A 56469-nucleotide genomic window follows, 5' to 3' on the forward strand; every position below is an offset into this window, starting at 1 on the left:
GCTCCAGGTGCTCTGCCCGCAAAGGCACAACCTTGGTTTGCACATAGCTGAGTGCATTCAGCGTCGCAGCTTGCTCTGCCGGCGTAGGCTGATGCGTGGTGACGAGCGCTGACGAAGCGTGCTGGTCGGCGTTATCACTTGCTGGTTTGATAATTTTCACGGTCAAACTCCTTATGCAAACCGTGCCAGAGCTTTAAACAGCAGAAGATCCAATGGCATGTAGAAGAAGTGCAGGAGCACCAGAAGGGTCACGACTATCGCGACACCACAGAGGATCATAAGCTTTCGCCACTTCTTGCGAAGTGCCATTTCCGCCTTGGTTGGAATGTAGGGAATAGCGACCAATACGCGCCGGCCCACCACACTCGACAGCGCCTCGACACCACGCACACGCTGATTCAGCATTTCCAGCAGCATCACCAGTGCACCCGCGCCGACCGGGGCGAGAACAAAGCCCAGGGCAACCACTTTCTTGCGGTTCGGCCTTACAGGCTTTTCGGGCATCAGTGGCGCCTCCAGCAAAACAAAACGTTCCGCTTTGTTTTCCTGTTCCAGGCTTTCGGAAATTTTCGCACTCATTTCCTTGGTGCGAATTTCCTCATACTTTTTACGGGCGTTGTCATGGTCACGCATCAGCGTAACCAGGCCGCGCTCGACTTGTGGCGTCTCAACAATTTGTGCCTCGTAGTCGCTGATCTTGCCGAGGAGTTCCTTCTTTTGATCGGCCAGCGACTTGATGCGTGTTTCTGCGGCGGCGATCCGGGCCTGAGCCTTGGCGACGTCGAGACTGACCGCAGGGGCTGCACTGGATGAACCGGTTCCCTTGGCCTCGAGCGCAGCGATTTTGCGTTTGACGGCACGCACATCGGGGTGAGCGTCGGTATACACCGTCAGCAATCTGGCGTACTCCGCCTTGAGGCTGCCCAGGTCCTGTGGCTTGTCCGTTGCCGCGGTGACCCCGGGTTTGGTCGCGACCCCGGCAACTGCTGCGGACAGTTCCAGCTCATTGAAGCGCAATTCCTCACGGGCAGCCTTGACGTCACGGTCGACTTCCTTGAGCTCGGATTCAGCGCGCGTCAGCATGTTCATGCGCAATTCCTGATGCTCAGGCAGCGCGTTGCTGTGAGCCTGCTTGAAGTCTGCCAATTGGTTTTCCAGGGCTTGCAGTTCAATCCTGAGCTTGTCCGCTTCCTGAGTCAGGAACTCTGTCGTTTCACTGGCACGCTCGGTGCGCTGCTTGATGTTTTCATCCAGAAACAGGGTTACCAGCTCTTTGGCAACCTCGTTCGCAACCTCAGGCTCCCGGTGCTCAAACGCAAGACGGAACGCAATAGTCACCTCTCCGCGGCCTTTGACGTCAGCACTGACCAAGGAGACTGAAATCGCATTGCGCATCTCGTCAATCTTCTCGGACAGGGTCAGCTGCCGGCTTTGCTTCGAAAAAAGATTGTATTTGTTGATGATTCCTTCCAGATGCTCACGGGTCATTACGCGCTGGCGAATGACCTCGATGCGCTCATCGGCGAAGGAATTGTTATTGGCGGCAACCAGATCCGGTGAAATCTGCTGAGACTCCACCAAAATGGTACCGGATGACTGATAGATAGGCGGGATAGAGATCGCCACCGCCACAGACACACCGAGAATTACCGCGCAACTGACGATTAACAGCAGGGCGTGGTGCTTGATTACAGCGATGTAGTCGTTGAGCGACATTTCGTATTCAGAGGTCATATTTCTCACGCAGCTGAATTTCAGAAGTCAGGATGACTATAGGTCAACGTCATCCCGATGATGTTGGCGTTGGCATCTTGCAAGCCATCTTGCTGGCGTTCTTTGTACGTAAAGGATAGGCGCGCTACCCAAAAAGGCGAGAGTTCCCGACTGGCCCAGACACCGTACTGGCGCAGGGTATTCGGTATTTGCCCCTTACTGTCCTGCCATGAAGCATCGAAACCGGTGCGACTGAGTTCGTCGATGGAATAACTCCAGACACCTCTTACGTCATCCACTTCGTTGAAGCCACCATCACCGCTGGCGACAGTGCCACGACTGGCGTCGAAGCTCGTCTCGACACGCTCACCGGTATATTGCAGCGTAACGCCGCCTTGACCCGTAGGACCGTCGCCCGTGCCAGACACTTTATTGACACCGGCATACAGCGACCCCTTGAACCGCTCGGAGAACTGGTAGTTCACCCCGACGGTGGGGGTATAGCTGTCGGAGGACTCCACCACCGCGTCCGACTCCGGCTCATAGTGCCTCACGCCAAATCGCGTGAACAACTCGGTACGCTCGCTCCACGCATAGCTCCAGGTGAAGCGCGTCGCCAGTTCGTCGTAGCTGGTCAGCGTGTCGATATCGTAATTGACGCTTGCGTATTCGGTGTCGTTAGCCAGGGTGCTTCGCTCAGTGAGCGCAGTCTTCCAGTTACCGGCCAGCGAATAGAGTTTTTGCGTGCCATCGGGGGCAACGACACCGGTATCCAGAACCGTGGTGGAGAGCGTAGAGGTCTCGACGTATTTCGCTGCGAGCCCAAAGGCACCCTTTTCGGTTTCGCGCTGCCAACCCAACAGCACTCTGGGGTCTTCACGATCCAGAACAATATCAGGATCGGACGAGCGCTCCACATTGACGCCGAGGCCAAACCGAAACTCGTCCACGCCGGAAGTACCCAGGAGAGTGACATCGGGGGCGATGATGGTTCGAGTCACAGCTTTCTGATTGCCCGGATTGAGCAATGGGTTGGTGTCGTGCTCGACAGTCATGGGCAGCGCGACGGCTGATTGCCAGGTGGCCGCGTAGGCCACACCCGAATGCGGCAAAGTCAGGATCGCAGTGGCGATCCCGACTCTATGCAGCAATGGCAAGTGGATTACGTTGCGCAAGATCAAGGTACGACCAACGTATCGCCGGCTTTGAGTACGTAGTTGGTGGACATGTCGTCCCCAGAAATCAAGTCGTTGTAGCGAACCCGCAATACCTCTTGTTTCGCCCCATTACGACGCACGACCTTGATACCTTTTGTGTCCGCAAATTTGTCCAGTCCACCCGCCATACTCACGACTTGAAGTACGTCAGTTTGACCTGACAATTGCACACTACCAGGCTTGAGTACCTTGCCCTGCACATAGACGCGATTGCCTTCAGTGCCAGTGACTACAACGCTGACATTCGGATCCGGAATGAATTTTTCAAGCTTGGAAGCGACTTTCTTTTCGACAGCACTTGCATCTAGTCCTGCGACATCAACTTTACCTGCCAGAGGGAAGGTGATGGTGCCGTCGGGAAGTACGCGCACGTCCTGTTTCAGCTTGTCTTCACCCCAAACTGAAACAGAAAGGGCATCACCCGGGTTAAGCCGGTAAGCCGGGTCTGATTCATCGGCATTGGAAATACTGGGCAGAACAGCCAGCGCGCAGAGCGCAGGTAACAAGAAACGCTTCATTGGGATCCCTCCGCTTAAATAGCCTTACTACGAGTTTCACACAAAAACCGGGCCATTTCACTCTCTCCCAATTCACGTCAAAGATCGATCGAACGCCAATCGTCTCCGGCTTATCTGGCGACTGCGCTTAGTCACCTGACACCGCGCTACCCGAACAAAAATTCAGATAACGAAATAATGTTATTCAACAGAAACTTGCAATCAACAAACTAATGACGGATTCAAAACGTCAAATTACTCACACCAAACACTTAGACTTCCATTCAACTAACCGATCGCCCCGATTACACTTTCCGCCGATTGGCAACGACGATAAATCCAAACAGTGCAGAAGAAAATAACCAGGCTGCCGCGGGAAGCGGTACCGCATTCGATGGACTGGCAAACGAATCAGCGGTGGCAGTTGGATCGATAGCTTGCACATCTTTCAACTGTTCGCTGGAAGCCGCCGCCATTAAACCGTCACACGCAGAAGAATTGACGGCATTGCCTTTCCCCGATTCCGAGCGATAGATGACGCTGCTGAACTGCGCAAGTTGAGCGCTGTTGCTGACCAACGAAGGCACCCCCAGGCTGCTTTCAAAAGTAGAAAGCTCGCCAGTTGCCGGCCCCTCCAGATCCAGGCCGGTTTCGGTCACCAGATCTGCACAGGCGATGTTCATATTATTAAATTCATTGGTGAAACTGGTCGCTTGCGCACTAAAGACCGCTGCACCATTGAGAAGCGTCGAAAACAATACGAATTTAATAAAAAGTGTCGGACGCATTTCATCGCCTCCCTGCATACAGGGTAATTATTTCGGGGAATGGAGGAATATCTATCGGGTTAAATTCAGCGTATAAGCACATAGCCATTACGTCAATAGCTCGTCACCATAATTGATAAAAATAAAAAAACCGACCAGATGACGTCAAAATATCGGCACAGCACGCTGATCTTGGATCCGCTCTTCCCAACAGTGAAACAGCATCAGGATTGAGCGTTATCCCATTAGAAGGCATGGGTTTATTGTGATCTCAATGGGTTTTCTGCCCTCCACAACGAGCTGGTTTATAGCGCGTATTTGATGAGTGAAATTTGACTGACGGTTTTCCAGCGCCTAAATCTATTTGCCAATCAAAAGCGATTTCATTCATAAAAATGACGCTTGCCCTGTTTGCCGTTGAAAAGCCGCGCTCTGCTAAGGTTTTCCTATCTGTTTCACTGCCAAGGGGTGCTATCTATGACCACGTCTACGCCAATCGGTAACGCCTCCCCTGAACCGCAATCCATCTGTAACGCCATCACCAGCAGCGCCATTTTTATCGTTGCAACTTTGATGCCCGGAAGTGAGCCTGCCAGAAAAGCGCGGGCGTGGTGTGCTGACGTCGCCGCTCTCACGCGGACCCATGACGTGAATCGCCCTCTCCATCGTGACGCAGCAACCTAGCGAAGCCTTGCCTGCGTACCACAGCGCGGCAAAGGCGTTGTAGGCGTTTGGTCTCGCCGTGGCAGTGGCTTACTTTGCCTATATCGTTTTTTTAACTGAATGGCGATCGGCATCAGCCCCGACTCTCTTGCAGCAGATGGTCGACCACTTGCTGGATCCGTCGGTGCGGGTCCGTTTCTGAAGGCCTTGTCTGCTCATAACACGCTCGCTGACGGCTGGCACTGTTGCCAGCCAACAGCAGCGCCTGAGCCTGATCAAAAACCCAGGCCGCGCCCATCCGCTCTGCGGTGCTCGCGAATCTCGACCGAGCCTGTGCCAGCCATTGACCAGCGTCGATCACTTCGCCTTGACCATCGGTCATAAAACGTCCCGCCAGGCCGTAGCGTTTGGCCTGCCAATGGTTTTCCTTGAGCAACCAGCGGGCTGTCGTGTCATTGCTGGCGCCGGGGTTGGCGCTTGAAATGGCGAATGCCACCATCACCCTGAACAAGGTCGCCAGCAGTACCGCGTCGCCCACGCGCGGGCAGGCGTCAGTGATGCGCAGTTCCAGAGTCGGGTAACGCGTTGCAGGACGAATACCCCACCAACCATTGCCGCCACTTTCAATCGCCCCCATGCGCCGTAGCAGCGCCAGATACTGCTGATACTCGCACTCATCCTTAAAGTATTCGGGGACTCCCATCCGCGGCCAGCCATCGCAGACAACCTGTCGATAACTCATGAACCCGCTGTCGGCGCCCTGCCAGTAAGGAGAGGAACAACTGAGCAGGAGTAACAGCGGCAACCAGGGCACCACTTCATTCATGACCGCGACACGATCGATGCCTTCAGGAATCTCGACGTGCACATGCAGCCCACAGAGAACACTGCGCTGCGCCACCGATTGATACTCTTGAAATAGCTGATCAAAGTGCGGCCCCCGTGTCGCACGTTGATCACGCCAGCGAGCCAGCGGATGCGTACCCGCGCAGAGCAGGCCCAATCCGTGCCGCGCCAGCGCTTGGTTCAACCGCGAACGCACGTCGCGAAGAAAGTCCGACGCCTGCTCTGCCGTCACGAATATCGGTGACGCCACTTCGACTTGTCCCTTGAACATTTCATAGGCGAACCCCGGCCCGACCGCCTCGTGACACTCCTCCAACAGATCAACGCTCGGTTCAGCGATCATCTGCCGGGTTGTCAGGTCCGTGAGGAAATACTCTTCCTCAATGCCGAATCGGGGAGTCGATTCCATCGCGACACTCCTGTCATGGCCTGCGGGTCACGGTAAGTGCCACGACCGCTATGCGTTCCGCCTGTTCGTAACCGGGCTTGAGCAGTTCCTCGCCAAACACATCGGGATCGAGCTCACGGTAAGTCCAGGTAAAGGCATCGCTGGCCAGCATGGGCCGGACGGATTCGAGAAACGGGTCGTCGCCGGCCACCATCGCAACGCCCGTGTACAACACCAGACTTCCGTTCTGTTGCAAACGCGGTAACGCTTCACGAACGATTCGCAGCGACAAGGCTTCACCCAGCGCCCCTCCTCCATCGCGATAGGCACGGTGCTGGCTGTCATTCATATAAGGAGGGTTGGCTATGATCAGGTCGAACAGGCCGTCGACGCTGCCCAGCAAATCGCTGTGGTAAACGTTAAGATTGTTGACCCCGGCCAGCTCGGCATTGACCGCCGTCAATCGCAGGGCTCGCGGGTTGATATCCACTGCCAGCACTTGCGCGTCATGTCGGGCGCGGGCGACGATCAGCGCCCCGACGCCAGCACCGCAGCCAATGTCCAGCACTCGCCGCAACGGCTCGAAGTGCTGCTGCAAATGAGCTTCGATCAGTAATGCAAAGCGGTAGCTGTCAGGCCCGAAAAATACCGAGTCGGTTTGCGTGGTCGGATACGCCGAGTGCGCGAACAACAAACCATCGAGGCTCGACCAGCGCACCGTGCTGCGCCACAGCGAGCCATGCCTCTCGACGATACCCGCCTGCTCCAGCGTTGCAAGCTCCTCCCGTGGGAAAAGCGTGTGGTCGAACGGCAGCGACCAACCGAAGACATCGCGCAGATCCTTGGCCAAGGACCCAGCAGCGCGCTTATAGATTCTCTCGTGCGTCAAAGGCGTCGGAGTGACGAAACGATAATCCTCGGCAATCAAACGCTTGCCCAATTCCAGCAAGGCACGATCGGCGAACTGTTGTTCTGACATTGGGCGCTCCTCACTCAAATGGCTTGTCCATCCACAGATGAGTAAAGCGCTCGCGGAAAATTCCATTTAGATGTGAAAGCCATGAGGACGACTCTTGCAACGCATCGCTGGAACTCGACCGAGTGCGCGGCGTCACTCACTATAGAAAGCGGTGGAAGCGACGTTGATGGATTATTTGAACTGGCTGCAATGGCCCGCCATGCTCGTGACCGTTCTGGCCGCCTGGCTAATCGGTTCGTGCCGCCCGCAAAGTCGGGTGAGTGGCTTCATTTGTTTTATCGTCAGCAATATTCTGTGGGTGCTGTGGGGCTTTCACAGTCAGGCGTACGCGCTGATCGTTTTGCAATTCTGTCTGTTTGCGATGAACCTGCGCGGGTTTCGCAAGAATGCTGACTTAAGAAAATCTTGAGACAAATGCAAACTTGTGGCGAGGGAGCTTGCTCCCGCTGGACTGCGAGGCAGGTCTCTGTTTTTGGGGGTCGCTTCGCAACCCAGCAGGAGCAAGCTCCCTCGCCACAGCCACTCGTCCGCTGCGTCGCACCTTCGTCTTCCTTGACTCTTCCAATGTCGTACATCCACTCGCTAGGAAGACTCAAATGATCAACAAAAAAATTGTAGCGCTGGCGTTCGCTGGCCTTCTGTCCACCGGTTCGCTTTACGCTTTGGCCGCAGAGAAAACCACGGAAGGATCCGCCCTTCCACCGGGTACTGCGCAACCTCAAGGCAATGAATCGAACAGCGTCGGCACCGGAACTGATGGCGGTACTTCGACCAAAGGGATTGATGGTAAAACCGGCTCCATGTCGAACGGGGCCGACGCAGGCACCACAGACAATGGTCCTTCCCCCGCAGGCGGCTCGAAAGGGGGCGGTGAAGGTAAAGGCGGCGGCTCCGGCAGCTGAAAGAAAATCACCGCACAATCGTAAATCTGTGGCGAGGGAGCTTGCTCCCGCTGGACTGCGAAGCAGGCCCCTTCTTTTTTGGGGGTCGCTTCGCGGACCTGCGGGAGCAAGCTCCCTCGCCACAAGTACGGCGTGCGTTCAGTGATAATCCGCCCCCGCCACTGCACGCAGGTAAGCCTGATCCGCCTCCACACGCAGGTCCCTCCACTCCTGCCAATCCACGATACCTAGACGATCCATCTCATCGGCCAATCGAAGCAGCTCATCGTGATAGGCATCCGGACAGTCCATGCGCAGCGAACAGTTCTCGAGTGCGCAATGCCACGAATCCAGGGCACGTAGTCTGCGTTCTTGAGCGGCTGTCAGCAGGTTCTTGAAAGCGTTCATGGCGGCATGAATCCGTGAGTATTTCTGAGTGGATCAGGCGATTCGGGCTCAGGTTCATGAGGGCCGACCAGAGGCACGAATTCGCAATGGACCGTCGCTAACCCAGTGCTGTATCGAGAAACATCATCACCCCAAAACCCAGCATCAGTCCCAGCGTTGCCGGCGTTTCGTGGCCATTGCGATGGGTCTCGGGGATGACTTCATGGGACACCACAAAAATCATCGCACCAGCAGCAAGTCCCAGGGCGACCGGATAACCCAAAGCGAAGCTGGTGGAAATGCCGAGGCCGACAACAGCCCCTAAGGGCTCCATCAATCCGGACCCTACGGCAATCAACGCAGCGCGCAGGACGGAGATACCCGTTACCCGCAGCGCCAGTGCAACAGCGAGTCCTTCGGGAATGTCCTGAATGGCAATCGCGGTTGTCAACGGCAGGCCGACCTTCATATCACCGGTTGCAAAGCTGACGCCGATCGCCATGCCTTCGGGCAAGTTGTGCAGGGTGATCGCCAGGACGAACAACCAGATTCGATTGATCCGCTGAGCCTCCACACCCTTACGCCCAATGCGTTGATGTTCATGGGGAACAAAGCGATCGAGCCCGACCATCAGCGCCACGCCCAGCCCCAACCCCAGCACGACAACGCCGGCGGCCAACAGCTTGTTGCTGCAAATTGCCTGTGCCGCCGCGATGCCGGGCAGGATCAGAGAAAACGAACTGGCGGCGAGCATCATGCCGGCTGCGAACCCCAGCATGACGTCCTGGGTACGTGCCGAGATGTCGCGCAAGACCAGCGCGACAACGGCGCCGGCCGCCGTCGCTGCGAAGCCCGACAGGCCGCCCAGTAACGCATAGCTCAGGTTGACCCTGTTGGCTCCGGTAAATGCGCTGTAGCCACTGACCAGCAAAAGCACCGTGACGCCCACGAGGGTTGACCAGAAAAACACACTGAGCCAGAAGCTGCTTTTTCGAAGGTCGAACCCGGCATGCCAGAGTGCCCTCACGGGCGAAGATTGTTCGGGCATGACAACACCTGCATAGAAAACCGCACGCCGGGTGGCGTGCGGTGAACCTCATCAGGCCGCATCTTTTCCTTGTGCGCCCGCCCCCAAGTCCGCTCCTGTGACTGGATCGCTTTCGGTGTCCGAAGCGGTGCGGACCATCATGTTCAGCAGCAACGTTTCTTCCTCCGCACTTAGTTGCACGGTCGCCGTGCCGTCACCGCCATCGACGGCCGGCATGGGGTTTTCCACGTAGTCCCAATCCTCACCCTCGTTCCATGGCCCGCGTGTACTGCCTTCACCCTGGGACAAGTTGAAGTAGACGTTGGTGAACTCCGGCATGCCGGGGAGTTTGCCTTGGGGAAAGTTCGGCTGGATCGCGTGCAAGGCTTTCTCGAACGACAGCTGATGCGCGATCTCCCGGGTCATGAGAAATCCCAGGGCCTCTTTGACGCCGGGATCATCGGTGACATTCATCAGTCGTTCGTAAACGATTTTTGCCCGCGCCTCTGCCGCGATATTGGATCGAAAGTCGGCGGTCGGCTCGCCGATGGTATCGACGTAAGCGGCAGACCACGGCACGCCAGCCGAGTTGGTCAGTGGCGCACCGGCGCCGTACAACAGACTGGTGATGTGTGAATCGTTGCCGGCGCCGTTGATTGCGCGGTACAGCTCACCCTCCTCTTCCACGCCTTCTGCCATTCGGCCCTTGGCGCCTTTGTTCAGCATCACGATGATTGAGCCGACGATCTCGAGGTGACTGAGCTCCTCGGTCGCGATGTCCATCAGCAGGTCTTTTCTTCCCGGATCATCCTCTGCCAACGCTTGAGTGAAGTACCTGGACGCGGCGGCCAGTTCACCTTGAGCCCCACCAAACTGCTCAAGTAAAAGGTTAGCCAGACCCGGATTGGGTTGGGCAACACGCACGGTGTATTGAAGTCGTTTGTTATGCAGGAACATGACGATTCTCCTCAGGCCTTACAGGCGCCGATACTCATCCGGTGATTCACAGAATGCGGCACCCACAGTCATCTGAAGGTGATGCCCCTGGAATAATTTTATAAAGATTGGGGGCTCGCGACAGGCGGTGTTTAGCGGTGTAAATCGGGGTGTTTTGCCACCAGCCGTCGGTCGGTTTTCAAAGCAATAAAACTTTGTACGCTGGCCGATCTCTGTAGGAGCCGGCTTGCTGGCGATGATCGATAACGATGATGCGTATGAACGGGCGATATGCGGCGCGTTTGAGATTGATCGCCAGCAAGCCGGCTCCTACAGGAGATCCAAAAAAAGGGAGGCCGCTTAACGGCCTCCCGATTTACCCGGCACTTTTTTACGTTGTGCCCAACCCTCGCGACAGGTCAGCTGGAGCAGAGGCTGTTGTAGGTTGCGCAGTACTCTGGCCCTCTTCGACATCCGTATGATCGGTAGTCCGGGTCACCGTATCGCGCACCGTTTCAAAGCCTTCCCGCGCTTGCTGTTTGACCTTGTCGGTGAGACTCGCGCTGGTCTTGCCCATGTAGCGTTGTTCAGCCGCAGTGGAAGGCAATGCGGCTCCGAGCATGGCACCGAGGGCGATACCAGCGGCAGCCACCATCAGCGGTTGGTCCTTGAGCAACTGGCTGAATTGCGTACTCATCACCTGCGTGCTGCGCATCAACCGGTCACCAGCGTCGTGCACGGTGTGGCTGATGGAGTCCGTTGCTGCACTGAAGCTGTCACCGACCGACGCCGCTTTATCCTTGACCGAGTGAAAACCTTCTTTCAGGGAATCGGCCGTTTGGTGCACGCGTTCGCGCGCACTGTCGATGCCCTCCGCCATGCCATCGGTCCACTCGCCAAGCGTGCTCTGATCCGGTCCCACGCGATAGCCTGGACGCGGCACTGGCGGACGGTTCTGGCTCATGATCAACCACAGCAATCCAACCGACGTCAGCACCGCCGGAACCGGATTGTTGCGCACGCTGGTGCCTAGGTTGCCGAGGAATGCCGTGCCATTGCTCTGCATCATTCCCAGCGCTTGATCAAACATTTGACCCGGTGTGAATTTACTTTCCAGCGCGTCGACAATGTTGCCGATGCTGGCCCGCTGCGCATCGATTTCCCGTTCGATGGCTTCGGGGCTTTTTTGCGACTCGAGGTCGAATTCACCGTTCATGAGACTTTCCTCCGCAGCGCTTCCTGGTCTTTGTTCAAGGCGTCCAGCGTGCGATCAGGCTTGAAGTGGGATGGCTCGAATTGCTTTTTCCCCGACTGCAGCATGGCGAATCCAATAATCATCACCACCACGCCGACAATCAGCGCTGCCAGCCACGGCACCATCACCATGCTGAGGGCATAGACGGCGGACATCAGCAAGATGATGAACCCTGCCAGCAGCACAATGGCACCACCCGCAACACCGGCAATCCCGGCTTTAAGCGTCGTGAGGCTTTCCTGCAATTCGGCCTTGGCCAGCGCCAGTTCCTTGGTGAACAGCGCGGGTACTTCACGGGACAATTGCCGCAGCAAGCCAACCACGGAAGCGTCTTGTTCAGGCACGGCCATTGGCCTTGAGCCCGGCAGATCCGGATTTTCTCTGTTCATCTCAGTTCTCCATTGGCGATAGTCGAACCCGGTGTAGCAGCGGTTGCGAAGTCCGAAGGATGGTCATGTTCATTTGGCGAAGCCGGCGTGATGCCAGTGGCCAAGCCGGGGCTCGAATCACTACGTGACGGGACGGAGCTTTCATAGGGGCGTTGCGCACCGAAACCGCCGGCGGGAGGCATAGAGGTTCCGGCTGCCGGGTCTCGCTCAGCGCTGAATGCCGACGCGGAGGACGTGCCGGCCTTGAGAAAACGCGACAAGCCAAAGCCCAGCGCAATGCTGCCGGCGATGAACAGAGCCGGGTTGTTGCGGGCCAGGTCGGCGCCGTCGTGCAGCAGCTGTTCGGCGCTTTTTCCGCGCAGGTTGCCGGCCAGGCTGCTCATGGATTCGGCGATGTCGGAGAGATAGTCAGACATGCCCAGCGTGTCGCTGCTTTCCAGTTCGGACACGACTGATTTTGCTCCCTTGGCCAATGCCTCTATCTGGTCTGCCGCGGTGTCGCGGTATTGCCCGAACTGCGCATCGGCCTGTTGCCTCGCACCGCCGAGCGCCTCGGTGACGTCCTCCTTTAAATGTTGAAAGTCTGGTTCAGGTTTTTCTGCCCCCTGCTGCTCGGGCCGGTTTTCAGCGCTGGTATCTGAAGTATTCATGACGCCCCTCGATTTCTGGATGAAAAGGGAAAAGGGCTCGCCACGAAATGCCGCAGCCTCCCTTAAAACAGATGACGGAGCGCGGTTAACGGGAGTTCCAATGGAATGATGATCGACTGGAAAAGTCGCGGCAGCGGATGTGATCTGGCGTTTAGGTCGTCACTTCGATTGAACGTTGTGCCCGCATCGCCATCAGCGTGAGGGCGTTGCCCAATGCTGCGCCGCTGGCGGTGTTGTCGAAAATGCACCAGGTTGTCTGACCGGCGGCTACGGCTTCTTGAAGTTCAATCGCCAGCGTTTCCAGGTAGTGCAATTCATAGCGGCTGAAGTAAATGCGTGGCGAGCCATGCAGCCGCCAATACTTCACACCCGACCATCCTCGCGGACTGGAGTCCGTGCTGATGCGCGATGGATCGACCGCTGCCTGGGCGATGCGATAGTTAACCAGCATCGCCTCAGCCTCGGTCCAGGATTCATGTCGGGGTTCCAACACGACATCCCCGAAAAAACGCTCTCTCAGAGCATTGAAAAATGCCTCGGCAACTGAGTCATCAAACGCCAGTGACGGCGCAAGCTGCACCAGCAAGCAGCCGAGGCGATCCTCCAAGCCTGAGCATTGAGACAGAAATTCATCCAGCGCCAGCTCACAGTTTTGCAGGCGCTGCTCATGGGTCATCAACTTCGGCACTTTGACGCTGAAGCGAAACCCGTCCGGCACCGAAGCCGCCCATCGTTCGTAGGTTTGCCGACGGTGCGGACGATAGAACGAGCTATTGATTTCGACGCCACTCAATCGCGAGGCATAGCGTTGCAAGTGCGTACCTTCTGCCGCAAAGGCAGGCGCATGCTCGCGACTTAAATTCCAGCCGGCACACCCGATGACAATCGGCAGACTGTTCAACGCCTGATCGCCTCTACACCGTGGTCACCCCTCGATCGGCAAACACCGGGATGTCTTCCACGGGTTCCGCCAGCGGCTCGACAGGCGCACCCGGCACCAGAATCACCTTGCGGCAATCTTGCAGGCGCTTGTCGAAGATCTCGTAGGCTTCGGACGCCTGCTCCAGGGACATACGGTGAGTGATGATCGCCTCCGGGTTCAAATGACCGAGTTCGATGTGCTCCAGCAGTTCAGGCAGAAAACGTTGCACGTGGGTCTGACCCATCTTGAACGTCAGCCCCTTGTCGAAGGCATCGCCGAACAGGAAACCATGGATGAAGCCCGCATACACGCCGGGTACGCTCACCACCCCGCCTCTTCGTACCGCAGCGATGCACTGACGCAACGCCTTGCCGCTGCTGCCTTCGAGCTTCAAGGTGGCGAGCACCGTTTCCGTGGTACTGCCCTTGGCCTCGAACCCCACGGCATCGATCACCGCGTCCACGCCGCGCATGCCCGCAGTCTGGCGAATGATCGTGTCAGCCGGATCATCGTCGTCATCGAAGTTGATTGGGGTGACACCATAGGTTTTCTGCGCGTAAGCCAGGCGATAAGCGTGGTGATCGACCATGAAAATCTGTTCCGCGCCCAACATTCTGGCGCACGCAGCGCTCAACAAACCCACGGGACCTGCACCATAAATCGCGACGCTGGAACCCTTGCCGATTTCGGCGTTGATCACCGCTTGCCAGGCCGTGGGCAAGATATCGGACAGGAACAACACCTTCTCATCCGCCAGAGTGCCCGGCACTTTGAACGGCCCGGTGTTGGCTTTCGGTACGCGTACCAGTTCGGCCTGGCCGCCGGGAATGCCGCCATACAGACGGCTATAGCCAAACAATGCGGCGCCGGGGGGGATGGATTTTTTGTTGAGATTGGCGCCGCGCCCGTCATTGGTGGTTTCGCACGCGGCGTACAGTTGCTGTTGGCAAAAGAAGCAATCGCCGCAGGCAATCACGAACGGAATGACCACGCGATCGCCGCGCTGCACTTTCGTCACCGCGCGACCAGTGTCTTCGACAATCCCCATGAATTCATGGCCGAAGATATCTCCGTGCTCCACGGTGGGAATCTTGCCGCGGTACAGGTGCAGGTCTGATCCGCAAATCGCGGTAGCAGTGACGCGCAGGATGATGTCGTCAGGCTGCTCGATGATCGGATCGGGTACGGTTTCGACTTTTACCTTGTGGGCGCCGTGGTAGGTCATTGCTCGCATGAACGTCACTCCTCAGCCTGATCGGACGGACTCCGTATGAATTAAGGGTGTGGGCGCAGAACAGCGGTTCCTTTTTTCATTGCGGGTAGCCGATCAATGGTTGGAAGGCCTGGTTTCTTCGGTCGAGGATAAATACTTGCAACCAATTTCCAGGCAATCGGGTCGACATCGGAAAGCCATGCTATCGGTGCCTTGCACCTTGGAGATTTGCAGATGATTGGAGTCATTGTCCCGGTGCACAACGAAGAACAGCATTTGGAACACTGCATCGAGTCACTGCTGGCGGCTTCTTTTCATCAAGGCCTGGACAATGAAGAAGTAAAGATCCTCATTGTTCTGGATGACTGCATTGACACCTCGCTGGACATCGCACGCACGTACGACGTGATGACCATCACTTGCACCCACCGCAACGTCGGCAAAGCCCGGGCGCACGGTGCCGAGCACCTGCTGGCGAAAGACGCTCGGTGGCTGGCGTTCACCGATGCCGACACAGTGGTGCCCGATTCCTGGCTGGCCGAGCAGATCAGGTTCAATGTCGATGCGGTCTGCGGGTTGGTCGACGTCAACGATTGGTCCGAACATCCAAACGGGGTGCGCGAGCGATATCACGCCCATTACCACGCCGTGGATGGCCACCGGCATATCCATGGGGCGAACCTGGGCGTCTCTTCGGCGGCCTATCGCAAGGCTGGTGGATTCCAGGCTTTGCCCGCCCATGAAGACGTGCAACTGGTCGCCGATCTGGAACGCAGCGGCGCGAGCATCTTGTGGACGGCGACCAACCGGGTTACCACCAGCGCTCGCAAGAACTGCCGGTGTCGGGAAGGCTTCGGCGATTACCTGAAGTCGTTGGCTTAGTCGTTAGTCGCTGGTCTCGGCCAGATCAATCGAGGCGGAATGGCGGCACCAGTATTCCAGGAGAAAATCCGTCTCTTCATGGCGGATCCGACGATGCAGACCCAGACCTTGCGCGAGCGCTCGATGGGCTTCCCTGCCGTCCTGCGAGCATCCATCGACCTCAATCGGATGCAGCCAATGACAGGCCAACACGCCACCTTCCTGGCTCAGGCTGCGCAATGTGTTCTCGATGACTTGCGCCCATTCGCCCGGGTCGAGAAAGTACCCCACCTCGCTCAACACAATCAGATCGAACTCACCGTTCGGCCAGTCTCGGGGCATGCGAGCTTGCTCAACGCGAACATGGTGGTGCTGACTCAAACGGCTTCGCGCCAGCTCCACGGCTTTCTCGTTGAGGTCCTGACACAGCAATGAATCACAACGCTCGGCCAGCCGTGCGCTGAGCTCACCATTGGCGCAGCCCGGTTCGAAAACCCGCTGGTAGCGCTGGCGCGGCAGGCTGGCCAGCGTCAGTTCACGTTTGCGCTTTTCATACCAGCGCGTACGGAAAGACCAAGGGTCGTCACTGGCACTGAACAGTTGCTCGAAGTAGTCAGGAGAAAGGCTCACAGGAACACCAGTTCAAAGGGCTGCAGCAGTCGTTCGATGGTTTCCTCGTCCAGCACGGCGGGGTTTTGGCCATCCGGATTGGTCTGGGAAACATGGGCTGCGATGGCTCGACGCTTGCGCGCCAACAGTAGCGGGTCCAGCAAGAATTTGTGCGCGCGAGCCCAGGGAATTCTCGGGTCCTGCGGTCGCGCCCAATGCCAGGCCCACACCGGCACTTCGATCAGGCAAGCGCCGGTTTTCGATGCCGCCAGAGCCGTCGCCCGACCGGTCGCTTCGTGGTCGCAATGGCCGTCCAATTGCCAGGTCGTGATCACACGATCGCCTGGGCGAAGCACTGTCGTCAGGCAATCAATCAACTGCCTCTCCAGCCCCGCTACGTCGCTGTCGGGGAATCCCAATCGCTGCCAGTTCAGTGCATCGATATCCAGACCCAACTGTTCGAGCGCTCGAGTACTTTCCAGCGGACGCTGTTGTCGCAACCGTGACGCTGGCCATGTCAGCGAGCCTTGATGACTGGCTTCGCCATCCGTGACCGCGATCATCAGGACATCGGCTTCACGGCCCTTCATCCCCGCCAACAGCCCGGCGCAACCGAGAATTTCATCGTCAGGATGCGGGGCGACCACCACCAGACGATGTCCCTGCGGAACCAGTTGTTGGTGGGTGATGGTTGGCACTTGCGCCAGCGCGGGACTGGACTGCCATTCGGTTAGGGTTGTCCCCGGACCACGAATCAGGTTTTCCGCCGGGGGCGATTGGATCTTCACAGCGTCCACCCCGTAACCGGTTGTGCCGAGATAAGTTTCCCGAGCTCCGCGAGATCTTTCTCGGCATGGCTCTGACGCATGAAAACTGGCAGATCGGCCGCAAGCCTGGCGAAGTGGCTGTTGCGGCAGAACGGTGTAGCCCCCAACGCCCGCCCGACATGCTCAAGCACCAGGGTGGCGGCCGCTTCGATTTGCGCTCGCAATCGGCGCACCGGAATCTCCGCTGATTGACGAGGATGGGCGTCGATCCAGTGCGCTGTTTCTCGCAGGGCTGACGCGGCTGCACACAGCGCTGCATCGACTGCGCCGAGGTGCGCCTCGGCGTGCACATCGTGATGCGGCTTGCTGCAATGTTCACGAAGATAGCCGGCCAGCGCACACGCCGCGCCATACCAACAGGCGGCAATCCCGCCGCCGCCCTGCCAGAAACCGGGTCGGTGCAGATACGCCCCTGGTGCGCCGACGCAACGGGCAAGCGCTCCTTCAAATTCCACGTCAACGCTGGCCGTGCTGCTCATGCCAACGGCCTGCCAGCCATCATCGAACAGCCTGATGGTGGGTTGCTTCAACGCCACCGCCACCAGTTGTGGTCGTCGCTGTTCGTCCCATGCGGTTAATAGCGCCCAATCCAGCAGAGGCGCCCCGGAACACCAGGCTTTGCGGCCGTGCAGGTAAACCTGTTCGCCCTGGCGGTCGACAATGTTGACCTTGGCAAAGGGCGGTTCAGCGGCCCAAGTGCCCCAACTGCCAAGGGCTGAAGGATCGAAATACTCAAGCTCCGCCATAATCGCCAGCGCATCGGTGTGGCCTTCGAATAACTTGGTCAACGCCAGATCACTGCCGGCGACCGCGGCCAATGTGCGCCATCGCTCCAGCGTCCGACCTTGCCCGGGCAACGGCAAATCCGCAAATCCGCCGCTGATGAGTTCCTGCATCAGCGGCTGCAACGCCACTTCCGCTGTGCGCACCGCAGGTCGGGAAGCGAATCGCTGCAACAGGTGTTCGAAGGTTGCCGAGCTGCTCATGTCGCCGTTCTCCCCAGGGCATCTGTCTGTCTTGTTGTTCAGAGATGGCTAGCCGCGCAGGAGTTCATTGCAATGACGGCGACTCAGGCAGGTCCGCGCGCGGCCAGGCTCAGTGGCCTGTAGGCCTCAACTAGTTGATCAAGACTGAACGCAAGATTGCGACCACTCGGATTGGGCAGGACCCACACCGACGCGCCGCCAAAGGTCTTCGGCTGAAGCCCCCACGCGACCTCCCGTTGACCCGACAACGCGCCATACGCCGCTTTGCCGAGAAACGCGACGAAGCGTGGCGCGTAACGCACGATTTTCTGTTCGAACGCTGCGGCCGCTGCGCTGAACTCATGCAACGACAGCTGATCGGCCCGCGCCGTCGGCCTTTCCACCACGGCTGTTAAACCACACTGATGCTGCAAGATTGTCCGGTCGTTCTCCGGGTGCACTTCCTCGGGGGTAAAACCGGCGAGGTGCAGCGCGCGCCAGAAGCGATTGCCCCGGCCCGCAAAATGATGACCTTGGGCGGCGGCAGTCAATCCTGGATTGATGCCGCAGAAAATCACCGCAAGGTGCTCGGCCAGAATATCCTCGAGCCCCTCACCCACCGCAAATCACGCTGACCGCATCCCGTGCCAGTTCGGTCAATTCCTCGCGGGATTTGCCCGCCCGTGCACGAATCGAAATGCTGTGCAGCAGCGAGGACGCGAGCACCGCCAGCGCGGCCGCATCGACTTTGCTGTTGAGCTCGCCGGAATCGATCGCCAGTCGCAGGCGTGTTTCCAGATCGGCGTCGAGCCTGCTCAGTCGATCCGAAAGCACCGCGCGGATTTCCGGATCCTCGACCGCTTCGGTGGTCGCCGTACCGATTGCAAAACAGCCCCGGGGTTGGCCCTCGCCGGAAAAGTAAATCGACAGCTGCCCCTCATAAAAACGCATCAGCGCCTCACGCAAAGTCAGCTCGGGGTTCGTCAGTGCCTCGTGCATCGAAGCCGCGGCGGTCTCCCAATATTGCTCAAGCGCCTTCAGGTACAGCGCGTGCTTATCGCCGAACGCCGCGTAGAGGCTGGGGCGATTCATGCCGGCCGCCGTGGCGATGCTATCGAGTGAAGCGCCGGAATAACCGGTGCTCCAGAACACACCAAGCGCTTGCTGCAGCGCTGTCTGCGGGTCATACGCGCGAGGACGACCGCGGCCTTTGCCCTCTGCAGTTTTATTTTGTGCCATGTCGTACAAATTCCTTGTGGGAAGGTAAGTCGAGGGATATTCTTACACCATCGCACAAAATTAAGGAACCAGAAGTTCCTGAGATTTCACGTTTGTTGTAGCGAAGCTCGAACCGGGTATTGCAGCGACGAAACAAGTGCGGCGGAGCCACCCTCCTCACCGCGCACGAGTTTGCTTTCTCACGGCATTTATTCGGCAAGAGGTGTATTCGTCATGACTCAACAATTCGACATTCCGGTTTCGCAGACTTTCGAGCATCCAGCGCCGATCAAGAAGCCGTTCAAGGAAAAACTGCGACCGTGGTTGATGATGGGCGTCCCTGCCCTTTTCGCGGCGGTTGGATACGCACATTACATGGCGGGCCAGCCCTTCGTTTCCACTGACAACGCCTACGCCCGGGTGGCGAAAACCTCGATCAACGCGCGCATTTCCGGGCAAGTCGTGGAAATTTCGGTCGAGGACAACCAGTTGGTTCACAAGGGCCAGGTGCTGTTCCGGATCGACCCGAAACCCTTGCAGATCGCCGTCAACCGTGCCGAAGCACAGCTGAGTGTCGCGCGGCTGCGCATCGATGGCCTCAAGGCCAGCTACCGGCAGCAACAGGCGGAGTTGCAATCGGCCAAAGAGTCGGCGGATTTCGATCAGCGTGAATTTGCCCGGAAGAAGGCGCTGGTGGCCACCGAGTTCGTTTCGCGGGCCATTTACGAACGTGCCGACACCGATCTGAAAGTGGCCCGCCAACGCATCGCCTCGGTCGAACAACAGATCGCCAGCACCGTTGTGGCCTTGAATGGCAATCCGAACATCGAAGTCGACAGTCACCCGAGCATTCGTGAGGCCAAGGCGCAACTCGACGAGGCGCAGCTGTACCTCTCGTATGCGACGGTCTACGCGCCGGACGACGGCATCGTGGCCAAGGTCGACGATCTGCAAGTCGGCAACTTCGTCAACAACGGCGCGCCGGCCTTCGCCCTGCTTTCTGATCGCGAGATCTGGATTGAAGCCAACTTCCGCGAAACCGAAGTGACGCACATGCGCCCCGGCCAGGAAGCGACGATCAGTATCGATACCTATCCCGATCACGTGTTCAAGGCCCACGTGACCAGCATGAGCCCCGGCGCCGGGTCGGACTTCGCCCTGCTTCCACCGGAAAACGCCACCGGCAACTGGGTCAAGGTTGTCCAGCGTGTGCCGGTACGCCTCGAACTCGACGAGGCAAATCCCGCCCTGCCGCTGTTTTCGGGCACCAGCGCCACGGTCAAGGTCGACACCGGCTATCGCACGCCATGGTGGCATCCGCTCAAATCGTTGATGACCGCAGGTATCTTCTGATGAACGCCAACGCTGGTGGGACCCCAAGTGCGGCGGGCTCGCTGCGGTTCGCCGTGTTGCTCGCGACTTACATGCAGTCGGCGAACCTGCCGCTTCCAAACGCGGTACTGCGATTGATCCAGGGCACGATGTCGATGACCGACGACGAGGCCGGGTGGATTTTCACCGCTTACCTCGCGGCGAGCGCCATCACCATGCCGATTGCCCAGTGGCTGGCCGGACGCTACGGTTTGAAGCGGGTTTATCAAACCGCGCTGGCCTTTTTCGTCCTCGGCCTGCTGCTGGCGACGGCGGCCACGACTTCGCTGGAATTCATCGGCGCACGGATTATCCAGGGCCTCGCCAGTGGCGTTCTCGCGCCGCTTTCGATGGCAATTGCCATGGAAACATTGCCCGTCGAGAAGCGCATGAAATTTGGCGCGACGTGGACCGCCATCGTGCTGTTCGGCATCGTCAGCGGCCCGAGCATCGGCGGCTGGGTTGCCGAGCATTTCGACTGGCGCCCGATCTTCTACATCAGCCTGCCGTTGGCGGCGTACATCTTCCTGATCGTGGCGCTGTTGCTGGGCGAGAAGAAAGCCGAGAAACCGCCGGCATTCGACTTCTTCGGCTTCGGCACCTTCACGTTGGGGTTGATCAGCCTGCAAATGCTGCTCGACCGGGGCGAACGCCTGGACTGGTTCCATTCGACCGAAATCTGGCTGGAAGCCTTGGGTTGTGCGCTGGGGCTCTACCTGTTCGCGGTGCACATGGCGACCAGGAAGCTGCACTTCCTCAATAAGAGCCTGTTCAAGGATCGCAACTTCGTACTGTCGACGATCATCTTTTTCGCCGTCGGTTTTGTGCTGTTGTCGACCATGGCACTGACGTCGCCGATGCTCGACGAGATTCTCGGCTACCCGCCTGACACCACAGGGTCCCTGACCATTCCGCGCGGAATCGGCCTTGTTGGTGCGTTCTTGCTGATGGGCCGTGTGCCGGAGCGTTTCGATCGCCGCTGGTTCGTTGCGGTGGGCGTGGCGGTGGTGATTTACGCCAACTGGATGATGCTCGGTTACTCACCGTTGATGGATTGGTCGCCGGTGGCGATTGCCGGCGCCATCCAGGGGATCGGCATCGGCATGTTGATGCCGGCACTGACCAAAGTGGCGTTCAGCACCCTCGACCCCAAGCTGCGCCCGGAAGGCACTGGGCTGTTCAACCTGTCCCGTGTCTACGGCAGCACCATCGGCGTGGCGATCGTGCAGCTCTACTTCTTCAACAACACCCAAGCGATGCACATGGCGCTCGCCGCCAACGTGACGCCCTATCGCGCCGCCGCGCATCCGGCGATGGCGTCGATGTCCTTGCCGGCGCTGGAGGGGCTGAACCACCTGATCACCCATCAGGCCGCATTTATCGCGGTGGTCGACCAATTCAAGATTTTGATGGTGGCGATGCTGGTGGTGAGCCCGCTGGTTGTTTTTCTTCGCAAACCTGTTCCGACCAACTAGTTTTCGTGGAGTCTGCCAAATGAAATTCCGTCATCTGTCCCAAACGAAAATCGGTGCGCTGTCGGTTCTGACTTTGCTGTCGGCTTGCACCGTCGGCCCTGACTATCAACCACCCGCGGCGAGCCCTTCGCAGCACTACGACCAACAGGCCGAACAGCGACTTGGCCACGGCGGTGACACCCCCGGTAAGCAGCGCATTGACCTGGGCAAGAAGGTCAACGGCAATTGGTGGTCGGCGTTCCGTTCGCCGAAGCTTGATCAGCTGGTACGCCGGGCCATCGACGGCAATCTCGAACTCGTCGCCGCTGACGCGACCATTCGCCAAGCGGCCTCCTCGGTCGCGGCAGCGGAAGGTGCGCTGTATCCGCAGGTGGATTTTGCCGCCGCTGCGGGCCGCCAACGGACCCACAACGCCAAGGAGCCTTCGGTCTCCAACTTCTACGCGATTGGCCCGCGGGTCGGTTTCGACCTGGATGTTTTCGGTGGTAACAAGCGCCTGGTCGAACAGCAGCAAGCGTTCACCGATCTGCAGAAGCATCGTTACGAAGCGGCCTACCTGACATTGACCGGCGACGTGGCGAGCCAGGCGTTGTTGCTCGCCTCGGCCAACGCGCAGATTCAAGCGGTCGAGAAGCTGCTGGCCAACGACACGAAAAACCTCGACCTGGTGCGCCGGGCACACGCCAGCGGCAGCACTACGCAGATTGACGTTTCGCTGGCCGAGACACAGCTCGCGCAGGATCGCACGTTGTTGCCTCCATTGGCCCAGCAGCGGGATGCGGCGCGCCACGCGTTGTCGATCCTGACGGGCAAAGGCCCGGGCGACTGGATCGCGCCTGATTTCGACCTCGCCGAGTTTGCCTTGCCGTCAAACGTTCCGGTCAGCCTGCCCTCGGAAATGGCCCACGACCGGCCCGATATCTTGCAAGCCGAAGCGCAACTGCACATGGCCAGCGCCGCCGTGGGTGTCGCGACCGCGAACCTTTATCCCCGCGTAACGCTGTCCGCCTCTTTGGCCCAGGCTGCGTCGGGCAATGGCGGTGCCGCACTCTGGGGGTTCGCGGCGGGGATTGCCGGTCCGATCTTCAACGGCGGCACGCTTCAGGCGGAACGCCAGGCTGCTGTCGACGGCTACAAGGCGACGCTCGCCGGCTACCAACAAACCGTTATCAGTTCGTTCGGCCAGGTCGCCGACACCTTGCAAGCCATCAACCACGACGCCGAACAATTGCGCGCGCAGGAAGATGCGTTGCAAGCGGCGGACAGCAGTTTTCGTTTGAACCAGCAAGCCTATGCGCAAGGCCAGAACAGCATCCTCCAGGTGCTGGAGGCGGAACGTGCCTATGAGCAGGCGTTGCTGGGCCACATCCGTGTGAAGACCGCGCAGTACCTCGACACGGTGCAGCTGTTCGTCGCGCTCGGCGGGAACTCCGTCGGCGTGTTCGAGCAAAGAGTGGCCAGTCGAGAAGACCACAAACCTTCGTACCAATAGCGCGCACGCGCACTCACGATCATTTATATGAGCGGCCACTTCCGCTGCGCGACGGTGGCCCCGGATGGAGAAAAGAGATGTCTTACGAACCCATTTTCGATGCCCTTCGCGAAACCAGATTTCCACTTAACCACGGCACCGGCGCGATGCCGGCGGTTGGCTTCGGCACGCTGTTCCGGGATCTGAGCGTGACGACCCAGGCAATCAAGCAAGCGTTGGAAACCGGCTTTCGCCATTTCGATTGTGCAGAACGCTATCGCAACGAAGAAATGGTCGGTGTCGCCATCAAGGACTTCCTCGACACCGGCAAGGCCCGGCGCGAGGACCTGTTCATCACCACCAAACTGTGGAACACCAACCACCGTCCCGAGCGGGTGCTGCCGGCCTTCGAAGCCAGTTGCCAGCGACTTCAAGTCGACTACATCGACTGCTACCTGATCCATACGCCGTTCGCCTTCCAACCGGGTGATAACCAGGATCCTCGCGACGCCTTCGGTCACGTCATCTACGATTCCGGCGTGACGTTGATCGACACCTGGAGAGCCCTTGAGCAACTGGTGGATGATGGTCGGTGCAAGTCCATCGGCTTGTCGGACATCACCCTGGAGACTTTGAAAGAGATTGTCGCGGTGGCGCGAATCAAACCCGCCGTGGTGCAGGTCGAGTCCCACCCTTATCTGCCGGAATGGGAACTGCTGGAATTCTGCAAGGAACACGCAATCATCGTCCTGGCCTTTGCCCCGCTGGGCCATGGCATGCAACCGAACGTTCTGGAGGACAGCGTGATTACCGGGATCGCCCGACATCTACAAAGAACCCCGGCCCAGGTTGCACTGGCCTGGTCTGTTCAGCGGGGCGTGGCTTTCCTGACCACGTCTGCGACACTGAGCCATATCCGCGAAAACTTTGATATTTCTACCCTGCCCCATCGGGCCATGCATGAAATCCGCGAGGACATTACGACGCGGATACGCTTCAATTCGGTCGTGGAAACCGGTGTACCTGGCTTCATCCCGCGCAAGCAATGACCTACGACAAAGGGCGGTCCCGTCGGGGGCCGTCCCTTTTGAATGATTTTTTCGAGGTGAACCGATGGATGTTTTCCAGACCATGCGCTTCTTCACCGCTGTCGCCCAGACCGGCAGTTTTACCGCGGCAGCGCAGCTGTTGGACACCACCACGACCAACGTTTCCAAAGCCGTTTCCAGCCTGGAAGCGAGGCTGCAAACACGCCTGATCAACCGCACGACCCGACGCCTGGCGCTGACCGAAGCCGGCCTGCGTTACTTGCAACGTTGCGAGAAAATCCTTGAGGAAGTCCGTGACGCCGAGGAGGAAGCAGGCACTGCCCAGATCAAGCCGGTTGGCCGGTTGAAGATTCACGCCATGTCCGCCATTGGCAATCATTACGTGATCGATGCCATCGCCCAATACCGCGAAACTCATCCTTCCGTGTTGTTTGATTTGACGTTGACCAATCGACTGCCCGACTTGCTGGAAGAAGGCTATGACATGTCGATTGTGCTGGCACGGGACCTGCCCGACTCGGGGTTTGTCGCCCAACGTCTGGGCATCACCTACAGCATTCTCTGCGCCTCGCCGGCGTATCTGAAGAAACGCGGAATGCCCGACTCACCGGGTTCACTTGCCGCGCACGATTGCCTGAGAATTGTGAACACGGTCATGCCCGTGGATCACTGGGCATTTGAAGGGCCCGAAGGCGTGGAAACCATCCACATTCCCGAGTCGCCCTTTCACGTCAACACGGCCGATGCCATGACCGTGGCCATCACCGCCGGCATGGGTATCGGAATCCAGCCAATTGCTTCAGCCGTTGATGGTCTGAGGGCGGGCACGCTGGTACGGGTACTGCCGCAGTATCACTTCGAAGAGTTGAATCTCTACGCCATCTACCCGTCGCGTAAATTCGTCGATGCAAAAATAAAAACCTGGGTGGAGTTTCTTAAAAACTGCATTCCCGGGTTGTTGGCTACCGATGAAAAAATTGTACGCTCATCCCTAAAACGCTGACTGCGATTGAATTCCTGCGTACCGCCGGATGGAGTGTCGACCCCCCATCGCCCGCACGGCACTCAACCGCTTGAACAGCCAGTGCCAATTACCTGGTACTGCAGGATGTGGCGTTTCCCTTGTGAGTCTTCATAGGTCATTTGCGCAGACACCGGTCCGCACTCGGCCGGAACATCGCTCAGCGCAATGACTTTCTTGATGTCCAGTTTCGATTCGTAGGTGTAAGTCTCAACCGCTGTGTTGCTGGCCTGGACCTTGGCCTGGCTTTCTTCGGCAAAGGCTTGTGCGCCGATGCAACTGAGCGCCAGGAAAATCGCGATCTTTGAAATGTTCATGAGGTTCACCGTCTCGTTCAAGTGGGCTGACTTGTACCTCGTGAACCCACGTCATGGGTTCACTCGGTAGAGACGATGCTAGGGGTTTGCAGCGGTGCTAAACAGCGCTTCGCGGGACAAACACTGTTAACAAAAATCGCATAATGAGCGGCGTTCAAAGTCTTGGCGACATTGCAGGAAGCTGTCGCCAAGACGATTGGTTGTTTCAGTTCAGACTAACTTGACCGTGACGTTGATGTTGTTGCGTGTGGCTTTCGAGTACGGGCAGTACTTGTGCCCGGTCTCCACGAGTTTTTGCGCGGTTTCGCGATCAAGTCCCGGCAGGCTGACATTTAGCCGCGCCTGAAGCAGGTAGCCACCTTCATTGGTGCCCAGGTCGACCTCGGTATCAACCGCCACATCCTTGGGCAACGCCACTTTCATTTCTTTGGCCGCAACACCCATTGCGCCGATAAAACAGGCTGACCAACCGGCGGCGAACAGTTGCTCAGGATTGGTGCCACCGCCTCCCGCGCCCGGCGAGGACAGTTTGACATCCAGAATGCCGTCGTCGCTGCGGGATGCGCCGTCCCGGCCGCCAGTGGTGTGGGTCTTGGCGGTGTACAGTACTTTGTCGAGCTGGGTCATGATGATCTCCTGATTGAAATGAGGTTTATGCATTTTCAGGTGAATCAGAAAAGCGGTTTTCAAGCCTGATGCCGAACACTGAACCCGTGGCGAGGGAGCTTGCTCCCGCTGGATTGCACAGCAATCCCATTTTTTGGGGCCGCTGCGCGCCCAGCGGGAGCAAGCTCCCTCGCCACAACTACTCATTTGTACGCATTTGCTCGTCGGGGCCACTGCTGCGGACCCGGTCTATCAATATAGACGTCGATGGTCAGGCGGGAGGTCGATCCGACAAAGGCCACCTGAAAGATAAAAAGATCGCAGCCTTCAGCAGCTCCTACAGCGAGGACCCACTCCCCTGTAGGAGCTGCCGAAGGCTGCGATCTTTTGATTTGTTGATCACTTACCCGCCAACTTAAACCTCACACAATCATCATAAAAACTCTGCCGCACCGCCGCAGGCTTGATCCGCGTCGGGCTGTCATAAGTTTGCTCGGTTATACCCATGGCCATCATGCGCATCCACGATTTGGAAAACTTGTACGATTGAATCTTTGCCCGCGCGGCATACAAAGAAACCCCGGACAACTTCAATTCCTGAGCTTTTGCCGCCGTTCCTGCGCCCCAACTGCACATATAACGATCATTGGGCTTTAGTTCCTTGGCCTGGGCAGAAACTGCAAGACCGGCGAGGCCCATCGAGATCAGCGCTATCCATACATTGCGCATTTACATTCAACCCTAACCACCTGAAATTGCGGCGATTCTGGCGAAAGGTGAAAGGCTCGGGGGCCAGCATAGTGCCTTATCGGAAATAGACTGACCCAAGTCATGAAACAAAAGTCATTTTCTTGCGACATTTCAATCCTTTGCTATAGCTATGAGTCTCTTCGCCAACTAATGGGGCAACGGAATGTCAGTCGCAAAAAAAATGAGTGTGGGGCAACTGACGATGTTGACCGCCGTCAACATGTTGGGCTCAGGGATCATCCTGTTGCCGTCAAAACTCGCGGAAGTGGGCGGAATTTCCATTCTTTCCTGGTTAATCACTGCCACCGGCTCACTTGCACTGGCCTATGCCTTTGCGCGATGCGGGATGCTCAGTCGAAAAACCGGTGGCATGGGTGGTTACGCTGAATACACCTTCGGCAAGGCCGGTAACTACATCACCAACTACACGTACGGCCTCTCGCTGTTGATTGCCAACGTGGCGATCAGTATTACGGCGGTCGGCTATATACAGGAGCTGTTCCACATTCAACTGGACTCACTGCAAGTGGGTCTGGCAACCATTGCGTTGCTGTGGATCACCACCTTCGCCAACTTCGGCGGTGCGCGAATCACTGGCCGGATTGGCGCGGTCACCGTATGGGGCGTGATTGCACCGGTGGTGCTGGTGTCCACCGTTGGCTGGTTCTGGTTCGACAGCAGCGTGTACGCCGCCGGCTGGAACCCGCACAACATGGGCTGGCTCGACGCCGCAGGCGCCTCGGTGGCGATCACCTTGTGGGCCTTCCTCGGCCTGGAATCCGCGTGCGCCAACACCGACGCGGTGGAAAACCCCGAGAAGAACGTGCCGATTGCGGTACTCGGCGGCACCCTCGGCGCGGCGGTGATCTACATCGTTTCCACCAACGTGATCGCGGGCATCGTCGATAACCCGGAACTGGCCGCCTCCACCGCACCGTTCGGTCTGGTGTTCGCCAAAATGTTCACCCCTGTGGTCGGCGACATTGTGATGGCCGCCATGGTGCTGGCTTGCATCGGTTCGCTGCTGGGTTGGCAGTTCACCATTGCCCAGGTCTACAAAAGCTCGGCGGACACCGGCTACTTCCTGTCGATCTTCGCCAAGTCCAACAAGGCCGGAACGCCGATTGTCGGCATGCTGGTGCTATTAGCCGCGCAAACGGCGCTGGGTTTTCTCACCATCAGCCCGGACCTCAGTAAACAGTTTGACACCCTGGTCAACCTCGCGGTGGTCACCAACCTGGTGCCGTACATCCTCTCCATGGCCGCGTTGATGACCATGCAGAAAGTGTCCAACGTACCGGCCGGCAAGGCGCTCGCCACTAACATCATTGCCTGGGTAGCCGCTGCCTACAGCTACCTGGCGCTCTACAGTTCAGGCGAGCAAGCGTTAATGCTCGGCGGCGTAGCGACCATCTTCGGCTACACGCTGTTCGGCTTCGTCAACAACCGCCTGATTCGACTTGAAGCAGTCAACAACAGCGTACCGACGCAAACCGTCAGCGCGCAGCACATCACAGGCAAACCGGTGCCGGTGAACAGCCTGAATAAAGCCACTCTGGAGGTCAACGCATGACGGAATATAGACATTCACTCGGGATGCTCGCGCTACTGGTCAGCAGCCCGGCGGACAAGCGCACGGTGTTTGGCCGCGCTCTCGATCAACTGGTCAGCGATGTTGAAGGACGTGGCGTCAGCGTACTGGCCTCGGAAAGTCTCAGCGATGCAGCGTCGATCCTGCGCTCGGACCCGGCCGTCCAATGCGTGTTGATCAGTTGGGAAATGGACACCAGCGAAGGCCATGAAGACTGCATCAAGTTGCTGGTCAAACTGCGCGAGCGCAACACGCGGGTGCCGGTGTTCCTGATCAGCGACCGGACCACCGCGTCGAGCATTCCGTTGTTGGTCATGCAACACGCCGACGACTTCATCTGGCTGCCCGAAGACACCAGCCGCTTCCTCAGCGGCCGCATCCTGGCGGCCATCGAACGCTATCGCCAGGCTGCCCTGCCGCCAATGTTCGGTGCTCTGGTGAAGTTTGCCCGGTCCTATGAATATTCCTGGCACACCCCCGGTCATGCCGGTGGTACGGCGTTTCTGAAAAGTACGGCGGGCCGGGCGTTCTACGAGTTCTTCGGGGAAAACCTGCTGCGGTCCGACCTGTCGATTTCGGTCGGTGAACTGGGTTCGCTGCTCGACCACAGCGGCCCGATCGGCCAGGGCGAGCGCTACGCCGCCAAGGTGTTCGGCGCCCATCGCACGTACTACGTGACCAACGGCTCGTCGATGTCCAACCGCGTGATTCTGATGGCCAGCGTCACGCGCAATCAGATCGCATTGTGCGACCGCAACTGCCACAAATCCGCCGAACACGCGATGACGCTGTCAGGTGCCCTGCCGACCTATCTGGTGCCAACGCGCAACCGCTACGGCATCATCGGCCCGATCCTCCCGCAAACCCTGAGCGCCGAAGGCGTCAAAGCGGCTATCGCCAACAACCCGCTGGTCAAGGAAGACATCGACCCGACGCCGGTCCACGCGATCATCACCAACTCCACCTACGACGGCCTGACCTACAACGTCACCCGCGTCGAGGAACTGCTGGGCCAGAGTGTCGACCGCCTGCATTTCGACGAAGCCTGGTACGGCTATGCGCGCTTCAACCCGCTGTACCGCGACCGCCATGCCATGCACGGCAGCCCGGACGATCACGACGACACCAAGCCCACCGTGTTCGCCACCCAGTCGACCCACAAGTTGCTCGCAGCCCTGTCCCAAGCCTCGATGATTCACGTGCGCAACGGCCGTAACCCGATTGAACACGGGCGCTTCAACGAGTCGTACATGATGCACGCCTCGACGTCGCCGAACTACGCGATCATGGCCTCCTGCGACGTCAGCTCGGCCATGATGGAAGCCCCTAGCGGGCAGATTCTTACGACTGAATCCATCGAAGAGGCCGTGTCTTTCCGCCAGGTCATCTCGCGCATGCACCACGAGATGTACGGCAAGGACGACTGGTTCTTCACCTGCTGGCAGCCGCCGACCGTTCAGGTGGGCAACGCGACGGTGCCATTCCATGAGGTAGACCCGGTACTGCTGAAAACAGAGCCAAACTGCTGGGTACTGCATCCCAACGAGGTATGGCACGGTTTCGGCGACATCGAAGAAGGCTACTGCATGCTGGACCCGATCAAGGTCTCGGTGCTCAGCCCCGGCATGGGCGACGACGGCAACCTGCTGGCCTCGGGCATCCCGGCGTGCGTGCTCACGGCGTACCTCGGTCGCCAGGGCATCGTCGTCGAGAAAACCACCGATTTCACCATCCTGTTCCTGTTCTCCATCGGCATCACCAAAGGCAAGTGGGGCACGCTGGTCAACGCCTTGCTCGACTTCAAGCGCGACTATGACGACAACGCCGAACTGGAGCTGTGCCTGCCGGACCTGCTGGCCGCCAACCAGGGACGCTACGCTGGCATGGGCCTCAAGGACCTGGCCGACGAAATCTTCGCCGCCATGAAGCAGCACAAAACCACCGCCAACATGTCCCAGGCCTTCGGCACCCTGCCAAAAGCCGAATTCAGCCCGGTGGAAGCCTACGAGAAACTGGTGCGCAACGACATCGAACTGGTGACCCTGGACGAAGCCGCCGGACGCATCGCCGCCACCGGCATCGTGCCGTATCCACCGGGCATTCCATTGCTGATGCCGGGCGAGAACGCAGGACCGGCGGACGGGCCGTTGCTGGCCTATCTCAAGGCGCTGGAAGCCTTCGACAGATCCTTCCCCGGTTTCACCCATGACACCCATGGGATCGAAAGCGAGGCCGGGGTTTACCGGATGCTGGTGTTGAAATGAGTTAGGTCCGGCTCTCCGTAATACCTGTAGGAGCAAGCTTGCTTGCGATAGAGGCGGTACATTCAAAATTGATGTATCAGAAAGTCCGCCATCGCGAGCAAGCTTGCTCCTACAAGGATCTCCTTCAGCTGTCGGATCTCCTTCAGTCCAAAACCCTATGGGCAAATTCGATCACAGCGCTCTATGATTGAACCCCATGACCACCACTGCTCCGATTCGCCAACCCTGCCCGCCCGGTGCCTGCGATTGCGGGCGTGACCCGTTGCTGGAAACACCGGGAGCGGACGTGCGCATCCTGTTTCTGACCCGCGCAGAAGAAAAGCGCCTGATCGAACGCCTGGAAAACCTTTCAAGTCTCAAAGACCTGGAACACCTGCAACAGCGGATGTTCGAGCAGTTGGGCATCCGTGTGGACATCGTGCCCAGCTTCAACGAAGTACGGACCACGCGCGGTATCGGCATCCAGGTCGGCGAACTGCCAGGACTGTGCCGCAAAACCCGCGCCTCGATCCCCGCCGCGATTCGTCGCGCCATGGAAAAACGCCCGGAAATCGCTTACGACGTGCTCAACGCCAACGACCTTTTGCGGGATGCGTGATGACTCCCCTTCTCGAATTTCCCGTCACCGACGAAATACTTACGTCCTTCGCACTGACGATCGGCCCTGATCTGCAGGGCTATCGCAATCACATCTATCGAGTGCTGAATTTCTATTGCGCGCTCAGAGGCTTTGAAGGCCTGCCGCCAGAGCCGGTGCAAATCGCGGCGGCGTTTCACGATCTGGGCATCTGGACCGACGACACCCTCGATTACCTGCCGCCCTCGGTGCAACTGGCCAGCCATTATCTCGATCACCGACAACGCCAGGATCTTGAAGAAGAAGTGAGTGCACTGATTCTGGAGCACCACAAAGTGCGCCCCTATCGCTTGGCCTGCGCCGCCAGCGTCGAGCCGTTCCGCCAAGCCGATGTCATAGATGTGTCCCTTGGACTGGTGCGCTTCGGCCTGCCCCGGGCGTTGATCAAAACCGTGCAATCGACCTTTCCCGATCACGGCTTCCATTGGATGCTGATGCGGCGCTCGGCACGGCAATTCATTCGTACTCCGCTGCGACCGCTGCCCATGTTTCGCTGGTGAAACAGGCATCCGCTCCCCATCCGGAAAATTCATCAAAAGAGGATCAGCGGTCGTACACGCAAGGCGGGACGCTGCTATGCCTTCACATGGAAGAGATCGACGTGCCCTTGGTCCCGGCGCCAACCAGGTGCGCGATGAAATACAGGTGCCGATCCCTCGGAAGGAGGTGGCAGATGCTATTCATAGTCAGCTGGAAGATCTGTTCGGAAAACCGAAACCATGTGATCGAACGCTTCCTCAAGACCGGCGGTGTTCCACCCGAAGGCGTGAAGATGCATGGACGTTGGTACGCCGTGGGTGGCGCGGCGGGTGTCGGCATTGCAGAAGCCAGTGACGCAATCCCGATTCAGAAGTGGGTACTTGAGTGGAGCGACCTCATGACCATGGACGTCCAGGTGGCCTTGACCGACGAGCAGATGGCGCCACTGCTGGCCGGCATCGGCAAAATCGGCAAATAGGTGCCATTGAGAAGGCGAGTCAGCTCGCCGCGTCGATTTCAGATGGATCAGACCGCTGCAGCAGCGTTCGCTGACGTCGGATTTGAATCGCCGTTTCTGATTTCCAACGCCACAAGCCAGTCACACGGGGCCTGACAGCCCGTGCGACTGGCTTCGATCAGTGTTGAAAAAGCAAATTTCGTTGAGACAGCTGACTGGATATTTCTCAATTCAAACCTACGCTGTTCGCGGGGGACCCAAATTAAAACGGCGGTCGGGGGGCTCGTCTCAGAGTACTCGTCTCAGTGCGTAGGAGCTCGACATGTACCGGACAAAGCAATCCTCAGCGTTCGCAGTTCCACTGTTGTTATCTACGATGTTTCTTCCCGTCATCATCCAAGCAGCCGATCCACCACCGAATATCGTAGTGATCATGGGTGACGACATCGGCTGGTCCAATATCGGTGTCTACAACCAGGGAATGATGGCCGGTCGTACGCCAAACCTCGACCAGCTCGCCAATGAAGGCATGCGCTTCACCGACTATTACGCCGAGGCCAGTTGCACCGCCGGGCGTGCCAATTTCATTACCGGCGAACTGCCGATCCGGACCGGCATGACCACTGTTGGCCAGGCCGGCTCGCCCATCGGTATTCCGGCCGAAGCGGTTACCATTGCCACCGCCCTCAAGGCCATGGGCTATTCCACCGGGCAGTTCGGCAAGAATCACTTGGGCGACTTGAACGAATTCCTGCCGACCGTGCATGGGTTCGACGAGTTCTTCGGTTACCTCTATCACCTCGACGCCATGGAAGACCCGGCGCACCCCAACTATCCGCAGGAACTGCTCGCCACCGTTGGCCCGCGCAACATGGTTCACAGCTGGGCTACCGCCACGGACGATACGACTGTCATGCCGCGTTGGGGCAAGGTCGGCAAACAGAAAATCGAAGACGCCGGCACGCTGTATCCGGAACGGATGAAAACCGTCGACGACGAGATTCGCGACAAAGCCTTCGCCTTCGTCGACAAGGCCAAACAGGACAACAAACCGTTCTTCCTCTGGCTGAATCCGACCCGCATGCACATCGTCACGCACCTCTCCGACAAGTACGAAGCCATGCGCAACGCGCAAAATGGCTGGTCGGAACAGGAAGCCGGCATGGCGCAGCTCGACGATATCGTCGGTGACGTCATGGCCAAGCTGAAAAAAGACGGTATGGACGGCAACACCATTGTCATTTTTACCACTGACAATGGTGCAGAAAACTTCACTTGGCCAGATGGCGGCACCACGCCGTTTGCCATGGGCAAGGGCACCATCATGGAAGGTGGATTCCGGGTTCCGGCGATCATTCGTTGGCCGGGTAAAGTGCCGGCCAATCAGATTGCCAACGGCATCATGTCCGGCATGGACTGGTTCCCGACCCTGGTCGCGGCGGCCGGTAACCCGAACATCACTCAGGAATTGCTCAAGGGCAAGCAGCTGGGCGACCGGACCTACAAGGTGCACCTGGACGGCTATGACCAGACGCCGATGATCACCGGCAAAGGTCCGTCGACCCGTAATGAAATCTTCTACTTTGGTGAGAGTGCGCTGGGCGCAGTGCGAATCGGCGACTACAAATATCGCTTTATTGACCAGCCAGGCGGGTGGATGGGCGCCAAGGTGGCGGTCGACGTACCGATCCTGACCAACCTGCGCCTCGACCCCTTCGAACGTATGGGCTGGCCGGAGAATCAAGCCGCGCAAGGTTCGCAGCAGTATTTCGACTGGTTCAAGTTCCAGTTCTGGCGCTTCGTGTTCGTCCAGCAACAGGTGACCAAACTGGCAGAAACCGCGATCGAGTTCCCGCCGATGCAAAAAGGCGCGAGCTTCAACCTAGATTCGGTCAAAGCCAAGATCGCTGCGGCTCGGGCAGAAATGGCCAAGTAAGGCGTCGAGATCACGGGTGGCCGATGCTGGCCACCCGTATCTCTGACGGACGTTTATTGACGCAGTAGGGAATTAACATGCAGATAAAAACCTCCGCCCTGCCCGCCTTTACCCTGCTTGCGCTGTGCTGTCAGCAGGCCTACGCCGGCGGCATCATGCTCTACGAAATCGGCACCGATAATGCCGGTCTCGCCAACGCCGGTGCGGCCGCCCGAGCACAAGGTCCCTCTACAATTGCCAGCAACCCGGCGGGCATGAGCTACTTGCCAGGCACGCAAATCACCGGTGGCTTGCAGGTGCTCTACGGCAACCTCGAATTCAATCGCGACGGCGACACCAATGTCCCGGGCAGTGGCAGCGGCAATGCCCTCGATGTGATTCCCGGCGGCAGTTTCTTCATCACTCATGAGCTGGATGATCACTGGAGCATCGGCTTCGGCCAATACGCCGACTTCGGCCTGGCGGTGAATTACGACAACGATTGGTCGGGACGCTACTTCGCACAGAACGCCAGCCTCGGTGGTTTGTCTTTTGTGCCGAGTGTGGCTTACCGCTTCAACGAGCAATGGTCGGTGGGCGTCGGCGTCAAAGCCATGTACGGCATGCTCCAGGCGCAGACAGCCATCGACCGCGCGCCCTTTGGCTTCACCGAACGCAGCGACGGCCAGTTCAAATACGAGGACGAGGATTGGGGGTTTGGCGCGAACGTCGGAGTAATCTACGCCCCGCAAGCTGGAACACGCATCGGCCTGACCTACACCAGCAAGGTCGATCTGGATTTCGAAGACGGGCTGGACATCAAAGGCAACGGCCCGGCACTGGACCGGTTGAATGGCCTGAACACGCAACTCGACATGACGGTGCCACAGACCGTCACGCTGAGCCTGTTCCAGCAATTGGACCAGCAATGGGCCCTGTTGGCCTCGGTCAATTGGCAGGACTGGTCGGAGTTCGGCGAGGTTGGTGTGCAGGTCGACACCACAGCGTTCGATGCTCGATCGACCACCATCGATGCCAAGTACAAAGACACCTGGCAACTGGCGCTCGGCGCGCAATACCAGGCCACCCCGCAACTCTTGTGGAACGTGGGCGTGGCTTACGACAGCAGTCCCGTTTCGGACAGCGACCGCACTCTCACCGTACCGATGGCAGAATCCTGGCGCATTGCCACAGGAGCCACCTATGCTGTGAACAAGGACACCGACCTCAACGTAAGTTGGGCCATGGTCTATCTTGGTGATATGCCGGTTGACCAGACCAAATCCACGTCGGGCTTTCGAACTTCCGGTCAGTTCGACAGTGCCTGGATTTCGGCCCTGACCGGGAACATGACCTGGCGTTTCTGATTACTAAAAAAAAAAGACTTTAACCAAGGAGTAAACAGCACTATGAACCTGACCCGTAAATTGCTCGTCGGTACCGCCATGGCCGGGCTTCTGCTCGGTGGTTGTACGTCAAAAGTCACCGAGAAGGAGCAGTACTCCGGCTACCTGTCCACCTACAACAACCTGCAGGAAGTTGAAACGCCAAGCGGCGGTACGGCGATGCGCTGGGTGAGCCCGTCGTGGAACCCGAATGCCTATGACACTGTGGCCTTCTCCCGGCTGGAAATGTATCCGGCACCCAAGCCCAACGAGCGGGTCAACCAGCAGACGCTGAACGACATTCAGAACTACATGACCAACAAGGCCAAGACCACGTTGGGGCAGAAGTACCGGGTCGTATCCAGCTCGAACGCCGCGCCGGCCGGCGCAAAACTCCTGGTCATGCGTGCAGCCATCACCGGGGTAAGTGCCTCGCCTGAAGGCATGCACTGGTATGAAGTGGTGCCTATCGCAGCGGTCGTGGGTGGTGTGTCCGCCGTTACCGGTATCCGGGATGAAAACACCGAACTGTTTATCGAAGCCGAGTTCATCGACGCGAAAAACAATCAGTCCGTAGGCAGGGTCGTGCGCAAGGTCTTTGGCACCACGCTGGAAAATGACAAACAGAAAATCACCGCCCAGGACTTCAAGACAGCAATCGACAAAATGGGTAGCGACTTCCAGGCGTTCATCAACAACAAATAACATCGTCGGCTAACAACACGCCATTGTGGCGAGCGAGCTTGCTCGCGCTGGGCTGCGCAGCAGCCCCAAAATTCGGTTGGCAATCACCGTTTTAGCGACTGCTTCGCAGTCGAGCGGGAGCAAGCTCCCTCGCCACAATAGGTTTCATCACGGGAATCGTCAGTTTTTTTTCATCCCGACCCGCCGGCGCATCTCGGCTGTGATTGTCTGACGGGTTTTCTTCATGTCTGCCCACGGTTCATCACCCACTTCAACCAGACGTTCATGCGCGTTATGAATGTTCCACTGATTGCCGCCCTTGAGCTCCTCCACTTCTTCCCGAAAAATCGGCATCGACACCGGCAGCCCTTCGCGGGTACGCGCGGCGTAGGCGCAAATGGTGGTCGCCCCCAGCCCGTTGCGCAGGTAATCGATGAAGATCCGCCCTACCCGGTTCTTCGGTCCCGACACTGCTGAAAAGCGCTCCGGCAGCAGCTTCGCCATGTGGCTGACAATGGCGTGGCTGAAATCCTTCACCTCATCCCAACCGAGCTTGCGGGTCAGCGGCACCACCAGGTGAATGCCCTTGCCGCCGCTGGTCTTGAGGAATGCCTTGAGCCCAAGTTCATCAAGCACCGAGAGCGTTAACTGAGTCGCCTCGACCATGCGCTTCCACGGCAGCGCCGGGTCCGGGTCGAGGTCGAGGACAAAGCGGTCGGGCTTGTCGAGGTTGTCCGAGGTGGCATTCCAGGTGTGCAACTCGACGGTGCTCATCTGCACCGCGCCGATCAAGGCTTCGGCGTTGTTGATGACCATCATCGGCTGGCCGGTGAGTTTCTGGTCTAGGGTGGTGATGCCGGGGATCGCCAGGCGTTCGGCGTTCTTCTGGAAAAACAGTTCACCGGCAATGCCATCCGGCGCACGCACCAGCGCTACGGGGCGGTCCTTGAGCTGCGGCAGAATCCACTCGGCGACGCTGGCGTAATACTCCGCCAGTTGCACTTTGGTCGCGCCGCTGCTGGCGTCGATGATCCGGTCCGGGTGGGTAATGCGTACCTTGCCCTGGTCGAGGCCAATTTGCGACGGTGCAGGTTCGGCCTTCTTCTTCGCGGCAGGCGCTTTGGTGGCAGCGGCTTTTTTCGCGGGGGCAGTTTTCGCGGAGGCAGTTTTCACGGCAGTCGGACGCTCCTCGGTAATGTCTTTGGCAGGCTTGTCGTCACGCAGGCCATGGAACACCGCGTGCCGTACCGAACCGTCCTTGGTCATTTCGGCAAAAGCCACTTCCGCCAACAGCTTTGGTTTGAGCCAATGCACAGCCTTGAATTCGGCACCGCTGGGTGGATTGACCACGGCAGGTTTCTTCGTCACCAACGGCTTGAGTTGGTCGTGAATGCTGTTGAGGGTCGCCTCGGTAAACCCGGTGCCGACCTTGCCTGAGTAACGCAACTCGCCGCTGTCGCGGTCATGCAGACCCAAGAGCAACGCGCCAAAGGCGTTGCGCGAACCCTTGGGATCGGTGTAGCCAACGATGACGAATTCTTGCCGGTGTTTGCACTTGAGTTTGATCCAGTCACTGCTGCGCCGGGACACATAAGCCGAACCCAGGCGCTTGCCGATCAGCCCCTCCATGCGCATTTGGCAGGCGCTGTTGAGGAGAGCTTCCGGGTCCTCGTTGAAAGCGTCAGAAAACCGCAACAGCAGATCTTCATTATTGGCTTTCAGCAGCGTCGCCAGCGCCGCCCGGCGTTCCTCGACGGGCACCTCGCGCAGGTCGACGCCATTGAGGTACGGCAAATCAAACAGGTAATAGAGAATGTTGCCGCTACGATTGGCCTCGAAGGCGTTTTGCAGGGCTTGAAAATCCGGTACGCCGTGCTCGTCGGCGACCACCATTTCACCGTCCAGCCAGGCCGACTCGACACCCAGGCTCGCCAGCGCCTTGGCCTGAGCGGGCAATTTGTGAGTCCAGTCGTGACCGTTGCGGGTGAAGAGCTTGACCGCGTCATGGTCGATGCGCGCCATGATCCGGTAGCCGTCGAACTTGACCTCGTAACTCCACCGGCCATCCGGGGCTTTTTCCACCAGTGTCGCCAGTTCCGGCTTGATCTGATCCGGCAGTTTGGCTTTGTGGGCGCCGGTCAATTGCGCGGACTGTGCCTTGCGCGCCGGGGTGGCGGGTTTCTTGACGGCTTTGGGTTTCGCGGCTTTGGCGGCTTTGGGCGCCTTGGCGACGATGGTTCGCTCGCTGAGCACGCTATCGGGCTCGGCGGCTACCACGTCGTAATCGGTTTCCGGCCGGGCCGCGCCGTCCTGATGCTTGATCAGAAACCATTGCTCCTGCTTGCCCGGCATGTGCGTGCGCACCAGGTTCCAAAGGCCTGCGAGCTTCTCGCCTTGCAGCTCGAACTTGAGCCGACCCTTTTCATAAGCTTTGGCCGGATCTTCCTGGGGGATCCACACGCCACGATCCCAGACAATCACGTCGCCCGCGCCGTAATGCCCTTGCGGAATGCTGCCTTCAAAGGTGGCGTAGTCAATCGGATGGTCTTCGACATGCACCGCCAGACGCTTGACCTTGGGGTCGAGCGACGGGCCTTTGGGCACCGCCCAGCTCTTTAGTGCGCCATCGAGTTCCAGGCGAAAATCGTAATGCAGGCGTGAGGCGTCGTGCTTCTGGATGCAGAACTGCAAGGCGTGATCCTTGGCGTTTTTCCTGCCCGAACGTTTGACGGCGGCCGGTTCCGAGGTCGCGGAAAAATCGCGCATGCGGTTGTAATCATCCAGATTCTTGCTCATGGCTCACCTGCTGGTCGGCAGCGCGTGGCTGCTCTTCCTGATTGCTGTTGTGCTTCCTAGCCAATACTGGATCTGAGCTCGATAAACCGCCGCGTCGCCATCAACCCGGCGGGGTGTGCATGGCGATGGGCGCTGAGCCAAGGGATCAACACCGATATCTGCTCGTGCGCGGCAAGTCCCTTCAGCGCAGCCTTTAGCGCCTGGACGTCCGGGTCGTTGTCCGGCACTGCCGGCTCGACCGTCACACTGGCGCCGCGTCGCACCGAGGGTGCTGAACGTTCGGGCTTCCAGTCTCCGGCGATCCAGTCATGCAACAGCTGCTTTTCATAAGGGCTGAACACGCCGAACATCGCCGCGCCGTCGCCATCGATCAACTGCCAGAAACGGCTGTCTTGCGGGTTTTGCTGGCGCTTGATCCAGCCCTTGTTTTCCATGGCCGCGAGGAATCCGGGCAGTTGCTCCGGGGATGACAGCCATTGATTGACGGTTTGGCCTTCAAAGCGGCAATAGTCCGAATGCATGTGCTGGCCGAACGGGCGTTTGCGTTCGAGCATGGCGAGCAGTTCGCGCTCCAGATCGAACGATTCGATGATCGCGCGACTGCCCTGACCCAGATCGTTCAAGCGATACCCCAGTGCTACCCGACGCAGGAAATCGTCCTGATCGCCGGTGATCGGCAACAGCTGCAACACCGCTCGCACGGCTTTTTGCGCATGGCCGGTGCTGGCGTTGTCGATGGTCACGTGCAGGGTGAAGTAATAAGGATCGATGCCCAATTCGCTGAGCTCGTAGGCACTGATCAGCAAATGCAAAGGCAGTTGTTCATAGCCAAGGTTGTAGCCGATCACCTCCGGCAAAAACTCATCGCCGCAGTAACCCAGGGCCAATTGCAACGCACCTTGCAGGTAATGCTCGTCGGCGAGGTGGTCGCCGTCAGGCAGGCCATGTTCGGCAAGGAGACGGCGGTAGATCGCGACGTGATTCTGCGCCGGATTGCCATCGCCCAATTCTTCCAGATAGGTGCAAATCAGTCCTTCGAAACGCGGGTCGCGCCAATGCTGCAATAACCCGTACAGCCAGGCGCCATCGACCAGTTTGGTCGGGGCCACGGCTTGCAGGAAAAACAACGCATGGGATTTAGTGCTGAAGTACTGCCGCGGTCCCCCGGCCTTGCGCTGTTGCAGGTAATCGGCGTACTGACGGGCCACGTCGGTGCAGTGTTCCCGGACCCAATCTTGTAGCGCTGTGGGTTCGCGCGGTAGGTCATTCGGCAGGTCTTCGGCTTGTTGTAACTGAGCACGCAGGAAAGTTTCGGCGAGCGAGCGCCGTTGCTCTGCGTCATCCTCAAGCAATAGTTGCTCGTAGATCTGGCGGATGCTGCCGGGCTGCGACATCGAGTGTTCGTGGGCAGGCTTGGATGCAAGTGTGGTCAGGGCTGTCATTGGCGGATATCTCGCTCGGAGGCCAGTGGCAGGACGCGCAATCAACACGTCCTTCTCTCAGCAGAGCGAGGTGCCGGGACAAAAATTCCATCGGCGTTGAAATTGCCCGGACAGACGGAGCGCCCGGCGGCACATAGCCTTCACTCAAGTGAATATACTCAGCCAGTGTTGACTCACCCCTGGAGAGCAATCATGCGTACGGTTCACGTTATCGACGCGGCGAACATTCCCGCGCCGGTCAATGTCGTTGGCGAGGCGATCACCATTCTCGCTGGCGGGGACCTCAGTAAACCCTTTGAGGTGCACATCCAGGAAGGCGTGCAAGGCGGCGGGCCTCCCCCGCACTTTCACCCGTGGGACGAAGCATTCTTTGTCATTGATGGCGAGGTCGAAGTGACGGTGGAAGGCCGCTCCACCACGGTGTCGACCGGCGGCTATGTGCACATCCCCGGCGGTTCGATCCATGCCTACAAGAACGTCAGCCCCACGGCGAAAATCATCGGCGTAGTCTCCGATCCGCGTGGCGGGCAGTTCTTCGCGGCCATGGATCAGTTCAAAGTGCCCGAGGATCTAGCGCGCATTCATGAAGTGGCCGCGCGGTTTGGCGTGACGTTTCTGGTGCCGAAGTCGGTCGACTCTTCGGCAGGTTGACCGCAAAGGTGCTCTGACCGTCGCTTGATACAGAACGTACTGGCCTCATCGCGGGCAAGCCCGCTCCCATAGGGATCGGGGTATACGCCTCGATTACCTGTGGGAGCGGGCTTGCCCGCGATGGCGTCCTCACGGCCAACCCGATATTCAAGCGGCCGTACCCTTGACCTGCTGTTCCAGGTGCACCTGCAAATCCGGTTCAATGCCCAACGCCGCCGCCAACTCATCCAGATAATTGCGCTCGGCATCCTGCTGATCGTCCACCAGCATCACGCTGGCCAGGTACATTTCCGCCGCCATGGCGGTATCCGTAGCCGATTGCGCCACTTCAACGGGGTTCAATGGCTTGGCCACTTCGTTATCAAGCCATTGCTGAAGCTCCGGGTCGTCGGTATGACGGCCGATTTCCTTGCCGATCATCTTTTTCTCGGCGTCGTCAATCCGCCCGTCAGCCTTGGCCGCTGCTATTAATGCACGCAGGATCGCATGGCTGTGTTCCTCGACGTCCGGTCCTTCCAGCATGTCCACCGTGTTCAATGCCTGCTGCGGCGCCTGTTGCTGTTGCGCGGACTGGCTGCGTTGCCAGGCTTGATAGGCCTGGAATGCCATCATCCCCAGCGAAGCCAGTGCGGCATAATTGGTACCGCCACCGGAGCGGCGCTGCGGCGCACCGCCCATCGGCGAGCCGCCACCCAGCAGGCCGCCGAGCAAACCACCCAACCCGCCCAGGCCACCGGCCCCGGCGCTGGAAGCACCGCCGCCACCACCGCCCAACAAGCCACCGAGCAATCCGCCCAGGTCGCCGAGGTCACCTTGCCCCGCCGCGCTGCCGCCCTGTCGCGGCATCGCGCCTTGGCTGCCGCGCAGTAATTGTTCGAGCAAATCGCTGGTGTTCATGACGACGTCCTCATCGAAGGGAGTGATCCAGTCAGGCAACAATAGTCCTCGCCCGTAAATGTGCCACCACCGTTTGGCTGACATGCCCCGCGGTTTAATCCGGGGTATTTTTTTTGCGCCGCAGCTAAGATTCATGGGTGGTGAACCTTATTCCCGGATACCCGGTCGATACCTGCAACCCCAACCGGTTTGCCGCCGCCCGCCAGATGAGGGCGTTGACTGGCTTGCTGCACTTTCTGGAGAACACCCCCGTGATTTCGACTCTACACATCGCCAGGCTCAAAGCGTGGGGAGCCCATGGTTTTACCGCTACCGGCGTGGTCACTGCTTTCCTCGCGACCCTCGCCCTGCTGGAAAACCAGCCGACCACCTGCCTGCTGTGGCTCGGCGTCGCCCTGATCGTCGATGGCCTGGATGGCGCACTGGCGCGAAAGGTCAACGTGCAGTCGGTATTGCCGAGCTTCGACGGCTCGATCCTCGATCTGGTCATCGACTACCTGACCTATGTGTTCATCCCGGCGCTGTTCATCTATCGCTACATCCCGCTGCCGGACTACACGCTGCTGCTGACGGTGTCGCTGATTCTGGTGTCGTCGCTGTTCTGTTTCTGCAACGTCAATATGAAAAGCAAAGACAACTACTTCCAGGGCTTCCCCGCGGCATGGAACGTGGTTGCCCTGTGCCTGTACATCATCGATCCGTCACCCTGGATCACTTTCCTGACCGTAATAGGCCTGGCCCTGCTGACCCTGACTCGCATGAAATTCCTCCACCCGTTTCGCGTGCGTCGCTTCATGCCGATCAACATCGCCGTGACGGCCATTTGGCTGCTGTGCAGCTTGTCGCTGGTGATCAATCACCCAGTTATCAACCCGATGGTGATGGGGCTATGGCTGCTGATGTCGGCGTATTTCCTGGGGATCTGCTTCTGGCGCACGGCGCTGGAGTGGTTCGACGGATCGCGGCTCAAGTAACGCCATGCCTATCCATATCGTGCGCCTCGGTTCTCCGCGCCTGCCCGGCGAAGGCCTGCGCCTGGGCACGGTGCGGCGCCCGCCTCGTGGCGTGCCCAAGGCCGAATTTGCCAGTCGGGATTTCTACGATGTCTGGCAACCATTGCTGTCGCCGAGTGCGCAGTTGGTGCACGAAGCCCAGACCGCTGAAGACGAGGAGGCCTGGGACGCGTTCAAACGCAAGTTCAAGGCCGAAATGAACCAGCCTGCCCCCGGCCAGTTGCTCGACCTGCTGGCCGCCCTCTCCCATCAAACCTCGCTGGCCGTTGGCTGTTATTGCGAGGAAGAAGCGCATTGCCATCGCTCGGTGTTGCGCGAGTTGCTGGAAGCCCGAGGCGCGAGCGTCGTCTAGAAACCACCACAATCCCCTGTAGGAGCTGCCGCAGGCTGCGATCTTTTGATCCTGATTTTTTAAGATCAAAAGATCGCAGCCTGCGGCAGCTCCTACAGGGTTTGCGTTAACGTCGGGTGATCACCACCTCCAGATATTCACTCGGCACTACAAGCGACTTTTCGCCCGCCCGGTTCGACCGGTTGATCAGTTCCGTCAGGTCGGCTTCCAGGGCTTGCGCGCCGTCCGGTGGCAAGGCCGCGAAGGCCTTGTGGACCGGGCCGTACCAGGTACGGAACGTGTCGATGAAGTGCGCCGCCGAGCGATAACGGAAGTTGAAGGTCCGGCGCGTCACCTGGACGAGGAAGTTGCGCTCGTCGAAGTGCGTGTGAAGCCAGGCTTCAGTGCCCCACTGCGACGGCGGTTGCGCGCCGGGCGGTGGCGGCAAGTGCCGACCGAGGGTCTTGAACATCTGGCCGACGAAGCCTTCCGGCGTCCAGTTCGCCAGGCCGATGCGGCCTCCAGGCCGACAGACCCGCGCCAATTCCGATGCGGCTTTGGGCTGGTCAGGCGCAAACATCACGCCGAAGGTCGACAGCACGACATCGAAGCTCGCGTCTTCAAAGGGCAGCGCTTCGGCGTCGGCCACCTGGAACGTGACGCTCAGGCGTTCCGCCTTGGCCCGATCCTCGCCGCGTTCGAGCAGTGAGGCGACATAGTCGGTGGAGCGCACGATACAGCCACGGCGGGCGGCGGCCAGTGTGGCGTTGCCGTTGCCGGCAGCCACATCGAGCACCAGTTCATCGCACAGCAGGTCGCAGGCTTCGGCCAGTTGTTCGCCGACAATCTGCAAAGTGGTACCAATCACGGCGTAGTCGCCGCTGGCCCAAGCGGCCATCTGGCGATTTTTCAGGGCAGTCAGATCAATGGGTGTACTCATGGGGACAATCTCTGGGTTGGAACACGGATCAAACGCTGGCGGCGACTTACTCCGCCGTGGTCGGATCGATGATGTTCATGACCTGGGAAATGTGATTGGCCGGGAAACCGCTCTGCCTGGCGTGTTCCCTGATCTGCTCTTCGCTTGGCGAGATGTACACGCAGTACAGTTTGTCTCCGGTGACATAACTTTGAAGCCATTGCACCTCAGGCAACTCGCGCAAGGCCCGGCAGGACTTTTGCGATGCTGCTTTCAAATCCCTTTCTGACAGTGTTCCAGCACCTGGTATTTCCCGTTCTATGACGAACTTAGGCATGGCAACCTCTCATTCTTGTTATGGATGACAGGGCCGGCAGACCCTGTGAGCCCACTATCGCGCCCGGCAAGGTTGGCGTCCTGCCCGATCGTCGGCCAACACTGCCCGATCGTCCGGAGCTTTCACGCTTTGCGGCGACAGGCTCACAATCAACCCTTGAGCCACCATCCCCGCACGGGAAAACGCCCATGGACGCCTTGTCACAGACCCTGCGCGTCGTCCGCCTGGTCGGTGCGATTTTTATCAACGCCCGGTTCACCGCGCCCTGGTGCTACCAGTCGCCGAGTGCGGACACGGCAGCGCCATTCCTGGAGCCCAACGCCGAACGCGTAGTGATTTTCCACTTGATCACCGAGGGCGAGTGTTACGTCGAACTGGGGGACGATCCGCCGCTGCGGCTGAACGCTGGCGACGTGGTGATTTTCCCGCAAGGTGATGCTCATCGCATGAGCTCGCAGCCAGGTTTGCCGCCGGCCAAGGGTGCGCGGCTGGACGAGGTCCTGGCGCGACGGCCGCGGCAGTTGAGCTATGGCGGTGGCGGCGCGGTGACGCGTCTGGTCTGCGGTTATCTGGCGTGCGATACGCGTTTGGCGGGGATGTTGCTGACCGGATTGCCGGCGGTGGTGCGGGTCAATGTGCGCGGCTCGAATGCCGGAATCTGGCTTGAATCGTCGGTGCGTTATGCCTTGGCCGAAGCGCGCTCGCCAAGGCCGGGTGGCGAAGGCGTATTGGCGAAACTGGCCGAGGTGTTGTTCATCGAAGTGCTGCGTTTGTACATGCACGAACAGGGCAAGGGTCGCACCGGTTGGCTGGCGGGGGTGAGCGACCGAATCGTCGGCGCCGCGCTCAATGCGCTGCACAAAAAACCCTGTCACACCTGGACTTTGGATGAGCTGGCGCGTACCGCCGGTACCTCAAGATCGGTCCTGGCGGAACGCTTTCAGCAACTGGTGGGGATTTCGCCGATGCAGTACCTGACGCAATGGCGCATGCTGCTTGCGGCCAATCTGTTGCGCAGCAGTAACAGTTCCTTGCTGCGCATTGCCGAAGAGGTGGGTTACCAGACCGACACGGCGTTCAGCCGGGCCTTTCGGCGTGAGTACGGAGCACCGCCAGCGGCGTGGCGGCGCAGTCAGGAGAAACGCACAATGGCCCACGGTGAGGTGAGCCATTGATACCTCAAAAGATCGCAGCCTTCGGCAGCTCCTACACCGCCGGAGCAGCCGCTTTGGCCTCCTCCAACAACTGCTGAATCACCTTCTCCTGAGTTTCATAGCTGCCTTCCCCAAAGTGCGTGTAACGCACCTGCCCTTTCGCATCGATGATGTAGTGCGCCGGCCAGTACTGGTTGTCGAAGTTGCGCCAGATCGCGTAGTTGTTATCGATCGCTACCGGGTAGGTGATGCCGTATTCCTTCACCTTGTCCTTGACGTTATCGATGATGCGTTCAAACCCGTATTCAGGGGTATGCACACCGATCACTACCAGACCATCCTTCTCGTACTTCTTCGCCCAATCCTTGACGTACGGCAGGGTGTGCTTGCAGTTGATGCAGTCGAAGGTCCAGAAATCCACCAGCACCACTTTGCCCTTGAGCGATTCGTTGGTCAGCGCAGGTGAGTTGATCCATTCCACCGCGCCGGTCAGCGAAGGCATGGCGCCCTGGGCGTTGTCCATGGACTCGGCCTTGACCTTGCTGACGAAGTAATCGACGACTTTCGGCACGGTTTCCAGCAGGCCTTTCTCGACGCTGCTGACACCTTCCGACGAGGTGTTGGCCAGCAGCACATCGTTGGCGCCGGTGGAAATCACCGCCGCGCCCGCCAACACCGCCATACCGGCACCCCGACGCAACCAGCCAGTGACCGGAATCGACGGTTTCAAGCGATTGACCAGGCCACGACCGGCGAAGATCAAGGTGCCGAGGGACAACGCGCTACCCAGGCCGTAGGCCACCAGCAACAGACTGGTCCCGGCATTCGCGCCTTGCAGCATGGCGCTGGTGAGGATCACCCCGAGGATCGGCCCGGCGCAGGGTGCCCAGAGCAGGCCGGTGGCGACGCCGATCATGATCGAACTCAGCGGGCCGGACATTTTGCGGCTGTTGGGGTCGATGCGATTGCCCAACGCCACGAACGGCCGCGCCAACCAGTCGCCAACCCGTGCGGAAATCAGCGACAGGGCGAACAGCACCATCACGATCAGCGCCACGTGGCGGCCGGTGTTGCTGGCTTCGATCACCCACTCACTGCTGACCACCGCCAGGCTGGAGATCAGGGCGAACGTCAGGACCATGCCACCTAAGGTCAGCATGATCGACGAGCGCGTGCGGTCGGCTCCGGCGAACAGGAACGGCACGACCGGGAGGATGCAGGGGCTGAGGACGGTCAATATGCCGCCCAGGAAAGCGATGAGTAACATGGGGATCACCTATTACAATTTTGAGGGCGACACATTCCCTGTAGGAGCGAGCCTGCTCGCGATGGCGGTGTGTCAGTCACATCATTTCTGAATGAAGGACCGCCATCGCGAGCAGGCTCACTCCTACAGGGGATCGGTGGTGTTTGCAGAGCAGAGTCAGGCCGTCTGACCATCCAGCAATTTTCCCTGGGTCGTACGGCTGGAACCGTTTTCGGCGACGAAGTCGCTACCCCCCTTCTCCGCCACCGGCGTCAGTTGAAAGCAGGTGCTGCTGCCGCAGGCGTTTTGTTCTACCGCGGCGTTGGCATGGGCTGCGGCGCCGGCAAAGGAGAAAGCAGCAGCGGTCAAAAAGCGGGTGACGTTGTTCATGATGTTCTTCCTGGATGCGTTGGGTTGCGCTAAAGGTGATTGCTGGACTCAGTTGTCCGAGTTGCAGTTATCAGCCAGTTTGCGGTAGTCCAGGACCTGGGTTTTGCTCTGGGAATCGAGGTAGGTCAGTTGGGCATCCACCACACCGCAGGAAGGCGAAGCGTCCTGTTTCAGCGACACCACTTTCTGGATGTCCAGGTGGGTCCCGTAGGTGTAGGGTTTAGCGCTGACATCGGATTCGGCACGGGCCGACAAGGTGCAGATGTTCAGTGCGGCAAACAGGCAAGCGGCGTAGATGGCTTTGGTGTTCATGGCGTTTTCCTCAAGGTTTCGATAGGTTCAATCGTTTTTGGGTAGAGGCGGTTTGGCTTGCCTCGATGGAACCTATTTAAAGCCTGCGAGGTATCCCGCATGTGTCGGAAACAGGCTCGGATAAATCGGTAAGTATCTGAGCCCTGCCGGGATACAGAGGGATACAAAACCCCCGATAATTGGCGTTTTTGCGTCTGTGTGTATCCACCGACAAGCCAGATACACTGCAATACAAACCCCTGCGGGTGAGCCGGAAAAGGCTGGGTAGACTGTGCGACATCCCCCACTGATAGAGGCAAGGCCCCATGGAACACGTCGATCACATTCTCATCGTTGACGATGACCGCGAGATCCGCGAGCTGGTGGGCAACTACCTGAAGAAGAACGGCCTGCGCACCACGGTCGTGGCGGATGGGCGGCAGATGCGCACCTTCCTCGAATCCACGCCGGTGGATCTGATCGTGCTGGACATCATGATGCCGGGCGACGATGGGCTAATGCTCTGCCGCGAACTGCGTTCCGGCAAACACAAAGCCACCCCGGTGTTGATGCTCACCGCCCGCAACGATGAAACCGACCGCATCATCGGCCTGGAAATGGGCGCCGACGATTACCTGGTCAAGCCCTTCGCCGCCCGTGAATTGCTGGCGCGGATCAACGCGGTGCTGCGCCGTACGCGGATGTTGCCGCCCAACCTGGTGGTCACCGAGAGCAGCCGCTTGCTGGCGTTCGGTCGCTGGCAGCTGGACACCTCGGCCCGGCACCTGCTGGATGACGACGGCACCATGGTCGCCCTCAGCGGTGCGGAATATCGCTTGCTGCGGGTGTTCCTCGATCACCCGCAACGGGTGCTCAACCGCGACCAGCTGCTCAACCTGACCCAGGGCCGCGACGCCGATCTGTTCGATCGCTCCATCGACTTGCTGGTGAGCCGCTTGCGCCAGCGTTTGCTGGACGATGCCCGCGAACCCGCCTACATCAAGACCGTGCGCAGCGAGGGCTATGTGTTTTCCCTGCCGGTGGAGATCGTCGGGGCGCCAGCATGAACCTCGCGATGCGTTGGCCTCGCACCCTGGCTTCACGACTGTCGCTGATTTTTTTGATCGGCCTGATCCTCGCCCAGGCACTGTCTTTCGGTGCGCAGTACTACGAGCGTTACGAAAGCGCGAAAAACACCATGCTCGGCAATCTGGAAACCGACGTCTCGACCTCCATTGCCATCCTCGACCGCTTGCCGGCCAATGAACGGGTGAGCTGGCTGCAACAGTTGCAGCGCAAGAACTACGGCTATCTGTTGAGTGAAGGCGCCAACGGCAATCCGATGAACACGGACACGCCTGAAGCGCCCATCGCAATGACCTCGATCAAGGACGCCATCGGCAAGGATTACCCGATGACCTTCACCGACATCCCGGGGCCGAGGAAGCACTTTCAGGTGCACCTGAAGCTCACGGATGGCAGCCCGCTGACCATCGACGTGCGACCCTCGATGGTGCCGTTATCACCCTGGTTGCCAATGATGTTGCTGGGGCAACTGGCGTTGATGCTCGCCTGCACCTGGCTGGCGGTGCGCATCGCCATCCGTCCTCTGACCCGCCTCGCCGAAGCCGTCGATACCCTCGACCCCAACACGCACCCGGTGCTGCTGGACGAAAAAGGTCCGACCGAAGTCGCCCACGCCGCCAAGGCGTTCAACGCCATGCAGGCGCGCATCGCCGCGTACCTGAAGGAACGCATGCAATTGCTGGCGGCGATCTCCCACGATCTGCAAACACCGATTACCCGGATGAAACTGCGCGCCGAGTTCATGGATGATTGCGTGGAGAAAGACAAACTCTGGAACGACCTTGGCGAGATGGAGCATCTGGTGCGCGAAGGCGTGGCTTATGCGCGCAGCGTCCACGGTGCCACCGAAGAAAGTCGCCGCACCGACCTGGACTCATTCCTCGACAGCCTGGTGTTCGATTATCAGGACGTGGGCAAGGAAGTTCAGTTGAGCGGCAAAAGCGCCACCGTCATCGACACCCGCCCGCACGCCTTGCGCCGGGTGCTGGTGAACCTGACGGACAACGCCCTGAAATTCGCCGGTGCCGCCGAGTTGCTGGTCGAGAAGAAAGCCGATGGCAGCGTCTCGGTGAAAGTCATGGACCGTGGCCCAGGCATTGCCGAAGAGGAATTGGCCCAGGTCATGGAGCCGTTCTACCGCGTGGAAAACTCGCGCAACCGCAGCACGGGCGGCACCGGTTTGGGCCTGGCAATCGCGCAGCAACTGGCGTTGGCGATCGGGGGATCGTTGACGTTGAGTAATCGCGAGGGTGGTGGCTTGTGTGCCGAACTCAAATTGCGCGGCTAATACCTGTAGGGGCACGCTGGCCCCTACAGATCAGCGGGTCGATTTAGATGACAAACCGCGACACCAGCGCATTCAAATCCACCGCCAGGCGCGACAACTCATGGGTGGCGGTGCTGGTCTGGTTGGCGCCCGCGGCGGACTGCGTGGCCAGATCGCGAATGTTCACCAGGTTGCGGTCGACTTCGCGAGACACCTGCGCCTGTTCCTCCGAGGCACTGGCGATCACCAGGTTGCGCTCGTTGATCAGATGGATCGACTGGGTGATTTGCTCCAGCGCCACACCGGCGGCGCGGGCCAGTTCCAGGGTGCTTTGGGTGCGTTGATTGCTTTGCTGCATCGACGCCACCGCTTCTCCGGTGCCGTTCTGGATGCCCGCGACCATCTTCTCGATTTCCTGGGTCGATTGCGCCGTGCGATGGGCCAGCGCCCGAACCTCGTCCGCCACCACGGCAAACCCACGACCGGCCTCACCGGCACGGGCTGCTTCGATAGCCGCGTTCAGCGCCAGCAGGTTGGTTTGTTCGGCGATGGCGCGGATCACGTCCAGCACTTTGCCGATGTCACGTCCCTGGGCCGCCAGACCTTCAATCATCAACGAGGTGTTGTGCACGTCGTGGGTCATGGTCTGGATCGCGTCGACGGTTTCCACCACCCGGTCACGGCCCTCGCGGGCGGCTTGGGTGGACTGGTTCGAAGCTTCGGAGGTCGATACTGCATTGCGCGCCACTTCTTCCACAGCAGCGGTCATTTCGTTGACGGCAGTCGCGGCCTGTTCGATTTCGTTGTTCTGTTGTTGCAGGCCACGGGACGCGTCTTGAGTCACCGCGCTGAGTTCTTCGGCGGCAGTGCCCAGTTGTGTGGCGGAGCCGGCGATCTGTTCGATGGTTTTGCGCAGGCTGGCCTGCATCGTGGCCAGGGCGCCGAGCAACCGCGCCGGTTCGTCTTTGCCATCGACGTCGATGACTTTACTCAGATTGCCTTCGGCAATGGTCTGGGCTGCCAGTACGGCGCGGTTCAACGGCGTAACGATGCTGCGAGTCAACAGCCAGGCCAGCAGCACGGTGAGCAACGCGGCGATCACGGCGACCGCGACGATACCGGTAATTGCACTGTCGTAGTTGGCACCCGCGACCGCCGAAGCGTCCTTGGCATCGGCCGTATTGAGGGCCACCAGTTTGTTCAGTTGCTCGCCCATCTGATCCGTGCCGTCCTTGATCCGCGTGTTGATCAGCAAGCGCATTTCATCAAGCTTGTTCTGCCGCGACAGCTCCATCATCTGGGTCTGGGCTTGCATGTAACTGTCCAGCGTGGCGGTGAACGTCTTGTACAGCTGCGCCTCTTCGGCACCGGCCGGCAGCGCGGCGTAGCTGGCTTGCGCACTGCGCAGCTTGTCGACCAGCACGCCAATGCGTGTCTGGGCTTCCTGCAATGCCGCCGGCTCACGGTTGACCAGCACCCGGAACGAAAGGATGCGCATACGCAGGACGTTTTCGGTCATATTGCCGAGAAAACCGACGCTGGGCAGTTGCGTCGACTCCATGTCGATGGAGGCCTCGCGGATGACGGTCATGCGGTTTACGGCGAACACACCGAGCACGATGACCAGCAAGGCGATGAAGGAAAAACCCAGAAAAGCGCGAGGTGCGATATTCAGATTGCGCAGTGACATAGGATGACTCTCGGGTGATTGTGGCGGCGAGCATCCTTGCATGATCACTGAAATGGCGGGCATTGGCGCTCACCCTTTCAGACTGGCGCCACTGTGGAAATGGATTCGAGTGCGCCTGATGGTTGTATCGGCCAGGCTTGAGTTTTATTGCGGGGAGTCAGCAAATATTTTTCAAGGGTTTACGGCTGCTTCAAGAGCGAAACACCTGGCACGGGAGTACACATTTTCATGCGGCACCGATGCCCCAGGGATTGTGGCCGGTCAGATGATTGCACCCAGCACGCTTTGTTCATGCAGTTGCCGCAATAACGCCAAGCCGTTATCGAAGAATGCCTGCGACCCGGTCATCCCCGCCTCCAGCGCCAACCCCTGCAACTGCGCTCGCCCGTTCAGCCCGGGAAATTCCTCGATACGCTGCAACAACCGAAACGCCAATGGGCTCAATCCAGAAAACTTCACACTGAAATCAACGTCCCGACGCACCAACAGCAACGTTGGCTGATCCGGCGCCGTGTCTGGCTGGTAGTCCGGACCAACCAACTGCACCGGCCATACATACGCCAACGGCCAGGCCAGGGGCGAAACGTGCAACGGTCGTTCAAGCAACAAATCGGCATCGCCGGGCGGCAACGGCTCGGCCTCGGATTGTTGCAAGGCCATTTCCACCCACTCGTAGTGCGCCAGTTCGACCATGAACGGCGGCCACGGCCCATCGTTCAACGCCTGCGGTTCAGAGGCGAGAAATTCGACAAACTCCTCGGCGATCTCGCCGAATTTCGGCGTGTGGGCGCGGTAGTCGCGCAGAAAAAGTCGCACCAGTGTCCGCCACTGTTGGTCGCCGAGGATTTTCACCAGCACCGGAAAAGTACCGCTGATCAGCGACGACAGGTTGGCGAACACCAGGTCGCGATAAACCTGAGCCCGCGCCGGGTCCATTTCCGGCGGTGGCGCGCAGTGGTCAGGGTCGCGCAGGTACAGGCCCATGCTGTTTTGTTGTTCATGCAGCGAGCGCTTAGCCACGGTTCACCTCCTTGGATTGCAAGCGGCGAATGGTCTGCAATTCACCGACCAGTTCGGAAAACGCCGGAAAGTTGAAGTCCCGTTCCAGCAGGGTCGGTTGCGCACCGAACCGGGCATAGGCTTCGGCCAGCAACGCCCACACCGCCGGTTTGACCGACGCGCCGTGGGTATCGATTTTCAAGGTGTCGGATTCATCGAAATGCCCGGCAATGTGCATGGCCACCACGCGGTTCGAATCGATGCCAGCGAGAAAGGTCTGCGGATCGAAACCGTGGTTGATCGAGTTGACATAGACGTTGTTGACGTCCAGCAACAGATCGCAATCAGCTTCGCGCAGCACGGCGTTGGTGAACGTCACCTCGTCCATGTCCTGCTGCGGCGCGGCGTAGTAGGAGACGTTTTCCACCGCCAGGCGCCGACCGAGAATGTCCTGGGCCTGACGAATGCGCGCGGCGACGTGATGCACCGCTTCTTCGGTAAAGGGCAGCGGCAACAGGTCATAGAGATGACCGTCATCGCTGCAATAACTCAGGTGCTCGCTGTACAGCGGCACGTTGTAGTGATCGAGGAACACCCGCACTTCTTGCAAAAACCCGACGTCCAGCGGCGAAGGCCCGCCCAGGGACAGCGACAGGCCGTGACAGGACAACGGATAGCGCTCGGCCAGGGCCCGCAGTGCCGCGCCATGGGCGCCGCCGATGCCGATCCAGTTCTCCGGCGCGACTTCGAGAAAATCGAAGTGACCGGCGGGAGCCGCCAGGAGGTCCTTCATTAAACCGCGACGCAAGCCGAGCCCGGCGCTGGCCTTGGCGGAAGTGATGGGGGTTTGCATGATGTCGGTCTCAAGGGTTGTCAGTACGGATTCACAGTTAATCGAAGCGCTGTATCGGGTCTGTGTTCCGCACCGACCGAAAACGGCAGGGCTTGTATCGCCGGTGGGCCTGTACACATTCGAATACAAACCCGCCGGACAGGGTTACGCCAGGTCGTACTTCTCGCGCACCAGATGGCCGATGCCGATGCGATCCAGCACGTCCATCGGGCACAGGAACGTCACGCGCACGGTGCCCGGCAGGCGACTGATGTCGATGGAACCGGTGATGGTGGCGCGGTTGAGCACTTCGTCGTACGGCAGGCCGGTGACGGAAGCGGCGCGTTGCAGGCCGTTTTCTACCGCCAGATTGAGATTTTCACCGCTGCCGATGAAGGTGATCGGGCCGCTCTGCTCGATCTCATGCTGGCCCCAACGTGCGCCCAGTTCGCGGACCTTGGCCCGTTGCTCGGCATTCATTGGTCGCGCCATCGGCGGCAAATCATCAAGGTTTTGCAGGAGGATCGGCCCGTCCAGCGTGAGGTTTTTCACCACCTCGACCACCACTTCGGTTTCTCCTGAGCAATCGGTCGCGTGCCCGGCGATTTCACCGTTGCCTTGCTGGGCGTGCATATCACCCATGTACACCCCGGCTCCTGGCACTTTCACCGGGCAGATCAGTACGCAACCTTCGCGGATCGAGTTGGTGTCCATGTGGCCGTCGGTCTTGGCCGCGTGCAGTTCTTCGCGGCTCATGCCGAAACGGTGCGGGGCGTTGATCAGGTACTGGCCGAAGTCGGCGCAGTTGTGCGAGTCCGGTATATCGCGGGACGGCATGGTGCCGATGTTGCCGAGGAACGGCCGCATGTGCGCGGCGACGCCGGGAATGTCGGCGCGGGCCAGGGACAGGATCGAGTGCTGCGCGGCGAATTCCGGCAGTGCCGACATTTCCGAGGCGTTTCCGGCGAGTTGATTGGCGATGTCCTGATTGACCGTCAGGCTGACCTGGTTCTGCGCATCGAACACGATCACGTAGCCATGGCTGAAGCGAAACGCGCTGACTTCGGCGCCACAGTTGTTACAGCGAATCGAATCTTCGCCGATGCCTTCGACGTGGCTGGCCGGATGCTCAGTGCCGCACTTGGAGCAGAATTTGGAAACGAACGGGTCACCGTTGTAGCGCCCTTCAACAAACTTCATTACGCCGGAGGATGTGGCCAGCGAGGTCACCCGCATGCTTTTGATCTTGATCGCCACCGCATCGCCGATTTCCGCACCGACGATGGCCACCGGTTGCGTCACTTCATGGCCGCCTTCGAAGGCTGGCGTGATCATCGGCCCCCAGCAGCCCGGCGGCGTCCCGGTGATCAGAGTGCCGCCGTCAGCCAGTGGTCCAAGCATCGGCTGGCTTGGGCCGATGATGCCGTTGGTGTAGTGATCGACCCGCAGGCGATCCACCGGCGTGGCATTGAGATTGGGTTGAGGCGCAAGCGTTGTCATTGTTATCCCCTACGGTGTCTGGAGCGATTGGTCTTCACAGTTCAGCGCAGGTTTGTATCTGGTCTGTGTTCGGGGGTGGCCGTGAATTGAGGGGGACTGTATCGAGAGGCGGGTTAGATACAGTGGGATACATGCGCAGGTCCTGCTTACCAAAAACCTGTGGGAGCTGGCTTGCCAGCGATAGCGGTATGTCAGACAACAAATGTGCTGGATCTGCCGGCCTCATCGCGGGCAAGTCCGCTCCCACAGGGTTCCGTGTCGAACCCGGAAAATCCAGTCACAGGGCACCTTCGTCGCCTGGAAACGCGGCATTCGGCCAGCGAACTAAACTTAATCCACACAGGACATCCCTATGTCCTGCCCATTCCCACGACCACCGCCCAGCGGCGTATGCCCAGGCAAACAAAGCCTCTGGACCGTGATCCTTTCTGAAGGAGCACACGTGATGGACGAGGCCAGACTCAACGATTTCATGGGCAAACTGGTGAATGACATGGGCGGCGCGGCGATGCTCGCCAACGTCATCCTCGGCGAAGAGCTCGGGCTGTACCGGGCCATGGCCGACAGTCAACCCGTCAGCCCCGAAACGCTCGCCGACAAAACCGGCTGCAACCCCCGCCTGGTGCGCGAATGGCTCAGCGCCCACGCCGCTTCCGGCTACATGGAACACACCGACGGCCAATTCCGCCTGCCCGAAGAACAAGCCCTGGCCCTGGCCATCGAAGATTCTCCGGTCTACATCGCCGGGGGCGTCGGGGTGGTCGCGTCGTTTTTCCACGACAAAGACAAACTGGTCAAAGCCATGCGCGGCGACGGCGCCCTGCCATGGGGCGATCACCATCCGTGCATGTTCAGCGGCACAGAGCGTTTCTTCCGGCCCGGCTACAAGGCGCACTTGATCGCCGAATGGCTGCCGGCCCTCGACGGCGTGGTGGCGAAACTGGA

Annotated in this window: 58 protein-coding genes and 1 pseudogene (2 of these 59 only partly in view); 24 read left to right on the forward strand and 35 right to left on the reverse strand. The window is 59.2% G+C overall.

The window, feature by feature from the left end:
- The 5 genes from NL64_RS22650 to NL64_RS22670 form a co-directional block, all read right to left on the reverse strand.
- On the reverse strand, positions 1-160 hold the beginning of the coding sequence (locus NL64_RS22650) for a CpsD/CapB family tyrosine-protein kinase (protein WP_034150282.1). 644 nt of this gene lie to the left of the window's left edge; only the first 160 of its 804 coding nucleotides appear in the window; it begins with the start codon at positions 158-160; the stop codon falls past the left edge of the window.
- Positions 161-171: 11 nt separating this feature from the next.
- The gene (locus NL64_RS22655; RefSeq protein ID WP_034150283.1) at positions 172-1734 is read right to left on the reverse strand and encodes a GumC family protein; all 1563 of its coding nucleotides are present in this window, start codon (positions 1732-1734) and stop codon (positions 172-174) included.
- A gap of 20 nt (positions 1735-1754) precedes the next feature.
- Positions 1755-2870, reverse strand: a complete 1116-nt coding sequence (locus tag NL64_RS22660; RefSeq protein WP_034150371.1) for a hypothetical protein — start codon at positions 2868-2870, stop codon at positions 1755-1757.
- Positions 2871-2890: 20 nt separating this feature from the next.
- Entirely contained in the window at positions 2891-3448 is a 558-nt protein-coding gene (locus NL64_RS22665) for a polysaccharide biosynthesis/export family protein (RefSeq protein ID WP_034150284.1), read from the reverse strand.
- 284 nt (positions 3449-3732) lie between these two features.
- Entirely contained in the window at positions 3733-4215 is a 483-nt protein-coding gene (locus tag NL64_RS22670; RefSeq protein WP_034150285.1) for a VPLPA-CTERM sorting domain-containing protein, read from the reverse strand.
- 456 nt (positions 4216-4671) lie between these two features.
- On the opposite strand from NL64_RS22670, the pseudogene NL64_RS30690 reads away from it, so the two are divergent.
- Positions 4672-4836, forward strand: a pseudogene (locus tag NL64_RS30690) (Dyp-type peroxidase); the annotation flags it as partial.
- A gap of 154 nt (positions 4837-4990) precedes the next feature.
- Here NL64_RS30690 and NL64_RS22675 read toward each other — a convergent pair.
- Positions 4991-6112: a carboxylate-amine ligase gene (locus NL64_RS22675; protein WP_034150286.1), complete on the reverse strand. Its 1122-nt coding sequence runs from the start codon at positions 6110-6112 to the stop codon at positions 4991-4993.
- Positions 6113-6125: 13 nt separating this feature from the next.
- Positions 6126-7070, reverse strand: coding sequence for a methyltransferase (locus NL64_RS22680; protein WP_034150287.1), 945 nt, complete (start codon positions 7068-7070; stop codon positions 6126-6128).
- A gap of 166 nt (positions 7071-7236) precedes the next feature.
- Between NL64_RS22680 and NL64_RS22685 the strand changes: the two genes are divergently transcribed.
- A complete protein-coding gene (locus tag NL64_RS22685; RefSeq protein WP_034150288.1) occupies positions 7237-7479 on the forward strand; it encodes a hypothetical protein in 243 nt (80 codons plus the stop codon).
- 187 nt (positions 7480-7666) lie between these two features.
- Entirely contained in the window at positions 7667-7972 is a 306-nt protein-coding gene (locus NL64_RS22690) for a hypothetical protein (protein WP_034150289.1), read from the forward strand.
- A gap of 138 nt (positions 7973-8110) precedes the next feature.
- On the opposite strand, the gene NL64_RS22695 is transcribed toward NL64_RS22690, so the two are convergent.
- The 8 genes from NL64_RS22695 to NL64_RS22730 all read right to left on the reverse strand — a co-directional run bounded on the left by NL64_RS22695 (position 8111) and on the right by NL64_RS22730 (position 14751).
- Positions 8111-8359 (reverse strand): hypothetical protein, encoded by a 249-nt coding sequence (locus NL64_RS22695; RefSeq protein ID WP_034150290.1) that lies wholly within the window; start codon positions 8357-8359, stop codon positions 8111-8113.
- 97 nt (positions 8360-8456) lie between these two features.
- Positions 8457-9386: a ZIP family metal transporter gene (locus tag NL64_RS22700; protein ID WP_034150291.1), complete on the reverse strand. Its 930-nt coding sequence runs from the start codon at positions 9384-9386 to the stop codon at positions 8457-8459.
- A gap of 51 nt (positions 9387-9437) precedes the next feature.
- On the reverse strand, positions 9438-10322 hold the full coding sequence (locus NL64_RS22705; RefSeq protein ID WP_034150292.1) for a manganese catalase family protein: 885 nt from the start codon (positions 10320-10322) through the stop codon (positions 9438-9440).
- A gap of 370 nt (positions 10323-10692) precedes the next feature.
- Positions 10693-11517, reverse strand: a complete 825-nt coding sequence (locus NL64_RS22710) for a DUF3618 domain-containing protein (RefSeq protein WP_034150293.1) — start codon at positions 11515-11517, stop codon at positions 10693-10695.
- The gene (locus NL64_RS22715) at positions 11514-11945 is read right to left on the reverse strand and encodes a phage holin family protein (RefSeq protein WP_052321285.1); all 432 of its coding nucleotides are present in this window, start codon (positions 11943-11945) and stop codon (positions 11514-11516) included. Before NL64_RS22715 ends, NL64_RS22710 begins: the two co-directional genes overlap by 4 nt.
- Positions 11942-12595: a hypothetical protein gene (locus NL64_RS22720; protein ID WP_034150294.1), complete on the reverse strand. Its 654-nt coding sequence runs from the start codon at positions 12593-12595 to the stop codon at positions 11942-11944. The genes NL64_RS22715 and NL64_RS22720 overlap by 4 nt, the downstream gene beginning before the upstream one ends.
- A gap of 151 nt (positions 12596-12746) precedes the next feature.
- Positions 12747-13487, reverse strand: coding sequence for a DUF72 domain-containing protein (locus NL64_RS22725; RefSeq protein ID WP_411741408.1), 741 nt, complete (start codon positions 13485-13487; stop codon positions 12747-12749).
- Positions 13488-13509: 22 nt separating this feature from the next.
- Entirely contained in the window at positions 13510-14751 is a 1242-nt protein-coding gene (locus tag NL64_RS22730) for a zinc-dependent alcohol dehydrogenase (RefSeq protein ID WP_034150295.1), read from the reverse strand.
- A gap of 213 nt (positions 14752-14964) precedes the next feature.
- Here NL64_RS22730 and NL64_RS22735 point away from each other — a divergent pair, with 213 nt between their 5' ends.
- Entirely contained in the window at positions 14965-15612 is a 648-nt protein-coding gene (locus tag NL64_RS22735; RefSeq protein ID WP_034150296.1) for a glycosyltransferase, read from the forward strand.
- A gap of 3 nt (positions 15613-15615) precedes the next feature.
- Here the strand turns inward: NL64_RS22735 and NL64_RS22740 are convergent, their stop codons facing one another.
- The 5 genes from NL64_RS22740 to NL64_RS22760 all read right to left on the reverse strand — a co-directional run bounded on the left by NL64_RS22740 (position 15616) and on the right by NL64_RS22760 (position 19231).
- Positions 15616-16221 carry a class I SAM-dependent DNA methyltransferase gene (locus NL64_RS22740; RefSeq protein ID WP_034150297.1) on the reverse strand — a complete coding sequence of 202 codons (606 nt, stop codon included), beginning with the start codon at positions 16219-16221 and terminating at the stop codon, positions 15616-15618.
- Positions 16218-16988, reverse strand: a complete 771-nt coding sequence (locus NL64_RS22745; RefSeq protein WP_034150374.1) for a PIG-L deacetylase family protein — start codon at positions 16986-16988, stop codon at positions 16218-16220. Before NL64_RS22745 ends, NL64_RS22740 begins: the two co-directional genes overlap by 4 nt.
- Positions 16985-18013: an acyl-CoA dehydrogenase gene (locus NL64_RS22750; RefSeq protein WP_034150298.1), complete on the reverse strand. Its 1029-nt coding sequence runs from the start codon at positions 18011-18013 to the stop codon at positions 16985-16987. The genes NL64_RS22745 and NL64_RS22750 overlap by 4 nt, the downstream gene beginning before the upstream one ends.
- An 83-nt stretch (positions 18014-18096) precedes the next feature.
- Entirely contained in the window at positions 18097-18612 is a 516-nt protein-coding gene (gene mug / locus NL64_RS22755; RefSeq protein ID WP_034150299.1) for a G/U mismatch-specific DNA glycosylase, read from the reverse strand.
- Entirely contained in the window at positions 18605-19231 is a 627-nt protein-coding gene (locus NL64_RS22760) for a TetR/AcrR family transcriptional regulator (protein ID WP_034150300.1), read from the reverse strand. Before NL64_RS22760 ends, mug begins: the two co-directional genes overlap by 8 nt.
- A gap of 213 nt (positions 19232-19444) precedes the next feature.
- Between NL64_RS22760 and NL64_RS22765 the strand changes: the two genes are divergently transcribed.
- From NL64_RS22765 to NL64_RS22785, 5 genes are all read left to right on the forward strand, one after another.
- Positions 19445-20563: an HlyD family secretion protein gene (locus tag NL64_RS22765; RefSeq protein WP_034150301.1), complete on the forward strand. Its 1119-nt coding sequence runs from the start codon at positions 19445-19447 to the stop codon at positions 20561-20563.
- Positions 20563-22056: an MDR family MFS transporter gene (locus NL64_RS22770; protein WP_034150302.1), complete on the forward strand. Its 1494-nt coding sequence runs from the start codon at positions 20563-20565 to the stop codon at positions 22054-22056. The genes NL64_RS22765 and NL64_RS22770 overlap by 1 nt, the downstream gene beginning before the upstream one ends.
- Positions 22057-22075: 19 nt before the next feature.
- On the forward strand, positions 22076-23548 hold the full coding sequence (locus NL64_RS22775) for an efflux transporter outer membrane subunit (protein WP_034150303.1): 1473 nt from the start codon (positions 22076-22078) through the stop codon (positions 23546-23548).
- A gap of 77 nt (positions 23549-23625) precedes the next feature.
- Positions 23626-24576 (forward strand): aldo/keto reductase, encoded by a 951-nt coding sequence (locus tag NL64_RS22780; RefSeq protein ID WP_034150304.1) that lies wholly within the window; start codon positions 23626-23628, stop codon positions 24574-24576.
- A gap of 64 nt (positions 24577-24640) precedes the next feature.
- A complete protein-coding gene (locus NL64_RS22785; RefSeq protein ID WP_034150305.1) occupies positions 24641-25579 on the forward strand; it encodes a LysR family transcriptional regulator in 939 nt (312 codons plus the stop codon).
- 62 nt (positions 25580-25641) lie between these two features.
- Here the strand turns inward: NL64_RS22785 and NL64_RS22790 are convergent, their stop codons facing one another.
- The 3 genes from NL64_RS22790 to NL64_RS22800 all read right to left on the reverse strand — a co-directional run bounded on the left by NL64_RS22790 (position 25642) and on the right by NL64_RS22800 (position 27249).
- Positions 25642-25914, reverse strand: a complete 273-nt coding sequence (locus NL64_RS22790) for a DUF2790 domain-containing protein (protein ID WP_034150306.1) — start codon at positions 25912-25914, stop codon at positions 25642-25644.
- A 210-nt stretch (positions 25915-26124) separates the two neighbouring features.
- Positions 26125-26541 carry an organic hydroperoxide resistance protein gene (locus NL64_RS22795; RefSeq protein ID WP_034150375.1) on the reverse strand — a complete coding sequence of 139 codons (417 nt, stop codon included), beginning with the start codon at positions 26539-26541 and terminating at the stop codon, positions 26125-26127.
- A gap of 378 nt (positions 26542-26919) precedes the next feature.
- Positions 26920-27249, reverse strand: a complete 330-nt coding sequence (locus NL64_RS22800) for a hypothetical protein (protein WP_034150307.1) — start codon at positions 27247-27249, stop codon at positions 26920-26922.
- 184 nt (positions 27250-27433) lie between these two features.
- Here NL64_RS22800 and potE point away from each other — a divergent pair, with 184 nt between their 5' ends.
- The 8 genes from potE to NL64_RS22840 all read left to right on the forward strand — a co-directional run bounded on the left by potE (position 27434) and on the right by NL64_RS22840 (position 36704).
- Positions 27434-28843: a putrescine-ornithine antiporter gene (potE, locus tag NL64_RS22805; RefSeq protein ID WP_034150308.1), complete on the forward strand. Its 1410-nt coding sequence runs from the start codon at positions 27434-27436 to the stop codon at positions 28841-28843.
- Positions 28840-31125 carry an Orn/Lys/Arg decarboxylase N-terminal domain-containing protein gene (locus tag NL64_RS22810; protein ID WP_034150309.1) on the forward strand — a complete coding sequence of 762 codons (2286 nt, stop codon included), beginning with the start codon at positions 28840-28842 and terminating at the stop codon, positions 31123-31125. Before potE ends, NL64_RS22810 begins: the two co-directional genes overlap by 4 nt.
- A gap of 196 nt (positions 31126-31321) precedes the next feature.
- Positions 31322-31723, forward strand: coding sequence for a hypothetical protein (locus NL64_RS22815; RefSeq protein WP_034150310.1), 402 nt, complete (start codon positions 31322-31324; stop codon positions 31721-31723).
- Positions 31723-32262: a hypothetical protein gene (locus NL64_RS22820; RefSeq protein WP_034150311.1), complete on the forward strand. Its 540-nt coding sequence runs from the start codon at positions 31723-31725 to the stop codon at positions 32260-32262. The genes NL64_RS22815 and NL64_RS22820 overlap by 1 nt, the downstream gene beginning before the upstream one ends.
- Before the next feature lie 173 nt (positions 32263-32435).
- A complete protein-coding gene (locus NL64_RS22825) occupies positions 32436-32720 on the forward strand; it encodes a DUF3303 domain-containing protein (RefSeq protein WP_034150312.1) in 285 nt (94 codons plus the stop codon).
- A gap of 301 nt (positions 32721-33021) precedes the next feature.
- Positions 33022-34635 carry an arylsulfatase gene (locus NL64_RS22830; RefSeq protein WP_034150313.1) on the forward strand — a complete coding sequence of 538 codons (1614 nt, stop codon included), beginning with the start codon at positions 33022-33024 and terminating at the stop codon, positions 34633-34635.
- A gap of 77 nt (positions 34636-34712) precedes the next feature.
- Positions 34713-35981, forward strand: a complete 1269-nt coding sequence (locus tag NL64_RS22835) for an OmpP1/FadL family transporter (RefSeq protein ID WP_034150314.1) — start codon at positions 34713-34715, stop codon at positions 35979-35981.
- Between the two features lie 42 nt (positions 35982-36023).
- Positions 36024-36704 carry a DUF3313 domain-containing protein gene (locus NL64_RS22840; RefSeq protein ID WP_034150315.1) on the forward strand — a complete coding sequence of 227 codons (681 nt, stop codon included), beginning with the start codon at positions 36024-36026 and terminating at the stop codon, positions 36702-36704.
- Between the two features lie 159 nt (positions 36705-36863).
- Here NL64_RS22840 and ligD read toward each other — a convergent pair whose 3' ends face one another.
- Both ligD and NL64_RS22850 read right to left on the reverse strand, forming a co-directional pair.
- A complete protein-coding gene (gene ligD / locus NL64_RS22845) occupies positions 36864-39479 on the reverse strand; it encodes a DNA ligase D (protein WP_034150316.1) in 2616 nt (871 codons plus the stop codon).
- A gap of 56 nt (positions 39480-39535) precedes the next feature.
- Positions 39536-40921, reverse strand: a complete 1386-nt coding sequence (locus tag NL64_RS22850) for an iron-containing redox enzyme family protein (protein ID WP_034150317.1) — start codon at positions 40919-40921, stop codon at positions 39536-39538.
- Between the two features lie 192 nt (positions 40922-41113).
- On the opposite strand from NL64_RS22850, the gene NL64_RS22855 reads away from it, so the two are divergent.
- Entirely contained in the window at positions 41114-41572 is a 459-nt protein-coding gene (locus NL64_RS22855) for a cupin domain-containing protein (RefSeq protein ID WP_034150318.1), read from the forward strand.
- Positions 41573-41719: 147 nt separating this feature from the next.
- Here the strand turns inward: NL64_RS22855 and NL64_RS22860 are convergent, their stop codons facing one another.
- Positions 41720-42469, reverse strand: a complete 750-nt coding sequence (locus NL64_RS22860) for a tellurite resistance TerB family protein (RefSeq protein ID WP_034150319.1) — start codon at positions 42467-42469, stop codon at positions 41720-41722.
- Between the two features lie 251 nt (positions 42470-42720).
- Between NL64_RS22860 and pcsA the strand changes: the two genes are divergently transcribed.
- Both pcsA and NL64_RS22870 read left to right on the forward strand, forming a co-directional pair.
- Positions 42721-43443, forward strand: coding sequence for a phosphatidylcholine synthase (pcsA, locus tag NL64_RS22865; RefSeq protein WP_034150376.1), 723 nt, complete (start codon positions 42721-42723; stop codon positions 43441-43443).
- Between the two features lie 4 nt (positions 43444-43447).
- Complete coding sequence (locus NL64_RS22870) at positions 43448-43834, forward strand: DUF488 domain-containing protein (RefSeq protein WP_034150320.1); 387 nt, start codon at positions 43448-43450, stop codon at positions 43832-43834.
- A 106-nt stretch (positions 43835-43940) separates the two neighbouring features.
- Here NL64_RS22870 and NL64_RS22875 read toward each other — a convergent pair whose 3' ends face one another.
- Both NL64_RS22875 and NL64_RS22880 read right to left on the reverse strand, forming a co-directional pair.
- Positions 43941-44753: a class I SAM-dependent methyltransferase gene (locus tag NL64_RS22875; RefSeq protein ID WP_034150321.1), complete on the reverse strand. Its 813-nt coding sequence runs from the start codon at positions 44751-44753 to the stop codon at positions 43941-43943.
- A gap of 46 nt (positions 44754-44799) precedes the next feature.
- Positions 44800-45069, reverse strand: coding sequence for a DUF4242 domain-containing protein (locus NL64_RS22880; RefSeq protein WP_034150322.1), 270 nt, complete (start codon positions 45067-45069; stop codon positions 44800-44802).
- Between the two features lie 188 nt (positions 45070-45257).
- Between NL64_RS22880 and NL64_RS22885 the strand changes: the two genes are divergently transcribed.
- Positions 45258-46244 carry an AraC family transcriptional regulator gene (locus tag NL64_RS22885; RefSeq protein ID WP_034150323.1) on the forward strand — a complete coding sequence of 329 codons (987 nt, stop codon included), beginning with the start codon at positions 45258-45260 and terminating at the stop codon, positions 46242-46244.
- A 31-nt stretch (positions 46245-46275) separates the two neighbouring features.
- Here NL64_RS22885 and NL64_RS22890 read toward each other — a convergent pair whose 3' ends face one another.
- The 3 genes from NL64_RS22890 to NL64_RS22900 form a co-directional block, all read right to left on the reverse strand.
- On the reverse strand, positions 46276-47490 hold the full coding sequence (locus NL64_RS22890; RefSeq protein WP_034150324.1) for a cytochrome c biogenesis protein DipZ: 1215 nt from the start codon (positions 47488-47490) through the stop codon (positions 46276-46278).
- A gap of 156 nt (positions 47491-47646) precedes the next feature.
- On the reverse strand, positions 47647-47859 hold the full coding sequence (locus NL64_RS22895; RefSeq protein WP_034150325.1) for a hypothetical protein: 213 nt from the start codon (positions 47857-47859) through the stop codon (positions 47647-47649).
- Positions 47860-47907: 48 nt separating this feature from the next.
- Positions 47908-48171, reverse strand: coding sequence for a DUF2790 domain-containing protein (locus NL64_RS22900; RefSeq protein WP_034150326.1), 264 nt, complete (start codon positions 48169-48171; stop codon positions 47908-47910).
- Between the two features lie 305 nt (positions 48172-48476).
- Here NL64_RS22900 and NL64_RS22905 point away from each other — a divergent pair, with 305 nt between their 5' ends.
- Positions 48477-49217: a response regulator gene (locus NL64_RS22905; protein ID WP_034150327.1), complete on the forward strand. Its 741-nt coding sequence runs from the start codon at positions 48477-48479 to the stop codon at positions 49215-49217.
- On the forward strand, positions 49214-50524 hold the full coding sequence (locus NL64_RS22910) for an ATP-binding protein (RefSeq protein ID WP_034150328.1): 1311 nt from the start codon (positions 49214-49216) through the stop codon (positions 50522-50524). The genes NL64_RS22905 and NL64_RS22910 overlap by 4 nt, the downstream gene beginning before the upstream one ends.
- A 43-nt stretch (positions 50525-50567) precedes the next feature.
- Here the strand turns inward: NL64_RS22910 and NL64_RS22915 are convergent, their stop codons facing one another.
- From NL64_RS22915 to NL64_RS22930, 4 genes are all read right to left on the reverse strand, one after another.
- Positions 50568-52193, reverse strand: a complete 1626-nt coding sequence (locus NL64_RS22915) for a methyl-accepting chemotaxis protein (protein ID WP_034150329.1) — start codon at positions 52191-52193, stop codon at positions 50568-50570.
- A 261-nt stretch (positions 52194-52454) separates the two neighbouring features.
- The gene (locus tag NL64_RS22920; protein WP_034150330.1) at positions 52455-53213 is read right to left on the reverse strand and encodes an HvfC family RiPP maturation protein; all 759 of its coding nucleotides are present in this window, start codon (positions 53211-53213) and stop codon (positions 52455-52457) included.
- Entirely contained in the window at positions 53206-54045 is an 840-nt protein-coding gene (locus tag NL64_RS22925) for an HvfB family MNIO-type RiPP peptide maturase (RefSeq protein WP_034150331.1), read from the reverse strand. The genes NL64_RS22920 and NL64_RS22925 overlap by 8 nt, the downstream gene beginning before the upstream one ends.
- Positions 54046-54189: 144 nt before the next feature.
- The gene (locus tag NL64_RS22930; RefSeq protein ID WP_034150332.1) at positions 54190-55524 is read right to left on the reverse strand and encodes an acetamidase/formamidase family protein; all 1335 of its coding nucleotides are present in this window, start codon (positions 55522-55524) and stop codon (positions 54190-54192) included.
- A 445-nt stretch (positions 55525-55969) separates the two neighbouring features.
- Here NL64_RS22930 and NL64_RS22935 point away from each other — a divergent pair, with 445 nt between their 5' ends.
- A protein-coding gene (locus NL64_RS22935) for a class I SAM-dependent methyltransferase (protein ID WP_034150333.1) crosses the window boundary here: on the forward strand, positions 55970-56469 show its beginning. The gene runs 547 nt beyond the window's last position; 500 of the gene's 1047 nt are visible here — the first part of the coding sequence; it begins with the start codon at positions 55970-55972; its stop codon lies beyond the right edge, outside the window.

Source organism: Pseudomonas fluorescens (assembly GCF_000802965.1).
Lineage (GTDB): Bacteria > Pseudomonadota > Gammaproteobacteria > Pseudomonadales > Pseudomonadaceae > Aquipseudomonas > Aquipseudomonas fluorescens_A.

What these genes read in the sequence shown, in the direction of transcription:
- NL64_RS22795 (WP_034150375.1), bottom strand. Translation starts at nt 26,541, where the DNA reads ATGACCCAGCTCGACAAAGTACTGTACACCGCCAAGACCCACACCACT.
- NL64_RS22810 (WP_034150309.1), top strand. Translation starts at nt 28,840, where the DNA reads ATGACGGAATATAGACATTCACTCGGGATGCTCGCGCTACTGGTCAGC.
- NL64_RS22655 (WP_034150283.1), bottom strand. Translation starts at nt 1,734, where the DNA reads ATGACCTCTGAATACGAAATGTCGCTCAACGACTACATCGCTGTAATC.
- NL64_RS22685 (WP_034150288.1), top strand. Translation starts at nt 7,237, where the DNA reads ATGGATTATTTGAACTGGCTGCAATGGCCCGCCATGCTCGTGACCGTT.
- NL64_RS22840 (WP_034150315.1), top strand. Translation starts at nt 36,024, where the DNA reads ATGAACCTGACCCGTAAATTGCTCGTCGGTACCGCCATGGCCGGGCTT.
- NL64_RS22885 (WP_034150323.1), top strand. Translation starts at nt 45,258, where the DNA reads ATGGACGCCTTGTCACAGACCCTGCGCGTCGTCCGCCTGGTCGGTGCG.
- NL64_RS22730 (WP_034150295.1), bottom strand. Translation starts at nt 14,751, where the DNA reads ATGCGAGCAATGACCTACCACGGCGCCCACAAGGTAAAAGTCGAAACC.
- NL64_RS22715 (WP_052321285.1), bottom strand. Translation starts at nt 11,945, where the DNA reads ATGAACAGAGAAAATCCGGATCTGCCGGGCTCAAGGCCAATGGCCGTG.
- NL64_RS22835 (WP_034150314.1), top strand. Translation starts at nt 34,713, where the DNA reads ATGCAGATAAAAACCTCCGCCCTGCCCGCCTTTACCCTGCTTGCGCTG.
- NL64_RS22770 (WP_034150302.1), top strand. Translation starts at nt 20,563, where the DNA reads ATGAACGCCAACGCTGGTGGGACCCCAAGTGCGGCGGGCTCGCTGCGG.
- NL64_RS22775 (WP_034150303.1), top strand. Translation starts at nt 22,076, where the DNA reads ATGAAATTCCGTCATCTGTCCCAAACGAAAATCGGTGCGCTGTCGGTT.
- NL64_RS22915 (WP_034150329.1), bottom strand. Translation starts at nt 52,193, where the DNA reads ATGTCACTGCGCAATCTGAATATCGCACCTCGCGCTTTTCTGGGTTTT.
- NL64_RS22815 (WP_034150310.1), top strand. Translation starts at nt 31,322, where the DNA reads ATGACCACCACTGCTCCGATTCGCCAACCCTGCCCGCCCGGTGCCTGC.
- NL64_RS22860 (WP_034150319.1), bottom strand. Translation starts at nt 42,469, where the DNA reads ATGAACACCAGCGATTTGCTCGAACAATTACTGCGCGGCAGCCAAGGC.
- NL64_RS22670 (WP_034150285.1), bottom strand. Translation starts at nt 4,215, where the DNA reads ATGCGTCCGACACTTTTTATTAAATTCGTATTGTTTTCGACGCTTCTC.
- NL64_RS22930 (WP_034150332.1), bottom strand. Translation starts at nt 55,524, where the DNA reads ATGACAACGCTTGCGCCTCAACCCAATCTCAATGCCACGCCGGTGGAT.
- NL64_RS22925 (WP_034150331.1), bottom strand. Translation starts at nt 54,045, where the DNA reads ATGCAAACCCCCATCACTTCCGCCAAGGCCAGCGCCGGGCTCGGCTTG.
- NL64_RS22695 (WP_034150290.1), bottom strand. Translation starts at nt 8,359, where the DNA reads ATGAACGCTTTCAAGAACCTGCTGACAGCCGCTCAAGAACGCAGACTA.
- NL64_RS22785 (WP_034150305.1), top strand. Translation starts at nt 24,641, where the DNA reads ATGGATGTTTTCCAGACCATGCGCTTCTTCACCGCTGTCGCCCAGACC.
- potE (WP_034150308.1), top strand. Translation starts at nt 27,434, where the DNA reads ATGTCAGTCGCAAAAAAAATGAGTGTGGGGCAACTGACGATGTTGACC.
- NL64_RS22880 (WP_034150322.1), bottom strand. Translation starts at nt 45,069, where the DNA reads ATGCCTAAGTTCGTCATAGAACGGGAAATACCAGGTGCTGGAACACTG.
- NL64_RS22765 (WP_034150301.1), top strand. Translation starts at nt 19,445, where the DNA reads ATGACTCAACAATTCGACATTCCGGTTTCGCAGACTTTCGAGCATCCA.
- NL64_RS22750 (WP_034150298.1), bottom strand. Translation starts at nt 18,013, where the DNA reads ATGAGCAGCTCGGCAACCTTCGAACACCTGTTGCAGCGATTCGCTTCC.
- NL64_RS22900 (WP_034150326.1), bottom strand. Translation starts at nt 48,171, where the DNA reads ATGAACACCAAAGCCATCTACGCCGCTTGCCTGTTTGCCGCACTGAAC.
- NL64_RS22710 (WP_034150293.1), bottom strand. Translation starts at nt 11,517, where the DNA reads ATGAACGGTGAATTCGACCTCGAGTCGCAAAAAAGCCCCGAAGCCATC.
- NL64_RS22800 (WP_034150307.1), bottom strand. Translation starts at nt 27,249, where the DNA reads ATGCGCAATGTATGGATAGCGCTGATCTCGATGGGCCTCGCCGGTCTT.
- NL64_RS22910 (WP_034150328.1), top strand. Translation starts at nt 49,214, where the DNA reads ATGAACCTCGCGATGCGTTGGCCTCGCACCCTGGCTTCACGACTGTCG.
- ligD (WP_034150316.1), bottom strand. Translation starts at nt 39,479, where the DNA reads ATGAGCAAGAATCTGGATGATTACAACCGCATGCGCGATTTTTCCGCG.
- NL64_RS22895 (WP_034150325.1), bottom strand. Translation starts at nt 47,859, where the DNA reads ATGAACAACGTCACCCGCTTTTTGACCGCTGCTGCTTTCTCCTTTGCC.
- NL64_RS22705 (WP_034150292.1), bottom strand. Translation starts at nt 10,322, where the DNA reads ATGTTCCTGCATAACAAACGACTTCAATACACCGTGCGTGTTGCCCAA.
- NL64_RS22790 (WP_034150306.1), bottom strand. Translation starts at nt 25,914, where the DNA reads ATGAACATTTCAAAGATCGCGATTTTCCTGGCGCTCAGTTGCATCGGC.
- NL64_RS22905 (WP_034150327.1), top strand. Translation starts at nt 48,477, where the DNA reads ATGGAACACGTCGATCACATTCTCATCGTTGACGATGACCGCGAGATC.
- NL64_RS22680 (WP_034150287.1), bottom strand. Translation starts at nt 7,070, where the DNA reads ATGTCAGAACAACAGTTCGCCGATCGTGCCTTGCTGGAATTGGGCAAG.
- NL64_RS22735 (WP_034150296.1), top strand. Translation starts at nt 14,965, where the DNA reads ATGATTGGAGTCATTGTCCCGGTGCACAACGAAGAACAGCATTTGGAA.
- NL64_RS22690 (WP_034150289.1), top strand. Translation starts at nt 7,667, where the DNA reads ATGATCAACAAAAAAATTGTAGCGCTGGCGTTCGCTGGCCTTCTGTCC.
- NL64_RS22780 (WP_034150304.1), top strand. Translation starts at nt 23,626, where the DNA reads ATGTCTTACGAACCCATTTTCGATGCCCTTCGCGAAACCAGATTTCCA.
- NL64_RS22700 (WP_034150291.1), bottom strand. Translation starts at nt 9,386, where the DNA reads ATGCCCGAACAATCTTCGCCCGTGAGGGCACTCTGGCATGCCGGGTTC.
- NL64_RS22760 (WP_034150300.1), bottom strand. Translation starts at nt 19,231, where the DNA reads ATGGCACAAAATAAAACTGCAGAGGGCAAAGGCCGCGGTCGTCCTCGC.
- NL64_RS22855 (WP_034150318.1), top strand. Translation starts at nt 41,114, where the DNA reads ATGCGTACGGTTCACGTTATCGACGCGGCGAACATTCCCGCGCCGGTC.
- NL64_RS22665 (WP_034150284.1), bottom strand. Translation starts at nt 3,448, where the DNA reads ATGAAGCGTTTCTTGTTACCTGCGCTCTGCGCGCTGGCTGTTCTGCCC.
- NL64_RS22870 (WP_034150320.1), top strand. Translation starts at nt 43,448, where the DNA reads ATGCCTATCCATATCGTGCGCCTCGGTTCTCCGCGCCTGCCCGGCGAA.
- NL64_RS22825 (WP_034150312.1), top strand. Translation starts at nt 32,436, where the DNA reads ATGCTATTCATAGTCAGCTGGAAGATCTGTTCGGAAAACCGAAACCAT.
- NL64_RS22830 (WP_034150313.1), top strand. Translation starts at nt 33,022, where the DNA reads ATGTACCGGACAAAGCAATCCTCAGCGTTCGCAGTTCCACTGTTGTTA.
- NL64_RS22890 (WP_034150324.1), bottom strand. Translation starts at nt 47,490, where the DNA reads ATGTTACTCATCGCTTTCCTGGGCGGCATATTGACCGTCCTCAGCCCC.
- NL64_RS22875 (WP_034150321.1), bottom strand. Translation starts at nt 44,753, where the DNA reads ATGAGTACACCCATTGATCTGACTGCCCTGAAAAATCGCCAGATGGCC.
- NL64_RS22720 (WP_034150294.1), bottom strand. Translation starts at nt 12,595, where the DNA reads ATGAATACTTCAGATACCAGCGCTGAAAACCGGCCCGAGCAGCAGGGG.
- NL64_RS22675 (WP_034150286.1), bottom strand. Translation starts at nt 6,112, where the DNA reads ATGGAATCGACTCCCCGATTCGGCATTGAGGAAGAGTATTTCCTCACG.
- NL64_RS22820 (WP_034150311.1), top strand. Translation starts at nt 31,723, where the DNA reads ATGACTCCCCTTCTCGAATTTCCCGTCACCGACGAAATACTTACGTCC.
- NL64_RS22850 (WP_034150317.1), bottom strand. Translation starts at nt 40,921, where the DNA reads ATGACAGCCCTGACCACACTTGCATCCAAGCCTGCCCACGAACACTCG.